The following is a 57,671-nucleotide window of genomic DNA, read 5'->3' as shown; positions in this document are numbered from 1 at the left end:
AGGAAGCGATCGTCAAAGCCTTCGTCGATAACCGGACTACAGCCCGCTTCGCACTCGACGAAACCCTCGGGCGCTTCCGCTTCGGCCAGACGCTCAACATCCGCTACGTGAAGGACAAGGGAGAAATCGCGAGCATCAACGATGCCGTGTATTATGCGCCGTACAAGCCGGTTTTTGATCCGACGATTCCCGGCGGGTATTCCAATACAACGAACATCGACGACTTCAGCAATGGAAATAACCCGCTGGCTGTCATTAACCTGAAAAAGCCGGTTACGACCAGCTTCGTCTTCTTCCCGCAGTTTTACGCAGAAGTAGACCTGTTTGCCGGGCTTCGCTTCCGGACTCAGCTGTCGGCGCAGATCGGCGGCGGGCGATCCGACAGCTATCAATATGCCTACAACGGTGGAAACAACCTCTCGAATCCACGGCAGGCGACACTTGGATACAACAACAGTTCCTTTTACACGATCGAAAACTACTTCTCGTACAACCGGCAATTCGGCAAACACAATGTATCCGGCACCATCGGGAATAGCTACCTGGATCCGGGGCGGTCGTCGAGCGTAACGGCCAACGGCACCAACATTCCCAATGATAACATCCAGAATATCAGCGTCGCACAAACCCAGACCGTCAGCGGAAGTGCATATGGCTATGCCCGTTCTTCGGTGATTTCGTACTTCGGACGGGTGGGATATACCTATGACGACCGCTACATTTTCTCAGCCAGCTACCGGCGGGACGGCGCGTCCAACTTCGGCGCCAACAATCGCTTCGGGAATTTCTACGGACTCGGTCTGGCCTGGCGCTTTACGGATGAAGCCGTCTTCAAAAGCGGACTGCCCTTCCTCAGCGACGGCAAGGTGCGCGTCGGCCTGGGCCGTACCGGAAACAACAGCATTCCGACAACGGGCGTAACGTCTGTGTTGACCTTCAGCGGCAATCCGAACGGTAACCTGGTGTATTCCCTCGGCACCAACGAAGGGTTCAACCCGGGCACCACCATCAACACCCTGGCCAACCCGAATATCAAGTGGGAAACGACGGATCAGACTGACATCGGATTGGACCTGGCCTTCCTCGACAACAAGCTGACCCTGGGTCTGGATTGGTACAACCGGAAGAGTACCGGGCTGCTCGTCAGCGTACCGGTGTCAGGCAGTACGGGCGCGTCGCTCTCCGGCGGACAGCCCAGCAAGTATGCCAACGCCGCCAGTGCGCAGAACAAGGGCATTGAAATTACGCTCGGGTACCGGAGTACGGCCGGAAAGGACTTCCACTACAATGTGAACGGGAATATCGGCATCAACGACAACAAGGTACTCTCTCTTGGCAGCGAGTTCGCCGCGCCCATTCAGGCAGGGTCGTTCAGTAACCTGCCGACGTTTACCTATACCGCCGCCGGATCGGCGATCGGCTCGTTCTACGGTTATTCGCTGGACCATGTCGCGAAGGATCAGTCGGAAATCGACGCACTCAACGCTCGTGCCCGGCAACAAAGCGGCGACGCCGCTGCGGTATATCAGGGAGGGTTATTACCGGGCGACTTCATTTTCAAGGATATTGACGGAGACGGGAAAGTCACGCCAACGGATATGAAAATCCTCGGCAACCCCATTCCCAAAGTCGTGTACGGAATCAACGCCGGTTTCAACTTCCGGAACTTCGATTTCAACCTGGTACTTTCCGGGGTCGGTGGACTAAAACTGGTGAATGCCTTCAAGTTCGTCACCCACAACGAATCAACCGGGCATAATGCGTCGACGGCTATCCTCGACCGCTGGCGTAAATCCGGAGATATCGCCTCCCTGCCGCGGGCGGGCCAGAGCGCGACGGGCGACGGCAACCTCCGTCCCTCCGACTGGTGGCTTGAAAACGGAGACTACCTCCGCGTCCGGAACGTTACGCTGGGCTATTCGCTGCCACAGGGACTTCTGGGGAAGATCGCCGGCGGAAAAGCAGTCCGGAGCGTACGCCTGTTTGTCGCCGGGCAAAACCTGCTGACGTTCACGAAGTACACCGGGTATGACCCCGAAGTCAGCACGCAGAACGGCGGCAGTTACATTTTCTCCCGCGGAATCGACGACCGTCTCCAGCTCCCCCAACCCCGGACGCTCCTCGGCGGTATTCAACTCGGTTTCTAGCGGTTTCACCTCTCTATCGACATGACGATGAAAAAGATATTTTTCCTTTTGTTCCTGCTCGCCGGCGGCTTCGGTATCGTGAGCTGCGATAAATCGAAGCTGGAGCTATCCAGCCTCAGCAACTACGACTACGCGACGTACTTCAACTCGGCCGACGGTCTTAACCAGGCCACTATCGCTACCTACGCCACGCTGCTGCACAACGGGCTGTGGTCCCGGGAGTATTACTTTATTTTTGATCTCCTCGGGTACGACGCCAAGAAATCCACGAACCTGCAGGGGGATATGGCGCAGCTCGCCGATTACTCCTTCGGTACCAGCCAGACGCAGATCGGCCAACTGTGGAATAGCCTCTACCGCCTGATTTTCCGGGCCAATGTGGTGATTGACCGGGCCAATGCCTGGAACCCGACCGTGCCCGCCGACCAGGCTAAGGCGAAGCAGTACGTAGCTGAAGCCCGTTTCCTGCGTTCCTATGCCTATTTCAACATCGTGAACCTGTGGGGCCGCGCGCCGCTCTATACTTCGTATGACAGTACGGTAGTCAACAACTACCCTTCCCGGGCATCCGTAGCTGCGATCTGGAGCTTCATTGAAAACGACCTGACGCAGGCTGCCGCCGATCTGCCCGTCACCTATGACGCTGCTACCGGCCTCGGCCGGGCTACCAAAGGCGCCGCGCTCGCGCTCCTCGGCAAGTCGTACCTCTACCAGAAAAAATGGGCACAGGCGCAGGCTACGTTGACCCAGCTCACAGCAGCGCCGTTTACGTATGCGCTGGCGCCTTCGTACGACGACCTCTTCAGCATGACCAACCAGAGTACTCCCGAGAATATCTTTCAGGTGATGAATGCCGCCTGGACCGACTGGGGTATCGGTAATCAGTACTATGTTTTCGGAGGACAGGAAACCTGGGGCGGCAAGGCCAGCCACTCTGACCGGGCGCAGGAATACGGTTTCAAGGATTGGTTCAACGTGTATGTGCCGACAACCGTCGTGAAAGCGTTTACCTATACCAATCCCGGTACCGGCGCGTCGTATACCGACCCGCGGGCGGCCTTCACCTTTTACGGCAGCAAAGCCAGCGGCGGCGATACCGTCTACTGCGAACGCTGCAAGGAAGGAAAGATATCCTTTCCCTTCAATGCCGCCGATCCGCAGGGCTATTACGTCTGGCGTAAATACGAATACTACGAGGACATAGCCTCCTATGGCGGTCCGCAAAGCCCGATCAACGGCCAGGTAATCCGCTATGCCGATGTCCTCCTGATGCTCGCCGAAGCATATATCCAGCAGGGAAATACCGGCGCCGAGCCGCTGAAGTACATCAACGCCGTGCGCGCACGGGCGGGCGCCTTTGCCTATACGACCCTTGGCGACCAGGCAAATGCCACGACCATCCTCCGCCGGGAGCGGCAGATTGAATTATGCGGCGAGCAGTCCCGGTACTTCGACCTTATCCGCTGGGGTATTGCCAAAGAAACGCTGAATGCCCAGCGGGCGGCTGAGCCGGGGGACGGCAAGCAGCCCTTCCAGGACAAGCACGTCCTCCTGCCGATTCCGGATGTCGAGAAAAACTATAACCCCAACGTCGCCCGCGACATTGCCAATACCTGGAATTAACGTTCCGTCTTTCCACCCACAGGCCCGGCAGCATGCTGCCGGGCTATTTTTGTTTGTCCGCAGGCGGACGGAGGCTGTTCGGTTTCGAACATATCTTTTTATATAATCTATTGGTTATCAGAAATATAAAAACAGCACCCGCCCTGAGGCACGGATTTGGTATCGCCATCGGTATCCTATCTCTTCTGCTATGACGGTCCTGAAAATGGCCTGGCGTAATCTCCTCAAGGAGCGCCGGTCTGCCTTCCTGAACCTCGCCGGTCTTGCGGCGGGGCTGACCTGTACCCTGTTGATCTACCTCTGGATACGGGACGAAATGAAGATGGGGCGCGTCCATCCCGAGGGCGTATACCAGCTCATGGCCAACTATCCGCAGGAAGACGGCATCCGGACGATCGCCAATACGCCCGGTCCGCTGGCGGACGCCATCTCCGCCGAACTACCTGAGGTACAAGCTACTGCAACTGTTCTCCAGGCTTCCTGGTTTCCGGGAAGGGGTGTTCTCTTTTCGAAAGACAGAGCGCTGAAAGTCCGCGGTCAGTTTGCCGGACCCGGCTATTTCTCGGTGTTTGATTGCCCGTTTGTGGCAGGAGACCGCCTGTCTTTTCTCCGGAACAAAGAAACGCTGGCCGTATCGGAAGACGTTGCCGTGCGGCTGTTCGGTTCCGCCGCCGCGGCAGTCGGGAAAACCGTACGCTGGGAGCTCGGAGAATTTTCCGGTCCGTATACCATCGGCGGCGTTTTCCGGACGCCCACCCGCTACGAAACGGAGCCGTTCGACGTCATGGCGTCTTTTGCCCTCTTTGTTGAGAAACGACCCGGAATGAAGGAATGGACGAACAGCGATCCGGGTACGTTTGTACGCCTGCGCCCGGGGGCCGACGAGGCCGCTTTCAACCGAAAAATAAAGTACTTCATTACCGCCCACGCTCCGAATGTCAAAACCGAACTGGTGCCGTTGCTCTACGCGGATAAATACCTGTTCGGCACGTTTGAAAACGGCGTTGTCACGGGCGGGCGCGTCGGGTATGTCCGGCTGTTTGCGCTGATCGGCGCGTTTATCCTGCTCATCGCCTGTGTCAACTTCACCAACCTGAGTACGGCGCGGTCGATGACCCGGGCCAAAGAAGTAGCCGTCAAAAAGACGCTCGGCGCCGCCAGGAGTACGTTGATTGCCCATTTTCTGGCAGAATCCATTCTTCTGGCGTTTCTGGCTTTGGGCATCGCGATTCTGACGGTGGAACTACTCCTGCCGGCTTTCAATACCTTTTCCGGCAAAACCCTCGCGCTGAATTTTGACATACCCCAGCTGGCTGTGATCATCGGAGTGACTTTACTGACCGGCCTCCTCGCCGGCAGCTATCCCGCCGTATACCTGTCCGGTTTTCAGCCCGTCGGCGCGCTGAAGGGCTCGCTGAAAGCCTCCTCCACCGAAGCCGGTGTCCGGAAAGGGCTGGTGGTAACGCAGGTGGCGCTGTCTGCTATGTTTATCGTTTCTTCCCTCGTCATCTACCGGCAATTAAGCCTGATCCGCCACCGGGATCTGGGCTATAACCGGGATCACCTCGTTCATTTTGAGATACCCATGGAGATGGATTCGGTCAGTCTTGGCCGCGCGGAGTCTTTTCTGGGGGAATTGCGGACCCTCCCCGGCATCGCCGATGTCTCGAGCTATTACCATACCCTGACCGGTCAGCACGGAAACATTTCCGACTTCACCTGGCCCGGAAAACCGGCCGGAAAAACCATCGATTTTGCCAATCTGGAAGTCGGGTACCGGTTTCTGGAAACCACCGGCATGAAGCTGAAAGAAGGCCGGTCGTTTTCCTATACGCCGAATTCGACCCGGGAAATTGTCTTCAACGAAACGGCGATCCGCCAGATGGGACTGAAAGATCCGGTCGGAAAAACAATACGCTTCTGGGGACAGGACCGGGTCATTGTCGGTGTCGTCCGGGATTTCCATTTCGAGTCCCTTTACCAGCCCGTCAAGCCCTGCTTCTTCCAGGTATACCCGGCGATGCCGAATGCCCTTGTGCGGCTCCGGGCTGGAGCTGAGCAGGAGACATTGGCGCAGATTCAGGCCCGGTACCAGCAGTTTTACCGTACGGCGCCGTTTGAAGCGACGTTTCTCGACGAAAACTATCAGGCCCAATATGCCGCCGAAATGCGCATAGGTACCCTCTCCTTCTGGTTTTCGGCGCTGGCGATCCTGATTACCTGTCTCGGGTTATTCGGGCTGGCTGCTTTTACGGCGCAGCGCCGCAAGAAAGAAATCGGTATCCGGAAAGTGATTGGCGCGTCCGTCATAAGCGTGACCCTGCTTCTCGCCGGCGATTTCCTGCGGCTCAGTCTGCTGGCGCTCGTGCTGGCGTTTCCGCTGACGGCCTGGGCGCTTCATCAATGGCTCAGTGATTTCGCCTACCGGGTCGACCTCGCGCCCGATCTCTTTGTGCTGGCGGGTGGTATTGTCGTCGTTCTGACGCTGCTCACTGTGGGTTACCAATCTGTCTCGGCGGCGCTCGCCAATCCCGTCAAAAGCCTCAAATCCGAATGACTATGTTTCGTAACTACCTCAAAATCGCATTTCGCCAGCTGCTGAGGCAGAAAATGTACTCGTTCATCAATATTGCCGGGCTGGCCTCCGGAATGGCGGTAGCACTGCTGATCGGCCTCTGGATCGTGGATGAGTTTACGTTTGATTCGGTCCACGCGCATCGGGATCGGCTGGGGCAGGTCTGGCAGTTTGTAAATTTTACGGGGGAAAAGGCCTCTTACGGTGTCACGCCTCAGCCGCTGGCGGAAGAATTACGCAGCAAATACCCTGAGTTTCAGTCTGTCAGTCTTTCGAAAGGATCGGAATTTATTCTGGCGGACGGCGACCGGAAGTTCCGCGAATCCGGGAATTTCGTTGAAGCTCCTTTTCCCGATATGGTATCGCTGCGGATGCTCTCCGGGACAAAAGATGCGTTGAAAGATCCCCGCTCTGTCCTGCTGTCAAAGTCCGTCGCAACGGAAATCTTCGGCGAAGCGAGCCCGCTCAATCAGGTACTGAAGCTGGATAATAAGGAAGCCGTCCGGGTCGCGGGCGTCTATGCGGATTTTCCACTCAGCAGTTCCTTTCACGACGTACGCGTGCTTGCGCCCTGGAACCTGCTGGTAGCGACCCAGCGCTGGGTCAGGGACTCGCAGCAGGAATGGGACAACAACTCCTTTCAGGTGTATGTCCAGCTTCGGGAAGGCGCTGATTTTGAATCAGTTTCTGCCAAAATCAGCGATACCCGGATGAAGAAGAAAGACCCGCCGGCGTACAAGCCGGAGTTTTTCGTCCATCCCATGCGTAAGTGGCATTTGTACAACGATTTTGAAAACGGCGTGAACGTCGGCGGTTTGATTGAATTTGTGCGCCTGTTTGGGCTGATCGGTCTGTTTATCCTGCTCCTGGCCTGTATCAACTTCATGAACCTGAGTACGGCACGGAGCGAGAAACGCGCCCGGGAAGTAGGCATCCGCAAGGCGATCGGCTCGGCGCGGTCGAAGCTCATTGCGCAGTTTTTCAGCGAATCGCTCGTAGTCGTCGTCCTTTCCTTCACGCTCTCGCTCATTGTTGCAGAATTACTGATGCCGTTTTTCAACAACGTCGCCGGTAAGCAACTCACCATGCCCTGGGGCGAGCCGCTGTTCTGGCTTTGCTCATTCGTGTTTTGCGGGTTGACGGGCTTCATCGCCGGTAGTTATCCGGCCTTCTACCTGTCGTCTTTCCAGCCGGTGAAAGTACTCAAGGGGACTTTCAGGGCCGGGCGGTTTGCCGCGGTACCCCGGCAGGCGCTGGTTGTGTTTCAGTTTGCGGTTTCGATTACGCTGCTCATCGGTACGCTGGTGGTTTTCAAGCAGATCCAGTATGCGAAAGACCGGCCGGTCGGGTACAGCAAGGAAGGGTTGCTCGAGATCAATGCGTTGCTTCCGGAGGTATTCTCTCATTACGACGCGCTTCGGGATGAATTGCTGCATACCGGCGCCATACGGGATGTCTCGGCGTCAAGGGGATCGCTTACGCTGCAGGACGGCGGGACTACTGATGTCTCCTGGAAAGGCAAAAGCGCCGACGGCAAACCCCTCCTGATGGGCAACTACATATCCCATGATTTCGGGCGGACAATCGGCTGGGAAGTACTCCGCGGCCGGGATTTCAGCCGCCGCATGGCAACTGATTCGGCGGGCCTGATCATCAACGAGGCAGCAGCGAAACTGATGGGTTTCCGGAATCCGGTCGGAGAAACGGTACGCTGGAACGGGCAGGTATTCCAGGTCATCGGCGTCGTCCGGAATATGGTGAAGGAAAACCCGTTTGCGCCGGTGAATCCCTCCGGGTTTATGCTCAATTACAAGGCGGTTACCGTCATGCACGTCCGCCTGGCGCCGGACAAAGCTGTCCGCGAGGCGCTGGCGAAAGTTGAACCGGTATTCCGGAAATACAATCCGGAAAGTCTGTTTTCCTACCGGTTCGTGGATGAGGAATATGGCCGGAAGTTTGCCGTTGAAGAGCGTGTCGGAAAACTGGCCGGTTTCTTTGCCATTCTGACGGTCATTATCTCTTCCCTCGGGCTGTTCGGACTGGCCTCGTTTGTCGCCGAGCAGCGGGTAAAGGAAATAGGCGTCCGGAAGGTACTCGGCGCTTCTGTCGCCCAGCTGTGGGGATTATTATCGAAGGATTTTGTCCGCCTGGTGCTGATTTCCTGCCTGATTTCCATTCCGGTTACGGCATACCTGATGAACGAATGGCTGACGCGCTATTCGTATCGCACGACGCTGTCCTGGTGGATGTTCGGAGCAGCCGGGCTATCGGCTATCGGTATCGCACTCGGAACCGTAAGCTATCAAACCATACGCGCCGCGCTGGTGAATCCGGTGAAGAGTTTAAAGAGCGAATAAGAAAAAAATCCCCGGCTGCAACCGGGGATTTTTTATTGCGATACCGTCACTTCTTCTTCTTTTTCAACGCCGCCTGTTCGGCGTCCTGCGCCATCCGGAAGCGGACAATGGTTCGGATTAACGCCTCCGGAAGGGGCTGATCAACCGGAAATTGAATCGCACCTTTGGACGTTTTGAAACCGGCCAGTTCTTCCCTGAATTTTTCGATCGGATACGGCGTAGGATAAAAGCCGATGTGGTTTTTATACCCGGCATACCAGACGAGTACCTTATGCTGGCGGAAGCCGGGCATGTTGTAGCTGATTACCTGGCTGGCGTCGGGGACAGTATCGGCAATAATCCGGCGTATTTCGTCGAGTTGTTTGCGGATATAGTCGGGAAAGGAAGCGTTGTATTCGTCGACCGACTCAAACTTATTCGAGGCATCCATGGGGTAAAGGTTTCGGGTAAGTTACGCGGTTTAACGCAACCAATGTACCAGCGCAGTTACAAATTCTGTTTGCTGATCGAGAAACGGCGCGTGCGCACACCGATCCAGGTACCGGATGTGCGCCGAGCCGGTGACGCGCCGCACCGCTTCTACCTGCGCGGGAGAATACAGACCATCGTCCTTGCCGTAAATCGCGTACAGACCTATTCCGCGGGCTTTCAATTTGGGCAGCAGGGGCAGGTTATCGATTGTGGAATAATGCTCGTGTTCGTGGAAAGCTTTACTGGCAACGCTATTCCGGCGGGATTGCAACCCCTGATAGGTAGTATCTCCCTGTAGTTGGGCATACAGGCGCTGCGCTTCTTCCGTGCGGTTCGGGACGTCGAAAAAACCGTTGCGGCTGGCGTGCTGGAAACAGGCAGAGCGGAAGTCATAGCTACTCCGGTCCGACGTTTCAAGGGCTTTCAGTTGTGCCAGTGAAGCCGTATCGTTCCGGGCTTCGTACTGCTTCCGCGAAGAAGAAATAATGGTGGAATACGTATCCTGCAACGTCACCAGTGCGCCGATCAGCACGATGTTCTGCACGCGTTGGGGGTAGTTCTCCGCATATCGGACGGCCAGTAACCCGCCGAAACTCGCGCCGAGTAATGTGACTTTCCCGATTCGGTTTGTTTTGAGTATCTGGTTGAGATCGTCAAAGGTTTGCTGGAAGGTATAGGCGGCGTCCGGATCAACGGAGCGCCCTTCACCGCGGCGGTCATATACGAGTACGTAAAACCCTTTGTCGGCCAGTCGTTGTGCCGTCGTTGCTTCGAACGAAAGCGCATTATTACCGGGCCCTCCGTGCAAGAAAATCAGGGGTTTATGATGCGGGGTGCCGTAAGTTTTGAGGTAGAGGGATTGGGCGTTTGATGCCGGGATAATAAAAAAAAGGAAGAGTAAACAGAAGGAAATACGCATGGTAGGAAGGATTCTTTTCCCGAAGATACGTACTGCCCAAACCGGTTAGTAAAAAGAATATAATTAATGAGCGAACGGCATTTTTCGTCTGGTATACTTTCCATTCCAATTCCGGCAGGCTTCCCGGCCGTTGCCTTCGACAACCATACTCACACAAAGGAAATCAATTGATTTCCAATAAAATACCATCTGTAAAACAAGAAAATACACCTTTATTAAAACCGAAAACTGAGCTTTTAAAACGAAAAATTAATTCGCCTATAGTGTTAAAAATAAGATTATACAAACCTGAAACAAATAATAATTTCGTCATTTAAATCCAGAACACAGACACTTATATTTGCCGGCTCAATCCCGAATCCACACATAGCTTGTCCGATGCGAAAAAATTTACTCTTCTGTTGCCTGATGGCAGCTACCCCTCTTTTTGCTCAACGTGTTGATCTGGACCGGTTCCGTGTAGATGTCACTTACCAGCAGCTTCCGCGTGAGCCGGTCTCTCCTGACAAACGAACGTATGAAACAGAAGTTAAAATCGGGAATCGTCTGACTCCGAGTATTACCGAAAGTACGGTTCGCGATGCTATTCACCTGGATGGATGGAAAAGAGTTTCCGATTCTCCTACCGTTCGCGCTTCTCTCAACCTGGAAGACGTCACCGAAAAAGAAGCGCGATTGGAATCAAGAACAGAAAGCAGCAAAGACAAAGACGGGCGGTCTGTCAGCACGACCTACTACACGATGGTCGTTACCTATCTTGTATCCGGCCAGTTGAGTATTTCTGGTCCCCGTTCGCCTGAACCCGTGTCTGCCCGCGACCAGGAAGAACAGCGCAAAAAAGAAGAGGCAGTCAGTACGAACCGTTTTTTGAAGAATGCAACAATCAGCAAACCGGCTGACGCTCCCTCCGGACCGGTCGTTCAGCGATTGTCCGAAACCTTAACGGTCCGTACAGAAGAAAGTACTGACTCCCGCCGTGTTTCCAAGTATTTCGAAGACAACCGGAAAGCGATGCTCCAAACACAAGTAAGGGAGTTTACAAACCGCTCGCTGACACGGATCAATGGTCTTCTCAACCGCACCTACGGATACGTACCTGTCAAAGAGTCTGAATCGCTTTGGATTCTCGATGCTAAAAACGACGAAGGCGCCGCACAAATTGAAGCTATTCAGGCTGTTAAGGCCATCTTTTCTGAGATGCGCGCCGATCAGTCAATCGAGAATATCAAAGCCAATCTTCAGCCGTTGATCGCCTATTTTGAATCGCTTAAGACGAAGTATACCGCGCCCGATAAAGCCGGTCGTAAAATGCGCTATTCGGCATTTTACAACCTGGCCAAGATCTACCTTCTGACCGATCAGCCGGAAAAAGCAATTCAGGAAGCCGAAGGATTAATTGCCAATGACTATGACACCGGAGACGGGAAAAGCCTGAAGCGCGCCGCTGAAGAATTACTCGCTGATTTCCAGCGTGCTCAAACCCGTTCCCGTCATCAGCCTACCCTTCTTTAATTCCCCTTTTATGAAAAAAATCCTGGCACTTGCGGGTGCACTTGTATTCTCATATCCTGTTTTTTCTCAGGACAATACGCAAAAACTGGACCTCCGTGGTCCGGTGACGCCTGCCAACCCGGAATATGCGGCGTACAAAAGCTATCATGTTACGATGGTATTACATCCCAACGTGGAAAGCAGTATAAAATCTCAGAAAGGCGTCTATTCGCCGACGGATATCGAAGGTCTTCTGAACATTCCCGGCTTGAAGAAAGCAGAGAAGGGAGATTTTGAAATCCGATATACAGTAACCCGGTTCGAATTATTGGAGGGAGATAACGTAGATAAGACCTTCGACCGGTCGCCGTGCTATTATGTTGGCATCGAATCGAACATGGAGGTACTCGACAAAGCCGGTAAGCCAATTTACAAACGCTATGCTACGCCGAAAGTTGTCAAGTATGTTGTGCCTGTCGGTTCCGGATTTCAGAAGCTGGCAGGATTTGTTCTCGAAACAAATTTTGATGCACTCAGCGCCGAGTTTAACGCTACCTATCTTTACGGGCCCACTTTTCCAAAACTGCAATTTGCCCGGGTTGAGAAGTCAAAATCATCCAAATCCGGCTTCAATGAAAAGGAATTTAATCAGTCTGTAGCGGTTTTCCCGGCAGTCGCGGATGTGGATCGAGCCAACTGGCCCGAATTGTTCGGAGAAGCTCAGAAGTATTGGAAAGGGCTGACAGAATTTACGGATGCCGGCGATGCGTATCTTCAAAAGCGGGTTCGGTTCGCTTCCCTGTATAACCTGGCTACCTCCTACCTGCTGACGGGTCAGGAAAAAGAAGCAGAGAAACTGCTGCCCGCTATTCGTGAAGCCGAACCCCGCTCTATTCTCGGCCGGTCCTATTCTCCGGAGCTGGAGAACATGCTTCGCGCTGTTACCGTTTACCGGAAGACATCTGAAAACCTTACGAAGGTAGATCCTATCGCCGCTGAACCGGTGCTGCCTTCCTATAAAAAGCTGGAGACGGCATTCCGTTTCGCAGAGTTCGACGGCGAAGTGACGGACGAAGACAACAAGACTTATTCCGGTAAAATCCGGGTTCTCAGTGATTCGCCCGAACTCCTTGATTTGCGCGGTCAATCGGCTGCCAATTCGGGTAACATTACACTGGGATCCCTATTTAACAACACGGATGTAGAAAATCCGACGGTATTCGTATACGTCGCTGACAAGAAGAAGCCCGTCCGTCTTTCCCTTAAAAATATCAAGTCTGTAAAAGAGTCCGATGGTCATGCATATCTCGTCGGAAAGATTGGCCGGGGCGGCGATTTATTTGATGCCTCCGGAGCTACGAACGCGAAACGGTATGCGTTGCTCGATCAATTGGAAACAACAGGCGGCCTGACACTCTTTCGGGAATTTTATCCCCAGGAAGATTTTGTTTTGAAACGGAACGGCCAGGATACCTTTTATACGCCTCCTGTTTTTACAGGACGACGTACATCGCTCACAACTTTTTTTAATACATGTCCGGCTATTCTGAAAAATGTCGGTTCAGGACAGTACGATTCTTCAGACTTGTCAACCTACCGGCAACTACTTGTCGACTATTCCAAATCCTGCAAATAGTTGGCCCAAAAAGACCCGCCCCGTATACGGAGCGGGTCTTTTTTTAAACTACTCTGAAGGTACTTTACTTAGAAGATCTCCACTCCTTCATACGACCGCCCCTTCGGATCAGGCCCATACCCGTTCTCTCCCGGCTCTCCGTCCTTGAAAATCAGGTAAAGAAAGTAAAGGGGAATGAGCTGATACCAACCGCTGCTTCCCACATCATGGCAACGCTTGCAGGATTGACTCCACAAAAAAGGAAAAACAGGCAGAAGAAATGTATAAATGACAATCGTTCCCTTCGAGCTTTCGACGGGTATGTCCATGAAATAGCAGGCTACGCCAGCCACAATACTGAGGGAGAAAACTGCGGTGTAAAAGAGGATCAGACTAATGGCGTACTCTTTCCGGTGAATACGTCCTTCAAAAGAATAAGGTCTTTTAAACATGGGGACAATGAATAGAGGTCAATTCATTAATTCAGGTTTATATTAAGGAACATACCAGAAATACAACCCGCATTCCGCGAAAGTTACTTATTTTTCCAGACTTGGTTTCTGTTTCGAAATAAGTACTAAAAAAAAGCCGGAACAGTACATATTCCGGCCTTTTCACTATTTACCTGTCTTTCAGAGATTATTGGTATTTATTCCGTTCACATTGGCGTTGATATTGTATTTAACTCCCGTCACTTTCCGCATGTTGTTTCCGAGAATCATCAGGTAGTCGGATATGCCCGTCAGGTTCTCAATTTTTATCCCGTTCGCGACGCCGCCTCCTGCAATGTTTTCGATTATCTGGTTGTCGAGATTCGACGTAGGAGATGAGATTGTAGTCTGCAAAATCGCCCAATTGCTGATACTTTCGAAATTATTACCGGAAATACGCATGTACTTCGTCGCCTGCGACAACTCAATCCCCGTTGGCATGTTTGAAAACCGGTTGCGAAGCAAATCAAATACCAGCGAATCACCCGCCATATTGGCATGACCGATACCTGCTGTGGTTAAGCCGGAGAAGACATTATCCGAAATTTTGGAATGGTATAATGACTCCCAAATGGCCAGTACGCCGTGCGTCATCTGGCCTGTGCCCAGAAACCGGCAATTCTGTATCACCAGGTTATCTGTCTTCTTATTGTAACCGGACCAGGAAACTCCGGCTCCCGGGAAATCGGTAAAGAGGCATCCATTCAATTCCATGTTCTTTATTCCGGTTGCCTGAAAAATAATGCCGGCCCCAAACCTGCAAAGGTCGAATCTTACATTTGCGGATGTGCTCATCCTCACGGGTGAGGCAAAGACAACATTAGAAAAAAGCTTGGGCGTCGTGGAGCCTGAGCCATCGTAATAAAAAACCTCCGTTTTTCCCGGAGTCAGAAAAGCGCTGTTCCGGATCGTAATCGTAGTCGGGTGATTGGCCAGCGTCAGCGCATAGTCCGCACGTGTGGAATTGGTAATCGTGACATGATCGAGCTCCACCGAAGTACTTCCTCCGGCCGTCCATCCGAGGTAACAGGAGTCTGCCGAAAAGCCGGATACTTCTACTTTTCCGCTTGCATTGCCGACGGCGATGGCTGCCAGCAAACCATAGTTGGCGCCATAGGCGGAAGCAGGATTAAAGTACGTCTGGTCGTTACCGCATCGCTTGGCGATACCGTTTACAACCCGGACGCTTTGCGCATCCTCGACGTCGAGCCAATCGAGCGCGGATTTTTCGCCGTAGCAGTTTTCAAAGAGAATGGCATAGGGTTTCTGGGGCATATTCCCGCCCGCTGTATAGCAATGCCTGCCGACTGTTGAAACACGGCAGTTTCGAACCACAACATCGTGAACAGTAGCAGAATCCGCATCATAATCCGCTACTTCTATACCGTCTCCTTTGTAGTTACCACCTGCTGCGATATGATCGACCCGGCAACGTTCGACGGTAATCCATGCACATTCGCCCCCGATACTGACGAGCAGAATCCCTACTCCACCGGTAGTATTGTCGTTCGTAGGACTTGATGGGTTAACCGTCCCCATATTGGTAATCCATACATCCGAAATGACCGAATAGCGGCAATTCGTCAACCGGATTCCTTCGGTCAACTTCTTCCCGTTCCCATCAATCTTCAGTTGGTGAATACCGATATTGGTCCTTCCGTCTGCCATAACCCCGGAAGAATCATCGTGCTGCAGAGAAAGAATACTGTTCCATCCTGCGCCCAGGAGTTTTTGATTGTCTTTCGGACGAAGCGGGCCACTGATGTTATACGTTCCCGGAGGGAAATACAAAGAGGCGCCGGTTGCGATAGCAACCCGAATCGCCTGGGTGTCATCCGTTGAGCCATCTCCTGTCGCTCCGTAATCTTTTACAGATCGGAATTCATCCAGTTTAAAAGCAACATTTCTCGCCTGCGCTCCTGAACCGCCGGCGGTGAAATTGAAAACGGAAGGGGTCGATTCAACAAAGCTCGGGTTTTGTGCCCGGAGATCGGAAACACTCAAACCCACGAGGATGTGCGCAATGACAGCAATGCGAAAGAATAAAGTAGAGGTAGACATGGGAGATATTTGGTTGGAGAAACAAAAAATAGCACTGCCAATTTGCGAAGAATGCAAACAATTCTATAAGCATATAGTATTATTTTTTAACAAAAAAAGGCCTGCTTCGGAACGATCCGAAGCAGGCCTTCCCTTGAATCTGTATTTATCAGCGCGTCACCAATACCCGCTCTGACAATACCCCCTTCTCTGTCTTCAGTGAAACGATCACCGTACCCGATACAGACGGAGCGAGTTTAACGTCAACCGTTTGTTCCCCCTCGCCCGTTACCGCGCGCTGGTAGACGACGCGGCCGGTCAGATCCGTGACGCCCAGGTCTCCCTTCCGTCCCGGTGCCAGGAAGAAGCGGACCCGGAATTCACCGGCATTCGGATTGGACGAAACAGCCAGTCGGGATTCGGGTTGGGTGATTTCTTCGGCTGAAACGCGGCCACCGCCCGGGCATGCCACCTGCGTACGGAACCACTTGAAGTTTCCGTAGATGTAAGCGTCGGATTTCGAAACCAGGCGGATGTCGTTGACAGAAGCCGATGCGTCGCCGTCGCCCCAGTTGCCCAGCGGACTGCCGAATGCCACGTTTCCATTCGCCTTGTGCTTGTAAATCACACATCCTGCGCAGTTGGTGGTTACGGATGACGATGCTTCCTCTTCCCACAACTGATAATCAGCGCCGGAATACGGCTGCAATACCACCTGATCGCCGATATTGCTCTGCCCGCCAGACACGCCTAAAACCGAGTTGGCATCCGATGCACGCGAAATCTTCTTGTATGCGCCAACCGATTCAACGCGCCATATCTGCGAAGAAGACGAGGTGTTGAAGTCCTGAATCTTGACCACTCCCTGCCCGTTGACCTCCATCGCTTGTTTCGTGACCCCGCTGGTATAGTGGTAGTTGGCGAGTTCGAAGTAGTAGCAGGTGCCGGATCCGGATGAAGCTGCCGCCTGGGAAACGGTGTAGGGCTGCGCCGCGACATTGTCGGCATTGATCATCATGGTTACCGACCGGCTGCTGGTCGTCGTATTCGGCTGTACGGTTACCGTGATGGTTCCGATACCGCTGCCGCTGGTATTTGAGAACGAAGACCAGGCTGCCGGAGTACCCGTCATCCACCAGTTGGTATTGCTGTTGACAGATATATAATACGTACCGCCCGACGCAGGTACGGAAAGCGGGTAAGGCGTTACGTTCACATACCAGCTTATAGTACCGGGCTTGGTATAAGAAAATGGCTTTTCATAGACACTGGAGCTGTTTCCGGTACAACTTACCGGAACGACGCGAAGCGTGTAATTGCCGGAGTTGACAGACGCAGGGATGGAAAATGTTTCGGTAGGCCCACCTGGTTCCAGTTCCGCCGAGGCCTTCTCCGTTGTCCCGTCCAGCAATGTCCATCTCACTTTGAAGGCATTACAGGAATGGAACGTAAACTGACCTGACATCTGTCCCGATACCTGACTGGCAGAAAGAAGTGAAAATCCGCAATTGCATTCGGAAAGACCGGTCGGTCCCTCTGTCACCTGGGTATTCAGGGCGGGAGCAGAATTACCGAAAAAGTTTCGGTTGTTATAGGAAGACAGTTGAGTCAGGGCCGTGAACCATTTGTCCGCCGCCTGACATTGACCACAATTTGTGCCGGAAAGTGCGCTGGTACTGAAGTGCGTAGGCTCACCGCCGCCACTTCTGCGAGCCGAACCAAGAATCTCGTCGGTATACGGACCCTTGAAGCGAGAGCTTACTGTATCCGCTCCATTTCGTGCTGATTTCCGGGGATCTCCGTAATCTTTGAGTACCGTCCCGCCCGCGTCGGTGTGGCCAATGACACGCTGCTGCGCTGCAACAATGCCTCCCGGATCTGAAATTCCCGAATTCATCGATGCCTGCGCAATGACCCACGCAAAACCAGTCCAACCCATATCCGAACGGCTCTTGACAATCAGATCTGCCAGATTCTGGTCATAACCTAAAATGCCTGTTTGCTGCATAACCCCCCCGGCATTTTGGGTGTTGTCTCTTTCACCCTGCTGCCACAATACTCCGCGAAGGCCCACTTTCCCCCGGACGTCAGTGATAACCGATTTGAAGTTCTTGTAAGGTTGTCCTGTTTGTGAAAACTGTACTGATTGGCCTTCATATGCACTTTTGCGCCAGTCGGCAACGCTCGAATTGCTCCACGCTGTCTGATAAAATGCTACCGGAACCTGAAGATTCTGAGCCAGTTTAGTACCCAATCGGCACCAGAACCATGGAAAATACTTATCGTTATTTTTCGGATCTCCGTCTTCGAAGTCAGTCTTTGTATTATTAAAATGTACAAACTTCACATTTCCGTAACCCAGGCTTTTGTCGAAGCCGTCATGTACATACCCGGCAGCATTTGACTGACCCGCAATGACCAGTACTTCTCCCACTCCGAAATCTACTTCTTTCTGTGTCCCGTTGATGATTGCCTCCATCCGGTACATACCGCCTTTAATATCCAGCTGATAGGTAACTACCGTATTTGAGCCCAGCCCCTGAAACGGGCTGGAGCCGAAGTTCAATGCACCGTCACCCGCCAATGAAGCCGAACCCGGTCTGGGATCTATATAGCTCCCTCCAAGAGAATACGTAGACCCATCGGAACCGGTTATTGCATACTGCTTAAAACGGACTTTCACGGTCGTGACAGCAGATCCGGCAGATACAACAAATTTCACCGTTGCTTTGCCGGAAGCATCTCGTTGAAACACCTTGTTAATAGGTTGTTGGGCGCCGCTACCTGTCGGAATGGTACTCGGCCAGTTTATTTCCTGACTTATACTGTCAAAAGACGTCAGCAAAAAAAAGACAAAAAATATACGATTAATCAGCAATGACATATGCTTAATACCAGACATACGCGAGTTATTTATAGTGAAAAGTTGTGTGCCGAAAGGTCTGACAAATAAAACCACCGGTACAGAAAAAAAAGGCCAATACACACCGGATTCAGACGAAAATTGTCCAAATCATCAGAGAAAGAAGACGAGCAGGTTGGGCGGATGCAGACTACGCTGCGAAAGAAGTAGTACTTGATTTCATTCAGGGTTGGTTACGGTCGTTCATAAATCAACATGATTCGGCCGAAGGCGGTTGGCTTGTCCGTTTAATTGAAGGCAGCAATATGCAGGTTAACTTCTAATAATAAAATAGAATTATTCAATTTATTTTCCCCTTTTCAGAGAAGAGTATTATGTTTGATTTTCCAGCTATTTCAACGCAATATACCCGGCAAACCGCAGTCTGCCGGGTATAACACGAAGTGAATATTTACCTGTTTCTATTTCGCCACTAAAACGCGATGGGAAAGCATTTTTCCATCCGATTTCAACGAAACCACAACGATACCGCTGACCGTTGGCGCCAGCTTTATATCGACGGTTTGTTCTCCTTCTCCTTTCACCGCACGACCGTATAGTTGCCGGCCGGAAAGATCCGTTACACCCAGGTCAGCGGTTTTGCCCGGCGCCAGGAAAAATCCCACCTTAAACTCCCCGGCATTTGGATTAGCGGAGATCCGGAGCCGCTGTTCCGGCCGTACCGCTTCTTCGGCCGCCATGCGGGCGCCGCTCGTAGGGCAAGTGACCGACGACAATACCCATTTGTTTCCGCCGTAGGTCGTTGCATCCGAATAAGAAACCAGGCGAATGTCCTGAATCGTGGTATCACTCCAACCCCGGCCCCAATCCTCCGGGCTGCCAAATGCTACCCCTCCTCCGCCTTTCCGTTTGAATATCACGCAACCCGTGCAACCGCTTACACTTTCCTGCTGCCAGAGCTGGTGGTCGCCGCCTGTGTAGCTTTGCAACACGACCTGGCTTCCGGTCGACGAGCCGCCGCCTGCAACACCGAGTACACTGTTCGAATTCGAAGCCCGGGCGATCTTTTTATAGCCGCCAATGTCTTCAACCTGCCAGATTTGCTTCGGCGCAGATACGTTCGCCGGGTTGACCTTTACGATTCCACTATTGGTCAGATCCAGCCGCTGAGGTTCTATTCCGACAAATCCGCCGACGTCGAACCGGTAGCAGTTGGTCCCGACCTGCGTGATCGGAATCGTAATAGAGGAAGCGCCTGAGGCGGTGAGTGTCAGTGTTCCGGACCGGGCTGCACCCCAGGTATTTGCCGTCACGGAAACGGTAAAAGAGCCATTTCCACTGCCGCTGCCCCCACTGACAGACGCCCAGGAAGGAATAGATCCGCTGGCTACCGCCCAGCTCGTTGTACTGGTGATGGCGAAATAGGCGCTTCCGCTCGACGCCGAAAACGTATACGCACCGGGGGATACGCTGATCGCTCCCGGCGGCACAGGCGGCGTATAGTTAAAGTAAATTTCATATACACTGGAGCTCGTACCCTCGCAGTTCAGCGGCGTCGCTTTTAGCTTATAAGTACCTGAGCCGGCGCCGGCTGGCATGTCGAAAATGATGGTCGCACTGGTGGGCTTTACGACTTTATTGATCTGCATCGTCGACCCCAGCCATAATTCCATCCGGAGCGAATCGACGCTGCAGGAATTAAAGACAAACTCGCCCCGTGTTTCGCCCGATCGCTGGTTAACAGATACAAGGGTATACCCGCAGGTGCACGTAACGAGCGGCTTGATCTGAACGGTTTTGGACGGGCGTTTAGCCGGAGATTCCCTGGCATACAAGGGCGTTGCAATCAATAATGCCATTGCTATCAAAGGCAGCAGCCTTCTGAGAAAGCAGGTAGAAACATCCATATTAAAATAAGGTTTAGCGTGAGGTATAAAGAAGGACACAGAACCGGTAAACAGGCCTGAAAACAGCGAGAATAATACGGGTAAATTCATATTATCTGTGCATCGAAATCAGGTTGTCAATCAAAATAGAATCCGGATTAACAGAAAATAGAAGAGGTAAGAGTCAACGTCATGCAGGGTTGGTTTGAGATGTTGATAATTCGGATATCGATTGAAGGAGACAATGAAAGACCATTCGGTACCGAAACAGGGAGGATCGTTTTCCGGAATAAAAGTACGAATCGGGTTATTTCAGAAAACGGATCTCCTCCTTTCCTGTCGGTATGTTCACGAAAGAATACCCGAAAAGCGCGTGCTTTTCGGGTATAGTCGGATTACTTACTCTGGTTAATATCAAACGGATACGGCGCTACACCATCTCCTGAAATCATCAACGTTGCCCACCGGTTTGCGCCAGTGCTGTTGGCAGCCACGGTTACGGTGATGGTGCCATTTCCACTGCCGCTGTCACCGGAGATCGACAGCCAGGCAGGCAATATGCCGCTTACTGACCAGGTTGTATTACTCTGAACCGGAATGAAATACATACCACCGGCAGCCGGCGCATTTACCGGAACATTATACAGGATCAGGTAATAGGAATCCGGAGTCGGATAAGAGAACGCCCACTTGTATACGCTACCTGTGGCAGCGCGTTCGCTTGATAAGGCTGTACGCGGTCCAAATGTATTTTCCGCGTGTACGGAAGCGCATACCGGCAGGAGAAACAAGGCAGAAAGCCAGCTCAGGGACAACAGGTTTAGTTTTTTCATTGTTCGGAACAACGATTCAGGGTTTAGAAGTAAAAGATTAGCCGGTGGCTCGCGCAACGCGAGCCAGAAAATGAAAGATAAGGCATGCAAAAACCGGACTGCCTGCGCAGTAATCTGTGCCTCATTGACACAACTCTTTCCGGAAAATCGGGGAAACGCAATCCGTTAACAAAGGATCACAAAAGAAGTAAGGCGTGTACGCATTCAGGGTTGGTTATGGTTGTCGATAATTCGGTTGGCGGTCGAAGGAAATCGACGTCAATACAGTTTGACTTGCGGAATATCAATCATATCCGTTAGAAAAAAAATAGTTTTTTACAATTTATTTTAGAACAATTCCAATTTGTTTGTTTAGCGGCTGCAGGCGCGGTTTTCTGTTTTTCAGAAAACAAAATAGTCCCCGAATAGCTGATGCCTTTCGGGGACTATGAACAATGAACAGGAGTGTCGCTATACACCAAACTGCGTCAAATGGTGATCGAGGTGTTTGTAAAACATCGTATTCCACTCATCGGTCGTTAATGGTCCGAACGAGTTGGATTCCCGCCCCTGAAAAGCCGCTGCTCCGAGCGACTGCGTCCGCCAGAGGTAGTCGATCAGCCGACGCTGTTCGGAGGCAAAATCGCGCTCGTTCATGATTTTAAACGCCGGCGCGGTCGGAGAGTTTCGTTTGTAGGGCTTTGCGCCGACAACGGTATCTTTCACAAAGGCTTTCAACAGCCAGCGCTTCACCGGTCCCGGCTTGGGATGTTTGTCAGTAAAAATCATCTCGTACGTCACCGAACAATGCGCCAGCATTTGTGCGACGGTCATTTTGCCCCATTGCGGCGCCGTATCAGGCCGGAGATTTTCAATGCGGGAGACGATTTGCCCAGTTACTTCTTTCGTAAAAATATCGGGGAATGACATAAGGAATAGACGAAGGTTAAGGGTAAAGATAACCGACTTCTTTTTCTTTTCTCAAACCGTCGGTACCGTTCCCCCGTCGATCACAAACTCGGCGCCGGTCAGATAAGCTGCCCGCGGAGAGACGAGAAAACCTACCAGTTCCGCCACTTCTTCCGGTCTGGCCGGTCGCCCCATCGGGATACCGCCCAGGGAGTGCATCAACTGTTGCTTCGCTTCGTTATAATTCGTCCCCGCTCCTTGTGCCAATTCTTCCACAAAACGGATTGCAGCTTCGGTTTCGATCCAGCCGGGTGAGACGGTCACCACGCGGATACCTTTCGGTGCAACTTCATTGGACAAACTCTTGCTGTAATTCAGCAATCCGGCCTTCGCGGCGGCGTAGGGCAAAGTCGACTCATACAACGGCAGCCGTGCCTGAATCGAGGCAATATGTATGATTACGCCGCTTTTCTGTTCGAGCATACCGGGGAGAAAGGCTCGGTCGAGCCGAACGGGTGCCAGCAAATTCGCCTGAAGGGTTTCAAGCCAGTCCGCATCCGTCAGCACGGCAAATCCGCCCGGCGGCGTGCCTGACTTTCCAAGGTTATTGACGAGGATATCCAGGCGGGGTACCATCTCCGCAACTTTCAGAACACCTTCCGGCGTACTCAGATCTGCCTGGATAAAACGCAAAGGTGATAGGTCTTCCTGGGGGTGGTTGCGCGCGACGACCGTAACGGTTGCGCCGGCATCTGCGAGTCGCTGTGCAATCGCTTTTCCGGCGCCTTTTGTGCCGCCTGTAACGAGAGCCGTTTTTCCGGCAAGTTCCTGATTCATGGTGTTTTCGATGACGTTCAACAGGTGCAAAATTCCTGCTTGCGCCCGGACCTCACAAGTACCGAAAACCGATTATCATAGTGACAATTTTTTCCCTGTACAACGTCCGGCAATAGCCTGTATATTTGACTTATGCGTGTCCGAAAAATACCCCTGAATCTGAACTGCGGTCTCGATCTGGTCGCGGAGGTCCTCTACGGTAAGTGGAAAATCCGGTTGCTCTGGTTTATCCGGGAAGGCTTTCAACGCCCGAGTGAGCTGCAACGGAAAATACCCGAAGCCTCACGCCGGGTACTTCACCTTCAGCTGAACGAATTGGAAGCTCATGGACTGGTTTCGAAAGTCATCTATCCCGAAGTACCGCCGCGGGTGGAGTACTCCCTGACCGAATTCGGCCAGACGCTCATACCTGTCATAACGCTGCTGGGGCAATGGGGAGATGAACATGAGGAGCGGTTGAGGGAGGTGATCGGGGAGTCGGAAAGTGAAAAGACCCATCTTCTGTGATTTCTGTGCATTCTGTGAGAAAAAACCTACTATTCCCATGCAAGACCCCTCCCCTGTCATCGCCGAGCCCGTCCTCGCCGTTCCCGATGTAGCCGATGCCATCCGGTACTGGCAGGACGTCATCGGCTTTACCGACAAATGGGTATGGGGCGAGCCTCCCACCCTCGGCGCGGTGTCGTGGCTGGGGGTAAATGTTCAGTTTTACCGCAGTGAAACGCTCGCCGAGCGCTCAAAGGGCAATTCAATCTGGATGCGTGTCCGGAATATTGACGAATTGTATGCCCGCCATCAACGAAACGGCGCGGAAATTGTCGCTCCCCTGGAGCTGCTGGAATACGGGATGGGCCAATACACCGTTCGGGACCTGAATGGGTACTACCTTCACTTCGCGTCCCCCTGGCAACCGGCTGAAACGCGTATTGCGCAGCCGACGGCTTCTTTTCGTGTCGTCCGCCGTTCGCTCACGCCTGAAGAATCTTTCCGCATCGGAAACGCTGTTGGTTGGACGAAAGAGCGCAACGACGCCTTCGCAGCAAAGAAACGGGAACACGAAGTCTTTTCCCTCGTCGCCGAAGCGGACGGTACTGCCATTGGTAGTCTGGCGATTATCGGCGATGGCCTTTCGTTCTACTATTTAAAAGACGTCATGGTTCATCCCGACTGGCAGCGCCGGGGCGTAGGATCAGCCCTGATGCAGGAGCTGACCCGCTGGCTGGACGGCGAAATTCCTCCTCAAATCATGGTGGGCCTGTACTGTGCCGACTACATGGCTCCCTTTTACCGGCGCTTCGGCTTTAGCTTTGCGCACGGCATGATCCGTCACGGAAATGCGTCTTCAACCGACTGATACTCTGTAAGGCAGGGTGCTGGTCTCTCCTGACTGAAAGCAGGAACTGGCCGCAGCAGGCCTCTCCTTCCGGGATTAAGCCTACTTTTGCCGTCATGTACACCCTTACGTCCGTCTCTGAGGCGGAATTCGATACCCTCGCCGACATCTGGGAAGCGTCTGTCCGCGCAACCCACGGCTTTCTCGCCGAAGAAGATTTTCAGTTTTTCCGGGAAATGGTACGGTCCGGCATTTTCCATGAAGTGACGGTTACCGGCCTCCGCGATGCCACCGGCCAGCTCCTGGGTTTTTCAGGGACGCACGGTACCAGCCTCGAAATGCTCTTCCTCCGTCCGGATATCCGCGGCAAAGGCGCCGGCAAGCTTCTTTTGCTTCACGCCATTGAAAACCAGGGCATTACCCACGTGGATGTCAACGAACAAAATCCGCTGGCACTCGGTTTTTACCGGCATTTCGGCTTCGAAGTGGTACGCCGTTCGGAAGTAGACGGTACCGGCAAGCCCTATCCTATTCTTCATTTGGCCCGATGAACCGTTTCCGGGAATACCTGTCGTCTCTGGCGCCGCTTTCAGACGCGGCGTGGCAGGCGCTTCAACCGGCGCTTTCCGAACGCATCGTGCCCAAAAGTGGCTTTTTGTGGTCAGAAGGTAGGGTTTGCCAGGCCTTGTATTTCCTGGAAGAAGGGTATGTCCGGGCCTTTACCGATCTCGACGGCGTCGACAAAAACCTTGATTTTCACTTCGAAGGGGAAGTAGTTACCCACCTGAGCAGTTTCGCCGCCGGTACGCCGGCAGACTACGGCGTGCAGGCCTGTGAAAAAGTACGGGTGACGGTTATCGACCGGTACGGACTCTTTGCCGCCGCGAAAGCCGAGCCTGAGCTGGAAACAGCCGGGAAGGCCTGCCTGCGGCTGACAGCCGCCCGGTCCGAAGAACATGCCCGTCTCTTCAAACTCTATACGCCGCTCCAGCGCTACGAATACCTCGAGCAGCAGCGGCCCGAATTGCTGCAGCGGGTTTCGCTGACGCAACTGTCCTCCTATCTCGGCGTCGCCCGCGAAACGCTGAGCCGCATCCGGAAACGACGTGCTTTGTGACGATCGTCACAAGCGGAAGCGGCGGATACCGGCCACTTTTGTCCTGTTCCAACGACAGACAATCATGCTCCGCAAAATCGATGCCGATACCAATATCCTCACCTGGTTTGAACTGCCGGTGCTGGATACCCAACGGGCCAAAACGTTCTACGAAACGATCCTTGACATTCAGATGTCGACCCGCTCCTTTCCCGAAACAGACGAAGAACTGACCTTTTTTCCGTCGCATCCCGGCGTGATCCAGGCTACGTCCGGCCGTGTAACGGGTGCGCTTGTACGTTCGCCGGCCGCGAAGCCCTCGCTGACAGGCACATTGGTCTACCTCAACGCCAGCCCGGTGCTGCAAACCGTGCTCGACCGCGTGGAAGCAGCCGGAGGCTCCATTCTCAACGGTATCTCCCCGATTCCGGCTGGTTTGATCGCCATCATCCGGGATACAGAAGGAAACCGCGTAGCCCTGCACGCGGAGGCTTGATTCCTGGCCCGCTTTTTTCGGAGAAGACGTATTTTCGACACATGAAAGGCTTCTTCTCCGGAACCAGCGGGCTGGTTCTTCCGCAACCCAATAAACAGGCCTATCCGCCTGAATTTCAGTCATCCAGCCGACTGACCTACTACGCGCATCTTTTCTCCAGTATCGAGATAAACAGCACGTTTTACAAGCTTCCGCGACCCGTTACCGTCGGCAAATGGGCCGAAAGCACGCCCGTTACCTTTCGGTTTACGTTCAAACTCTGGCGGGAAATTACCCATACCCGGCAACTCGCCTTCCGGAGAGAAGACGTGAAGGCTTTCTTCGACGCCATTGCGCCGGCTGAGATACGCCGGGGTACCATGCTCGTTCAGTTTCCGCCGAGCCTGCGGTATTCCCAATTGCTTCAGGTTCAGCACCTGCTTGAAGCATTGGAGGAATTGAATACCGGATGGCCGGTGGCGGTCGAGTTTCGCCACGACTCCTGGTACCGGGAAGAATCCTACCAGCTGCTGGAAGATTTCGGGGCGACTCCCGTTCTGCACGACAAATCCGGCGTTTCCGCCCCCTTCGAAACGCCAGCGGCGCCGGTGGTATACCAGCGTTTTCATGGTCCGGACGGTAATTACAAAGGTAGCTACGACGACGGTTTTCTGTATGAATTCGCCGGCTATATCCGTGAATGGATCAGCGAAGACCGAGACGTCTATGTCTATTTCAACAATACGGCCGGCAATGCCATCGGCAATCTTCAGACACTCAACCGGTACGTTCAGGAAGGGTAATCTGTATTTTTGGGAATGTCCGAACTACGCGCCTTCTTCGATACCCTCTGTCCGCTTCCTCCTGATACCTGGGAGCGTTTGGAACCTTTGTTTTCTCCTCTCACGCTTCGCAAAGGGGAATACTTCCTGACAGCCGGAGCGCTGGCGAGGCAAATCGGTTTTCTGTCTGAAGGCGTGATGCGCGCGTTCTACCGGAACGACGAAGGGGAAGAGTACAACAAGCATTTCTTCGTACCCTACTGTCTGATAGGCGGTTACGCTTCGCTTATTACCGGACAACCCAACCAGATTGTGCAGCAGGCGCTAACCGATTGCCGGATTCTCGTGGCCGACTACGGCCAACTGACAGCACTATACGATACCTCGCCGGAGTTGGAGCGGGCGGCGCGCCGACTGGCCGAGCAGTTTTTCGTCAATAAGGAAGAGCGGGAAATAGAGCTGGTTTTGTGCAACGCCACCGAGCGGTATGCACGGTTTCAGCAGCAGTTCCCCGGCCTGGAGCAGGTGATTCCGCAATACCACATCGCGTCATACCTCGGCATTACGCCTACACAGCTGAGCCGTATCCGCCGGCGGTGATTTCTTTACATAGGTTGATGCGTCGGAATTTCAGGGTACCGTGTTTTGTGAAAACAAAAAGCGCGGCCATGGAAACCAAACCCCTTACCATATTGATGCTGCTCAACGCCACACCGGCATGGCTATCCCTTTCCCGGGAGCAGCGCGACGAGTACTTCAGCCACCACGTACTCCCGCTGTTCAACGATCCGGACCTGAACGTCCGGCTTTTTGACAGCGAGTACTTTCACGGAAAAGTATCTGATTTTCTGATTATTACCGTTCACAGGCTCGAAGCCTACCAACTCTTCATCGAGCGCCTCCGGGATACGGAGGTCTATGGGAAGCCTTATTTCGACGTTGTCGATATCATCCCCGGCCAGGAAAATGCCTTCCGGGAATTCAACAAAATCCTCCTCTCCCAATGAAGACGGTTTTAGTGACCGGAGGAACGTCCGGTATCGGGCGGGCCATTGCGCAGCGCCTGCATGCGTGCGGCGACCGGGTGCTGGTCGTTTCGTCGCGAAAGAACGCAGATAATCTCCCGTCCGGAGTAGCACTGCTCACGGCGGATTTATCAGACCCAGCCGCCGTTCGTAGTCTGGCGATTGAATGCCGGGAGCGGTTTCCGGACCTCTCAGTAGTAATTCACAGCGCCGGCGTACAGTATGAAGATGAATGGCTCACCACGCCCGACGGACCGGCACGGATTGCTCAGGAAATCGCCGTCAACCTGACCAGTCCGCTCCAGTTAACGCAGGAACTGCTCCCGGTTCTTTGCCAACAACCCGATGCGGCGGTCGTTTTCGTCACGTCGGCGCTGATTTATGCCGCCAAGCGATCGGCGCCGGTGTATTGCGGCACCAAAGCGGCGTTGCACCAAACGGCTATGGCGCTTCGCTATCAGCTGGCAGGTACGTCGGTTCGGATGGTTGAACTTATTCCTCCGCTCGTCGACACACCCATGACCGCCGGCCGTGGTCATGGAAAAATAACGCCGGAAACGCTGGCAGACCGGTTTCTCAAGGATTTTGACCGGGGAAAAACAACCATCCGCGTCGGAAAAGCCCGGTTGTTGTATGCGCTATACCGGCTTGCGCCCTCGCTGGCCGCGCGGGTGATGAGGTAGCAGGGGGCAAAGGGCATGGGGCAGAGGGTGACTCGCATTAGGCCCTCTGCCCCATGCTTTAAAAAACGACAAAAGGCATGGAGCATGGGTGATTCACCCTGAGCCCCATGCCCCCTGCCCTCTGCTATTTCTAATTCACCGATACCGTTCTCGCCGGCGCTTCGCGACGGATTTCGACGGATTTCTTCGTGGTTGTTTCGCCATCGGTTACTTCCAGGATGTAAGTACCTGTTTCGAGCGTACTGACGTCGAAACGGCGGGCGTATCCTTCCGCATTTTTCGCTACGTCTTCTACAAATAACGCCTGGCCTTTGGCGTCGCGGAGGCGAACGGTCAATCGCTTGCCTTTTACTTTTTCGATGAGGAAGTTGATTTTACCTTCCTTGCCGTTGAATACATTCACGGCATAATTACTGTTCAGAACGCGGTTCGGATCTTCAGGAACGGCGGCGAAAGAAGTGGCAGCAGCAAAAGCAATAAGAGCGGTGGCGAACAGGGTTTTCATGGCTGTGTATTTTTTCAGGTTTGACAGATACTGTTTCATGGCTTGTTACTTTTTCCCCTTGAGGAACGATTCAAAATTGGCCTTCTTTTTGCTACTGTGCAATACATAGTAGTATGTATGGCTATTGCTTTGGATAAGCGGCAGGAAGAAAGGATGCCTGAGTAAACGGTCAGGGCTTTTTGTATTTTGCGGGACAATTATCCCGTCATGCGATCGCTCTGCCTGCTTTTTTTACTATCCCTTCCGGCTTTTTCCCAGTCGCCCGCGCAGCGCGCTCCGTTCCGCAACATGGTACTCCGTCTGACGCCCGGGCATACCTGGAAACAAGTCGCTTCCATTCCCCTGAAATTCAACGCGTTTCATACACAGGGCATGGTGAAGGTGGGCGCCACGTTTTTTATGACTTCGGTGGAAGTGACGCGCTGGCCTGAGAAGTATACAGAACCGCGCGGTCGGTACGACCGGGATACCGGTGCCGGCAAAGGGCACGTCTTTCAGTTCGATTCCCTGGGTAACCTTCTCAGGGACCTGCCCATCGGCGAGGGCGACGCCTACCACCCCGGCGGGATGGACTTTGATGGTACCTGGCTCTGGATTCCCGTCACCGAATACCGCCCGAACAGTTTTTCGATTCTGTACCGCCTTCAGGTATCAACCGGGAAAGTGGAGGAGGTCGGCAGGTACCCGGAATCCATCGGCGCTGTGGTCTATGACGCCGACGCCCGTACCCTCACCGGAGCCAACTGGGGCGCGCGGCAGTTTTATACCTGGCCCGTTCGAAAAGACGGAAAGCTCCGGAAAACCGAGGTCTCTCCCACCCTCCTCGGCCGTGAAAATCCTTCCTTTTATATTGATTATCAGGATGCCAAATACCTCGGCAATCACCTGATGCTGGGTTCGGGCCTGGCCGGATATACGGCGCCCAATGGTACTTTCCGGCTCGGCGGCTGGGAAATTGTCGACCTGCGGGACGGTCGGCCCGTACGGCAGATTCCGCTCCGGATATGGTCTCCCTCCGGACGCCCGATGACCAATAACCCTGCTACGTTCGAAGCAACCGCTGATGGCTTCCGGGCCTTTTTTGTGCCGGACGACGACGAAGCCGCCCGGCTGTTTATCTACGAAGTGCGGGTACCCTGATAGTCACGGGTTTGGTCGAGTAGCTCCAGGGATTTCAGCAGCGGGTCCCACTCCCGGCCGCTGAACAGTACCCGGAACCAGCGTGCGTCCTTGTTCTTCTCCCGGATATGAATAAAGAGCCAGCCTGCGGCAACGACTGCACTTGCTGTAACGAGAAACTGTATCATCAGACCAAGCAGCGGGCTGTCGCGCAGCATAGCCGGAGTAAGATAGAACGTCGTCCAGGCCGGTAACTGCAGAAACAGGATTCGGGTTACCGAGAGCGTTGTGGCTTTGAGCCGGGCCAGGCGCGCCTGCGTTTCAAGGACGGGTTCGGCGATGTCTGTCCCGGCCAGCAGGAGGAGCTGGTAGAGGTAAATTCCCACAGCCATTTTGCAGAGAACGACCTGAAACAACGCGGACCACCAGAAGAACGGGCTCGCATTGCCGAAAGTGACAACCAGTAGTCCGTCGACCCACACAATCCATACCACGCCCACCGCCAGCGCGAATACCTTAATTGGGCGCATACTACTCAATAATGACTTGATTTTGAGGCGGGTAATCTCCTCCGCCTGGATGCGGTTGAGGTGAAGGTTTTCGGTAATGCGCTCGTCGAGCGACTTCCACAGATTCAAAAATTCAGTTTCCTGCATGGCTTTTACGGGTTAAATTTTTGTCGGAGTTGCTGACGCACACGGGAAAGCCGGGTCGATACATTCGTCGGTGTAATACCCAGAATATCAGCGATTTCGGTATAAGAATTTCCGTCGAGTGACAGAATCAGCAGCGCACGGTCCAGTTCCCGCAGCTCCTGAATATATGCCTTGAGCCGGTCCAGCAGCTCATCCGTTTCCGGGTCCGCACCGATCGTGGTTTCGGGCACGGGTTCGCGTACTTCCCGCCGGCGGGCCTGCTTCCGGTAAGCCGAGATCGCGACGTTCAGGGCAATGCGGTAGATCCACGTCGAAAGCCGGGTGCTTCCATCGTACTTGTCAAAAGAAAGCCATAATTGAAGCAGCATTTCCTGAAGGAGGTCTTTCCGATCGTCCTCGTCTTTCTCGTAAAGCCGGGCGATTTTGTAGAGAATCCCCTTGTGGGTATCGGCCATTTCAAGAAAGGCATCCCGCCTTGCGGTGTCCATGTGTCGTGGTGTTTTGGCCAATTATTCGCAGGAAACGGAAGAATGTCACACCGGACGGCGTTTTTTTCTGTTGTAAACCAAAAGACCAATCGTAACTAGCTGTAAATAAATTGATTATAAACAAAAAGAAGAGACTGTCATGGTCTCTTCTTTTTGTTTATCCCCTGAAATCACGGCCAAAATTACTTTCCTTCCAGCGCCTTTTTTACCGCCTCCCCTACGCCATGCGCCGACGCGGGATTCTGGCCGGTAATCAGGTGGCCGTCTACCGTCACGTGAGATTGCCACAGGCCGGTTTTCTCAAACCGGACACCCCGTTCCTTCAGTTTGTCTTCGAGCAGGAACGGGACAACTTTCGTCAGCCCGACCGCTTCTTCTTCCTCGTTGGTGAAGGCGTTCACTTTTTTCCCTGTAACGAGGTAGGAACCGTCGCTCAGGCGAACGTTTACCAGGCCGGCGGGGCCGTGGCATACCGCGCTTACAATACCCTGATTTTCATAGATTTTTGCTGCAATAGCAGCGATTTCCCTGTTGTCGGCGAGGTCCCACATGGCGCCATGACCGCCGGCAAAAAAGATAGCGGCATAGTCTTCCGGATGAACCTGGTCCGGCCGCTTCGTCGCTTCGACTTTGGCATGGTACTCCTTGTTTTCCCAGAATTTACGGTTGATGGGATCTTTCAGGTCAAAACCGTCTACCGGCGCTTTTCCACCCTGAGGACTAACAAAATCGATTTCATAACCGGCCTCGTGAAGAACGTCCCACGGGTGTGATACTTCGCCGAGGTAATAACCCGTAGGTTCACCGGTACTTCCTTTCTGATTGTGGCTCGTGACCACGAATAGAATCTTCTTTGCCATTTTTTTTCGGGATTGAGCAGTTGCCTGTCCGCCTAACAATAAGGTTCCGGCCAGGACTATTGAAACAATTGCGTTCATTAACCTTGTGTTTTCTGACCGCAAAGTTGCCCGGTCTTTTCCCCCCGGCACAGGACGTACGTCACAGATTTGGTGTGACGCAGATCACGCCGAAAAGCGGCTCAGCGTTTCCCGGGACACACCCAGGTACGACGCCAGCAGGGTTTTGGGTACCCGCTGAAACAGGGCCGGATTCTGCCGGAGCAGTTCCTCGTAGCGCTGTCGGGCATTATTGGTCAGCAGCGACAGTATTCTCCGCTGCAGCGCCATGTATCCGGCATTTGATTTCTTCCGGAAAAAATGCTCCATTTTGTGCAGGTCCGCGCAGATTTTCTCTCTGTTTTCAAGGGAAAGACAGAGTACCTCGACGGGCTCCAGGCAATCGATGGACAACGTCGCCGGAGCCTGGCCGAAGTACGCCTGGTAATCAGAAATCCACCAGTCTTCCATCGCAAACTGAAGGATATGATCCTTTCCTTCGTCGTTCGTGAAGTAGGAACGGAGCAGCCCGCTGACGACAAAAAAATCGGCTGAAACCGCCTCCCCTGCCTGCACCAGAAACTGGTGTTTCCGGAATTTACGCGGCGTAAAATGCGCCAGAACGTAGGCAAATTCTTCGTCCGACAACGGGACCAATTGCTGAATATGTTCGCGAAGTACCTGACTCATAGACCAATAGCATGTAAGGGGTGCCTGCCGCGCCCCTTACAAAAGTAGCCGCTTTCCGTCAATCAGGAAGCCGGCCGCAGCCGGAAGGTCTGCAGGGCAACGGAGAGAAGGATGAGGACCAGGCCGGCGTAAAAAGTACCCCCCAGTTCCTTCCCTTCTCCCATCAGCCAGATGGCGAGGATGACGGAATACACCGGTTCCAGATTGAGGCTGAGATTGACGGTGAAGGCCGACAACCGCTCAAGGGCCTGTAACTGAAGGCGGTACAACAAAATCGTACAGAAAAAACACAGTACCAGCAACCAGGCGGCGTCTGTGAACGTTGGCAGGTAATACGCCGCTGGATAGAAGCGGGTATATAACGGAACAAGCGTCGTCAACAGCAGTCCGCCCGCAGGCAGGGCATACACCAAAATGGTCTCGGCCGGCCATTCTTTTGTCAGCCGCTCGTTATAAACCATGTAAAGCGATCCGAAAAGAGACGAAATCGTCCCGAAAGTAATACCGAGGCGGTAACGACTGTCAAAGCTGAATATCAAGGCAATACCGATCAGCGTCAGCAAACTCAGCAGAATTTCCGAAGGCCGTACCCGGGTCCGGTTGAGAAGCGGCGCCAGCAGCGCTGTGAAAAAACCCGTCAGCGAAAAACAGACCACACCCACCGAAACATTGGAGTACTTGATGCTTCCGTAAAAAAACACCCAGTGAAGCCCGAGGAGCATACCTGTCACGCCCATGCGCGCCGCGTTCCGCGGGGCTACGCGGCGGAGCTTTCCCTGCAACGCCAGCAACAGGGCCAGGAGCGCTCCGGCAATCCAGAGCCGGTAACACGCCAGGAGTATTTCGTTGAGGGAAATCAGTTTGCCAAAGAGGCCGGTAAAGCCGGCGAGCAGAATAGAAATATGAAGCTGAAAAAGTGCCTTTTTCATGAGAATTTGTCAGGAATAGAAAACCATTGCTCCGGCAGCGAAACGACCGGAACGCCAAAGCAACCTGCCGGGGGCAGGCAACCGGACAACCTGACAAATGGAAAAACCTCCTCCCGGAATGGGGAAGACATCAGTACAACACCGCAGTTGTCCGGATCAGGACAGTACTGGAGGTGGTAATACGACAGAGAAGGAGGAAAATGGATGCATATCTTTGTACGAAAAATCGGACAAGGCAAAAATAGCCTCCCGGTCCCGGATTCCATCAGTCAACTAACTATTCTTTTTTAAGTAATGCCCGTGAATACCCTCCACAACAAGCTGATTGGACTCATTCAAACGAAGGCGGCCTTCCCACCGGAAGACCGCCTTCGGTGCGAAAAGTACTTTGAGCCTGTATCGGTCGGTCGAAATACCGTTCTCGAAGCAGCCGGCAAGGTTCCGAAGCACCTGTACTTCATTGGCTCCGGGTACCTGCGGCTCTGGCATGTGGACGAGCGGGGTGAGGAAATCACGACGCATCTCAATTGCCCTCCGGGCTTTTTTACTTCCTATTCAGCGTTTATGGACGGCGCTCCGGCGCCGGATACGGTCACTTCCGTTACACCCTGCGAGCTGCTGTGCATTACCCGCGCGAACCTGCAGCGTTTCTTTGACGAAAGCGCAGCCATGAAAGCCTTTGGATTTCACGTCTTTCAGGAAGCAATCCGGTACAACGAAAACCGCTCCCGCGAGCTGGCAACACTCACCGCCGAACAGCGCTACCGGCGACTGATGGACGACTACCCCGGTATTCTGCAGAATGTGCCGGTACAGTACATTGCTTCTTTTCTCGGCATCAAACCGGAAAGTCTGAGCCGGATCCGCCGGTCGTTCATTCCCTAACAATTGTTAGGTGTCGGGAGATACCGGCGAAGGAATTTTGCAGCGTATCAATTGCACTGACTATGTCTGCTATTTCCCTGGTTTCCGGCGCCAATGGCCATCTTGGCAATAATCTCGTCCGTTTACTACTTCAAAAAGGCCTTTCCGTCCGCGCTTCCGTCCGGAATACGGCCCATACCGCTCCCTTTGCCGGTCTGGATTGTGAACTTGTGAAAGCCGATATCACCGACAAAGCCTCGCTGATCCGCGCGATGGAAGGGATCGATACCTTTTATGCCGTCGGCGCGGCCTTCAAACTATGGGCGAAAGATCCTGTCCGGGAGATTTACAACGTCAATCTCGACGGTACCCGCAACATGGTGGAAGCTGCCGCGGCAGCGGGCGTCCGCCGGATTGTGTATGTGAGTTCGGTCGCTGCGCTTAATTATGCCCAAACGCCTGTTTCAGAGGCTTCCGGCTACAATACCGAACGTCGCGATATGTACTACAATTCCAAAAACGACGGCGAAAAACTGGCGTTCGAGCTCGCGGCAAAATCGGGTATTGAGTTAGTCGCTGTCCTGCCCGCTGCCATGATCGGCGGCGAAGCGTTTGCGCCGCTGAATGTTTCCTATGGCGTACTGAGGCTGATTCTGAAGAAGGAAATTCCGGTAGATACCGGCATTACGCTCAATTGGGTGGACGTCCGAGATGTTGCTGAAGGGTGCTATCAGGCAGCAGTACACGGCCGAAACGGTACCCGCTACATACTTTCCAACGAAAACTGCCTCACCATTACCGAAACCACCCGGCTTGCTCAGGAATACTACCCTGACCTTGGCATCCGTATCCCCCGGCCGGTACCTAAGCCGCTGTTGTACGGCATTGCCGCGCTGATGGAAGGGACCGCCCGGCTCCGCGGACGGGCCCCGCTGCTGACGCGAAAGGATATAGCCCTGTTTTCCGGTCTGCGCCAGGATTTCGACATCAGCCGGGCACGCGCCGAACTGGGTTTCAACCCGAGGCCGGCGCAGGAAGCGGTGCGGGACGCGTTCGACTACCTGCTGGCGCACCCTGAATTACTGGCCTGATTCGGGCGACAGGGTTACCTCCGGCCGGAGAACCCGCATCCGTTCAAACCAGACCGCTACTTCGAACCGACCGCTTTCCGCATATCCGAGCAGGTCGGTTCGCTGTACGATGCGGTAGTCGTCCAGCTCCTCGTTGAGGCGGATGGCGCCGGAAGCAAAGACGTGGTACACCAATACCAGCTGGTTCATCCGCCGAAAGGGAAACGCGCCGACAAATTCGGTCCGGTCCGCTTCGAGAGACAGTTCCTCCCTCGTCTCCCGGACGGCAGCCTCTTCCGGCGCTTCGCCGGCTTCCAGAAAGCCGGTAATAAACGAGAACATGCCGGGCGGAAAGGCCTTGTTGTGTGCGAGGACAATGCCTTCTTCTGTCTCGACGAGCATCGCGACGACGGGCGTCGGATTATTCCAGAAAACATACCCGCAGGCTTCGTCCGGGCAGCGCAGCCGCCGGCGTTCGTCGATCACGGCCGGAATCAGTTCCCGGCCGCATTTTCCGCAGTATTTCATAAACTTTTTTCAGAGGAAAAAGCAGGTTGAGCGTATGCCTTACCGCCTGCTTTTCTTCCCTTTTCCGAAACAATAGTAAGAAGAAGATGGAAAGAAGCCGCCGTTCGGAACGACGTGTTGCAATGGCCCACCTTTTTTGACGCATCCGGCACCTCCCGCGTTCAGCTGAACTGCCTATGTTTGTCGGGCTTACTCTCGCACTCCATGACGACAATCTCTTCCGGCCGCTATGCTTCGGTCAACGGCCTCCAACTCTACTACGAAGACCACGGCGAAGGCTTTCCGCTGGTGCTGATTCATGGCGGCGGTTCGACGATCGACTCTACCTTTGGCCGCATCCTTCCGACCCTCGCCCGTACACACCGCGTGATCGCCGTTGAAATGCAGGCGCACGGTCGTACTGCCGACATCAACCGTCCGCTGAGCTTTGAGCAGGATGCCGACGACATCGCTGCCCTCCTCTCCCTCCTCGAAATCCCGAAAGCTGACGTTTTCGGTTTCAGTAACGGCGGAACGACTACCCTCCAGCTGGCCATCCGGCATCCGGAGAAAGTACACAAGCTGATCATCGGCTCTGCCCTGACACGGCGGGACGGCATGTTTCCCGGTTTTTTCGACGGATTTGATAATGCAAACCTCGGCATGCTTCCCCATGGATTGCGGGAGGCATTCCTGTCCGTCAATTCCGACGAAAAAGCACTTGAAGCCATGTTTTACCGGGATGTCGCCCGGATGAAAGCCTTTGCAGATATTCCGGATGAACAGGTGGCGGGTATTCAGGCTCCGGTGTTGATTATCAACGGAGACAACGACGTCGTCACCCGCGAACACGCCGTCTTTCTCTCCCGCCTCATGCCAAAAGCGCAGCTGGCCATTCTCCCCGGAGGTCACGGCGATTACATCGGAGAAATTGAAGCTGTAAACCCCGGTAGCCGCCTGCCTGTACTGGTCCTCGACCTCATCGAAACGTTTCTGAATCAGGTATAAAAAAACGCTACCGGAATGCCCTCCGGTAGCGTTTAAGGTATTCACAAGTAGCCTGGTTTATTTTTCCAGCCAGGTTTTCGTTCCGACGACGTCCGTTCCGCCTGTCGCCGCGCGCCAGTTGGCGTTGTTGTAGTCAGGTTCCGAGCTGGGGAACGTAAAGCGGTGATAGACAGCAAAGTTCGCGTCATAGTAAGCCGTATTCGTCTCCGACATCGGCGTCATGTTGCCGGTCCGGCGTTTGAGCGTCCAGACATCCCAGGGCTGGCGGAATCCGTCGATCCACAGCTGGGCATAAATCTGACGCAGCGCTTTCTCGTCGGTCGATGCGTCAAAAGCCACTTTCGGCGCCTTCAGCAATGCGGCGATTACCGCAGGAGCAGGCAGGGCGGCAGGTTTGGCAACCACCCATTCCGGTGAATCCATGGCTACTTTGGTCCAGAAATTCACGGAAGCCGTTACCCCTTTTTCATACTCATCCTTCGCCGTCGTGGTGTTTTTGGTAACCCCGATGCCGGATACATACGCTTCCGCCTTCAGCAGGTGCACTTCGGCGGCCGTTATCATCAACTCAGGGATAGTTGTCTGATCCTGAGCGAAATAGTAGTTGATCGGCGAGTAGATATTGGTAGCGCCCTTGGTGGCCCAGCTCGTAAGCCGGACGTCGTTGTATGGCTGTCCTCCTTCTACCGGCGTTGTATTCGTCGGGTTTTGCGGATAGGGCGCCCATTCTCCGGCATTGTTCGGCTCAAAGAAAATGCGGCAGCGCGGATCGATGATTCCGCTGCCGTCTTTGGCGTCCGTTGTCGTCATCCAGCTCCACATCGTGGTACCCATGCGGTGGAAGAACCCCGCGTTGAACGACCAGCGCCGGCCTCCCAGGGTCAGCCCGAGCGATTTCGGCCAGATACCGATGTTCTCGCCGTCTGCCAGCAGCGGCTTCGCGAGGCATTCGGTCACGACTGCCGCCGCAGTCGTTTTGTCCTTACCCGAGATGTTCAGCGCGCAGCGGAGGCGCAGGGAGTTGGCAAAACGCGTCCACTGGTCGATGTCGCCCTTCAGGAAGGTCTCGGCGGCTCCGACGGAAATCTGGTCGGCGCCGGTGCTGAAGTTGTCGACGGCCCATTTCAGTTCAGTCATCGCCGTTTTCATGATATCCGCCTGGGTATCGTACTTGGCGCGGTACTTCGTGTATCCTTCGGTCGCGGCGCGGCCTGCTTCCGAATACGGCATATCTCCGAAAAAGCCGGTCATCTTCAGGGTTTTATAGGCCATCAGGGTTTTGGCCATCGCCTGCAGGTTGCGGTATTTGTCCTTGTCGGGGCTTTCCTCAATCTTCTTTTCCAGCAAACGGAAGTTCCCCAGACACAGGTAGTAATTGCTCCACAGTTCAGACGCCGCATTATTCATGACATAGCCGGAAGCCGACGTCACAATTGCCTGTTGGGTGACAGGATAAATCCAGGAATGGTAGGTCGCCTGCTCCTGCCAGCCGAGGACAAACGTCGACACAATACCGTTGTACAACTGATCCACGGGAGCGGTGACTGCCTTGTCCCACGGTTTGTTGAGTTCTTCGAATCCGTCTTTGCAGCCCGCGGTCATCAGCGTCAGGACCAGGGCCAGTTTTATCGGTAGTTTTTTCATGTTTCGTACGAAGTAAGGGGCCGGTTAGAATTGAGCTTTCACTGAAAAACCATAGGTCCGCGTGCCCGGGAACGCCGCCCATTGCAGGCCCTGCGTATTCCCGACGCCGTTGATACCTTCGGGATTCAACCGGTCCGGCAAGGTGGTAAAGAGGTAAAAGAGGTCGCGCCCGATCACCGAAAGCGACAATCCCTGTACAATTTTTGACTTCACGGCCACATTCTTCGGCACGGTATAGGTCAGGGATACTTCCCGGAGCTTCGCCCAGGAATTTTCGAAAACAGCGGCGCTGCGCGGCAGGCGGATGTCCGACCAGCCGGAATATACCCCGGCATACTTGAACATGTAGTTGACGACGTCCGTATTGCGGGTTCCGTCAGCAAAAACACCGTCGAGGATAACGCCGTGATTGGCCTGACTACCGTCGACATAGGTATACGGAAGTCCGCCGCCGTTCCGCTCTTTCAGGGTTTCCGGCGCAAGACCGTTGCCCATCGCCGTCGCATAATCAGACGAGTAGAGATCGCCGCCCAGCTTGTAGTCGATCAGGGCATAGAGGCTGAAGTCCTTGTAGCGCAGGTTATTACCCAGACCGCCGGTCAGTTTCGGAGTGGAGTTGCCGATGGCTACGGGTTGATCCGTCGTGACGTAACGGGTACCGATTACTTTGTCTCCGTTGCTGTCCATAATACGGGCGACGATCCGGTTACCGTTGGCGTCCTTCTTGTAATCATACCCGTAGATCGTTCCGTAGTTCTGACCGACACGAACCTGCTGCGCCACGCCGTAGGTCACGCCGAATACTTCTCCCAGCGGATAGGTATCGACGCCCTGGTCGAGGCTGACGACCTTGTTCTGGTTGTGCGCGCCGTTGAGCGTCACATCCCAGCTGAAGTTCTGCTGCCGTACGATATTTCCGCGGACGATGAACTCGATACCCTTGTTTTGCAGCTCGCCCGTATTGAACGTCACACTCGATACCCCGGAAGATACCGGCAGCGGCGCGCTGAGAATCTGGCTGGTAGACCGGATGTGGTAGTAAGACACATCGAGACTGAGGCGGTTGCCGAAGAAGTTGAGCTGGGTACCCACTTCAAACGATTTGGACCGCTGCGGCTGCAAGGCCAGCGGAGGCAGGCTGGTCTGAAGGCTGCGCGTCTGATACCCGCCGAACGAACCGGCATTGTACACGTAGCTGGTCCGGTACGGATCGGTACCGTTGGCACTGGCGGCGTAGGCAACGCGGAGTTTTCCGAAATCCAGCCAGGATTGCTTGTCTTTCAGCCCCAGCGCCTCACTGAATACGAAACTAAGGCTGGCAGACGGGTAGAAGAAGGAGTTGGAGGCGGCGGGCAGTGTCGACGACCAGTCATTGCGGCCCGTCATTTGCAGGAACAGCATGTTTTTGTACCCCAGATCGAGGATGCCGTATACCGAATTGATTTTGCTTTGGAGACGGTATTCGTCCGGCAGCCAGGTGCTGTAGTCGGTGCCGAGAGAGGCGGTCGTGTTCCGGAGGAAATACTGGAACGGCACGCCGAACGGTCCCGGATTCCATTGCTTCGATCCGTGGTAGCGGTTGTACCAGGAACTCGCGCCGGCGCTGAGGCTGGCGGTCAGGTCCTTCGTCAGGAAATGATCCGTATGGAGGGTCCCGAGTACTTCCGAGGTAATGGTGTAGTTCTTGTTCAGTTCGAAACCATACTGCCCTTTCAGCCCTTCTTTGTCGATCGGAGTATTCTTGGTTTCAAATTCGTTTGTATTGTAGTCGATCCCGGTACGCGCCATGAGGTTGAACCAGGGCGTTACCTCTGCCGAAAGCTTGAGGGAGCCGAGCAGCTGATCGCGCTGCAGGTTCACGTTGTTCTCGTAGGCATTCCAATAGATATCCTTGCCATAGCCGCCGTAGGGGTAGGACGACGGGTACATGTCGTTTCCGAAGAGGTTCTTTGAGCCATCGGGGTTGCGGAAGATATCTTTCTCGATGTTTTTGTAGTCCCGGCTCATGCCGTAGGTCATGAACTTTGTCCAGGAGTTACCGCCGATATCGGGCGTATTGAGGCGGTTGAACCGGGTATAGCTCGTCGTCGCTTCGGCGCGGAGTTTCTTCGAGATATCGATGTTTGACCCTACGCTGACGGTTGTCTGGTTGAAATGGCTATTCGGAATGATCGCCTTGTTGTCGGTCCGGCTGATAGACGCCCGCACGGTTCCAAACTCGCCGCCTCCGGAAAAGGACAGGTTGTGCGTCGTGGTATTCCCGGTGTTGAAGAAGGAGCGGACGTTATCCGGGTTGGCTTCCCACTTCCGCTTCTGGCCGTCCCACCAGGTAATCTCGGTGCCGTCGAGTCGGTGGCCCCAGGACGCGGCCGTGCCGTACCAGCTGAACAAATCCCAGGAATTTTTACCGCCGGGAACGGGGCCGTGGCTGCCGAATTTGTCGGGGATATTCGCGCCTGACCACGGAGCTTCTGCCGGGTAGCGGGGGTTTCCGTTGGCATCGGTGGGGAAGGGTTTTTCGGCCGACCACAGCCCGATTGCGCCTCCATAACCGTACTCATTCTGCAATTCCTGAAAACGGTAAGCGTGTGTCCAGCGGGTCGAGAAGTTGTAATCGATGCCGAGACCGGGTTTCCGGGAGCCTTTTTTCGTCGTAATCAGGATAACCCCGTTAGCGCCGCGGGCGCCGTAGAGAGCCGCCGCCGTAGGACCTTTTAGCACGTTCACTTCCTGGACATCATCGCTGTTGATGAAGTTGAGGTAGCTGCCCCAGTCGCGCAGTGTCGAAACGTCGTTGGAGGTAGTTCCATTTTTGTTGTCGACGCCAAGTGCGTTTTCCTGCACCTGAATCCCGTCGATGACCAGCAGCGGCTGGTTATTGCCCAGCAGGCTGTTATTGCCCCGGATGACAATCCGCTGGGAGCTGCCTTCAATGCCGTTCGGCACGGAGATATTCAGACCGGCAACTTTTCCCATGAGGCCTTGTGCCATGTTGGGCGGCGCTACTTTGGTGATGTCGCCGGCGTCGACTTTCTGAACCGAAAAGCCGATCTGGCGGGCTTCTTTCTGGATACCGAGGGCGGTTACGACGACTTCGTCGAGCTGTCGGTCAGATTCTGTCAGTGTAACATCGAGTACGGTTGCCTTTCCGACCGGAACTTCCTTCGTCTGAAATCCGACAAAGGAAAAGACGAGCGTGTTTCCTTCTGACGCCTGAATGACGTATTGTCCGGCCGCGTCTGCGACCGTTCCGCGGGTGGTTCCTTTCACCAGAACCGACGTTCCGGCGATGGGTATCCCGCTGGCATTGGTGATTTTCCCCGAGATCCGCTGAGCCAGCACCGGCCCCGCCACCAGGAGAAAAAAGGCAAGTAAAATAGTCTTCATGCTAGATAGATGGTGTTAAAGTGGATAATTCATTGACGGTTAAGGGATCGCGGGCCGACTGCTCCGAACGGGCATGGAAGTTCCCGGCCGGGCTCGGTGAGCAGGCAGTCAAACAGATTTTCAGATGGCGATGGTGGTCAGCCGAGGGAGTTACTTTTCTCCCGTCGCGCCGGTATTGTCGGGCGGCCGAGCAAGTGGAGGTCCTCCTCCGCATACTGCTCGCCGATTTTCAGGTAACGGTAATAGGTTGCCCGGCTCAGTCCGAGCATCCGGATAATCTCTTCCGGGCGGTGTAATCGGTTCAGCAGCTGAATCTTGCGGATTTTATCGATGACTTCTTTGGGAAATCCCTTCGGCCGGCCGCCGCCGGTGCGGCCTGCGGGCGGTTCAGATAAGGTAGACCGCAGCCGGTCCGTCCGGTCAAAATCAAGCAGGGAACGTACAAAACGGAACAGCACCGGACTTTCGGGGCAGGCGCTGTCGAACTCATCCGCGATACCGGAAACAGCGATTTCCCGGCTCCTCAACCCCGAAAGCAGGCGAACAAGCTGGGCGCAGGAATCTCCGAGGCAACCCAGGTGCCACACCACGATCCGGTCGCCGCGACGAAGCCGGACCAATACCCGGGCCAGCTCGATCCGGCCCTCTTCCGGCTGGTTTTCGCGGATAATTTCGTCGCAGCCGTACTCCATCAGCGCGCCTAGCTGCAGGGATAAGTCCCGCGCCGAAGGGCCTTCACAAGCATAACCGATCGTCATAACCAGGTAGTTAGTGGGCGTCTTTCCGCAAAAGCCGCCAGCCCGGCCGCCCTGCAGGATTGATGTGAGAAAATGGTACCGTTGTATTCCTGCTCTTTGCGATGAAAAAGCTACTGAAACGGGTCACGAAAGACGGGGTACTGTATCTGTTTGAGCGCTATTCCTATTCCCGGTCCCTCTGTATTTGTCTCGCTGTCTCAGAATTATCACAATAAACATTCGTGAAATCCTACACAAGAATAAGGGACTTTCCGATAATTCATACCCTGCCGTTCGGAAATATTTGTAATTTATTTTAAAAATCCCTTCAAACACAAAATTTTCAAGTGTCTTTGCTACTATTCAGCAGCATATTGAGTCATATTTTTGTATATTCTTAGAGATATTGATCAAATAATAGAATTTTATTTATTGATATAATCTTAATTAATAAATTTTTTAAATAAATACCGGTCTTTCTATAGCTGTCTCAAAAACGATTATCCGTGTTTCGTCTCCGGAAAAGCTATTCCGGACTGGTTCGGGCGGCAGCTAACCTGCGTGTATTTTTTACGTTAATGCGCTAACTCTCCGGCACATACGTAACATTCCGGCCAATGACAAAGTCGGATCAACCGTATCACTACCCACTCCGGAACTCCCGGATTGTCTCAAAAAGTATCAGAAATAAACACCCGGCCGTATCCGGCCGGGACAGTGCAGGACGCTGTAGGGGTACTTTTACAGAATCATCGGAAGTATGCCGCCGTCTGCCTGTGCTGCAACGCCCTGGGTCGCGGCGCCCCCGACCCTGCTGCCGAAAGGTCCTTACAACTCCACGACCTTAAACACGATCTGCCTGTAGTTTTCCCTTTCGTAAAGTACACCTATCCGCCTGCGGTCGAGTTCTGTCAGGTCGGAATAAGCCGTAAAATCACGCGGCCCGCTGTCCACAACGATTCCGGTCGTCCAACTGATACCGCCATCCTTGCTGAGCCGAAGCGTCAGCCGGTCACGGCGCGCGGTATCCGCCGCATTGCAGAACGCAAGTATGTGGCCTCTTCGACGGCGGAGATTCAGCAGACTGCCCTCGCAAACGGGATCAGGAAGGGAGGGATCGATTTGCACGGACGACCACGAAGCACCACCATCCCTGCTCCTGGCCACGATACGCGCTTTCGGGGTACCGCTCTGGTTACGGGCGTTGAAAAGCAGGCCGCCATCGGGAAGCCAGGCCGCCGTCGCTTCGTTTGAACCGTCAAAGGCAACGGTTTCTGCCAGGTGGTAGGTTTTGCCGTGATCGTCGGAATAGTAACCATGTGCCCGGTAGTCGGTGAAATGCGGCCTGGGATCTCCGGCAGAATGGTTCGCGGCGACGAAAATCCGCCCCCGGTATTTCCCGGCCGGTACCTGAACGGCATGGCCGGGCGTATTGGCATAGCTCCGCCAGTCGTCCGGGAATGAATACGGCTCCTGTTTGGGCCGGTGCACCTGAGCGGTGATGTTTTCGGGAACAGACCAGGTCCGGCCGCCATCCGCCGAGGTTACTACCCATACCTCCCGGAGGCCTTTGCCTTTACGTACTTCGCCTTCGTGGTTGTTTCCGGTATTGTAAAAGAGGAATAGCCGCCCTCCGGGAAAGGCCGGATCGGTTTCGTCGATTACCGGTGCGGGGTTCCCGGCCTGGAGTGTGCCGTTGTCGACGATCTTTTCCAGGGAAGACCAGGTCTTTCCGTCATCTGAACTGCGCTTCAGAACGAGATCGATGTCTCCGAAATCGCCGGCTCCGCCTACCCGTCCTTCGGCAAAGGCGAGCAACTCTCCTTTCGGCGTCCGGACGATCGCGGGGATGCGGAACGACTTATAACCATCTGAACCCGAAGTAAACACGGGTGTTTGCGCGTGGAGTATACCGGCGGATAGCAGCAGCGAGAGAAGGAGGCGGGTTTTCATGGGGGCAAGTTAGTTTAGAGTTTAGAGTTTAGAGTTTAGAGTTTAGAGTTTAGAGTTTAGAGTTTAGAGTTTAGAGTTTAGAGTTTAGAGTTTAGAGTGGAGTTGGATCGGGGGGGAAAGGTTCCGGAAAGGGGGCTTTTTTGAAGGGGAGTCCGGGATTATCTGCGTCCTGCGTTGTCCGGCTTTTGTCCGGGTGGATTTTCGGGATGGGCCGGCGCTTCGGTGAATATTCGGCTATGCAAAATCCCCTGCGAAAACCCGCCCTGGTCTATGCCATTATTGTCCTGATTGCCGCTGTGGCCATGCTGCTCGTTTGGTTGTATTATTGATTTTGTTTGGTATCGGTTTTTCGGGAGAAGACGCCGGTCTTTCCCCGCGCTGTTTTTCTGCGGTGTTTGGTACATTTACCGCAGGCGTATCTCGGAATATGAATAGGTTTTTGTTGTTGTTCCTTCTTTTTGCCTCCGCTCGGGCGGCCGGACAGGCCCCGGATGCAGACGCGATTCTGCGTGCGTTTACCTCGCGCGAAGCCTCTCATACCCGACAGGAAGATGATGCACTGCATGCCCATTTACCTCTCAGCGCTTCCTTTCTTTTTGATACGCTCCTGCCACGCCTTACAGATATTCATGCCCGAAACCCGGACCGCATGCTCTACATCCACATTCTCCGGATGCAGGCCAATGCGGCCTCCGGGTACAGGAATTACGATGCCTCGCGGGGAATACGACCGGAATCTCTTTCCCTGATGAAGGAGGCTATCCGTCTCTGCTACCTCGAAGGAAATGACTATGTCCTGGCCGAAACGTATTTTGACCTTGCTGAACTCTATAACGCATTCTGGCGCTACGAAGAGTACCTGCTGATGCTGACGAAGGCTTTTGAACTGGCCGACCGCCTCGGGCCGGAGTCTTTTCCGGCGCGGCTTCGCTACTCGAAATACGGCGGGATGGCCAAGGCCGCCTACCGGGTCTATAGTTTCCGGGATTGCATCCGCTATGGGCAACAGGCGCTGCGCCTGCGCAATAAACTGCCGGCGGGCAGTGATCTCATGCCGGATGTTTACCTCCTCGACCTGATAGGCGCTTCTTACAAACAACTCAAACAACCGGACAGCTCTTCCTACTACTACCACCAACTGGCTATTCTGCTGGAGAAAGCAGATGGGCGAAAGCAGGGTATTTCTTTCTGGAAAGCCATTGCAGAAGGAAATATCGGCGAAAACTACTTGATAAAGGGGGACTTCCGTGCCGCCCTCCCCCTTTTGAAGAAATGGTCCGACGCCGCCCATTCCGTACATGACAACCTGAATATCTGCCTTGCCGGAAACGCGCTCGCTCATTGGTACGACAAACAGGGCAACTATTCCATGGCCGGCAAGCACTGGCAGGAGGTGTATACCACCAGTTTTGCCCTGGGCAGTTACGAATATGCGGGAAAAGCGGCGGAAGGCCTCGCTGTCCTGTACCGGTTGCAGCATCAGCCCGACAGCGCCTTCTTCTACTACAGCCGCGCTCATCAGTATCAGGACAGTGTTATGACGTTCATTAACCGGTCAGGCATACAGGCAGTCAAAGCGCGAGTGGAGCTGGACAACCTGCAGCATTCCCTCGAAAACGCCGGGACGCTGCTCCGGAAAGAACGCCAGAACAAGTGGTTACTGTTGGCCGGCATTTTTCTCCTGGCGGTGATCGCCGCCCTCGCCTATAGCCGTCAGCGGCTGAAGGAAAAAGCGCGGATGCAGGAAACCGCCCGCCTGCAACACCAAGCGGAAACCGACGCCCGCAACGCCCGGCATCAGGTGAAGCTTTTCGCCCACCATCTTCGGGAGAAAAATACGCTTCTCGAATCGTTGAAAGACAAAATGGAGGCAGCGCATTCGCAGCATTCCCGGCAGGAAGTGCTCGATAACCTGCGGTCTTATACCCTTGTCAGCGACGAAGAGTGGGAAAAATTCCGTGCCGATTTTACCCGGGCCTACCCGGACTTTCTGCCCCGGCTCTCCAGCCGCCTTCCCCAGATCACACCGGCTGAAGAACGGCTGTCTGCGCTGCTGGCGCTCGGCTTCACGCACCCGCAGGTAGCAGGCACCCTTGGCATCGGAAAAGACAGCGTCACCCGGGCGAAACACCGCCTGCGATTGAGGCTGTACCTGGACAAATCAGAAAGCCTGGAAGACTACCTCTGCAACCTACTGAAAGCCGATACGTCCTCGAAAGGGGCAATCACCTCCACATAACTTGCTGATTTTAAGCGATCAACTTTCTTTGTCCGGTATTTGTCCGGGTACCTTTTTTCCTTTCTTCCTTTCGGGATCCGAAACTTGGCCTGTCCGCTGAGCAGCGGCGCGGCAACCCGCGTTTACCCGATCGTCTTATGAAGAAACTCTACCCGCTTGTCCTCCTGATCTGTCTATCCATCTCCGCCTCCGCCCAGACCACCCGGTATGTCCGGACCGATGGCGCTCCCGGCGCAGGTGGTAATTCCTGGGCCGCCGCCGGCAACAATCTCCAGGCGACTATTACCGCGTCCGCGGCGGGCGATTCCATCTGTGTCGCTGCCGGGACCTATCAGCCCGCCGCCGGTAGCTCTTTCGTGATGAAAAACGGGGTAAAACTCCTGGGTGGATTCCCGGCGTCAGGGAATCCGGCGCTGACCGACCGAAACTGGGACAATTATCCCTCTGTGCTTCAGGGCAACGGAGAACGTGTTCTGTTCAATAACTTCAACATCGGAAATACGACAGTCATCGACGGATTTACCATCCGGGGCGGGGCGACGGCCTCCACCGGGGGTGGTATTTACAATGTCGGCGGCGCCCTTCCGCAGATCCGGAACTGTCTTTTTGAGCAAAACCAGGCAGGTCAGGCCGGAGGTGCGTTTTACCATTCCGGAGGATCCTTCACACTCAGTAACTGCACCTTCCGCAACAACGCAGCGCCGGGAAGCTCCGGACAGGGAGGCGCGGTCTACGTCACAGCTGCTTCCGCTGTCCGGTTTGATCACTGCTGGTTTACCGGCAATTCCGCTACCAAAACCGGGGGAGCGATTTCCGTCGCGACGCTCTCCTCCCTGATCCTCGAAAACTGTCGGTTTACCGCTAACCAAACCACCGCCACGAGCAACGACGCGGCGGGCGGAGCCATTTTCCTCCTCGGTGTTGTTTCGTCCAACTCCCGGTTCACCAACTGCCTTTTCACTGGCAATGTCAGCCGGCTCGGGCCTGCCCTGCGTTCGTACAGCCTGCCCGCTCTTGCTATCGGTAACTGTACTTTTTCCGGAAATACGGCAAACGGCGGCACATACGTACCGAAAGGCGCGATTGTACCGGATGGTTTTTCGGTGATGACCATCACCAATTCCATCGTTTACGGCAATACGGCAGGCGTCACAGCATCCGGTTCGGGCAACGCTGTTACCTATCAATACTCGCTGATCCAGGGCGGAGCTTCGGGCACGGGCAATCTGGCGGGAAGCCCCGATCCGCTCTTCGTCAACCCAGTTCCCGACCACGAAAACGGCGACTACAGCCTGCGCCCCTGTAGCCCCGCTATCGACAAAGGCAACAATACGGGTGTGCCCGCCGGCGTTACAACGGACCTCGAAGGCAATGTCCGCATTCAGTACGGCACGGTCGATCTCGGCGCTTATGAAACGGAATCCGCCGCCGTTCCTCCTGCCGACCCGGCTACAGCGGGATTACCCGGCTGGCTCGGGCAATCCATTCAGTTTCAGGCTGCTAATACGACAACCCACTACCTCGGCGATGATTGTTCGTCGCTCATTGCTTCGGTGACGTCGACCGGCTTTTCCGGACTGACCGGTGCGCGGGTTTGGGTAGAAACAGAACAGCCCGCCGGATTCGTCGCCCGCCACTATGAAATCACCCCGCGCGAAAATGCCGGTAGTGCCACCGGAACCGTAACGCTGTACTTTACCCAGGAGGAATTCACGGCCTTCAATGCCGTGAGCGCGCAGAAACTTCCAACCGGGCCAGCCGACGTATCCGGCATCGCAAACCTCCGGATCGAAAAGCGGAGCGGAGAAAGCAGCGATTTTTCCGGCAGCCCGTCGAGCTATCCCGGCGCACCCGTCACAATCGATCCGGCCGATGCGGATATCCAATGGAATGCAATCGCCAACCGTTGGGAGATTACCTTTTCGGTGACCGGTTTCAGCGGGTTTTTCGTCAAGGCTACCGATTCTCCCCTGCCGCTTCGGTTGCTGCGGTTTACGGCCGTACGGGAAAACGGCGTATCCCGCCTGAATTGGGAAACGGCCGACGAAGAGCGCGTCAGTCATTTCGCCGTTGAACGCAGCAGCAACGGCACCGAGTTTTCAACGCTGGCAACGGTTCCCGCCCGTAATTCCGCGCTTCAGTCCTATGTGTTCCGGGATACCTCGCCTTTTCTGGGCACCCGCTACTACCGCCTCCGGATGGTCGACGAAGACGGCAGCTTTGTCCGCAGCCGGACCCTGTCTCTCGTAGAAGAAGGTACACTGGTCATAGGTCCAAATCCAGCAACGGGTACGATTCGTGTGTTGACCGAAGATCCGGCTCTGACGGGTACCGAAATTCAGGTTCTCGATATGACCGGCAGCGTCCGGCAACGGGTAGTACTTCTTCAGCAAACCCAGGAAATAGCCATCCACCCACTCCCGGCCGGCGCCTATTTGCTCCGGTTCGGGAACGGCCGGACCGTCCGGTTCGTGAAACAATAGACACGTCGCTACCCCTGTCCGGAAAAAACCCACCTGAAAACGAAAAAAGCAGGAGCCCGCTGGACTCCTGCTTTTTTCCACCTATCACTTATTGAAACAACACATGATGCAGTACCACTGCCGCCTGGCGGATGGCTGTCTGCACCGCCGGGACGTGCGCCAGGGGGTTGAGCAGACCGTAGTCGTGGATCATACCCTGGTAGCGGGTCAGCGTAGTAGGTACGCCGGCTTCGTCGAGCTTGCGGGCGTAGGCTTCGCCTTCGTCGCGGAGAACATCATTCTCTGCCGTTTGTACGAGCGCCGGAGGAAGGTTCTTCAATTGCTCAAGGGTAGCGTTGAGCGGAGAGGCATATATTTCGGCGCGCTTCCCGGCGTCTTTTGTGTAATTATCCCAGAACCAGATCATCATGTTCCGCGTCAGGAAGCGGCCTTCGGCATAGGCATGGTATGATTCGGTTTCAAAAGACGCGTGGGTAACCGGCCAGAGCAATACCTGCTGTCTGAGTTTCGGGCCGTTTTTGTCTTTCGCGAGAAGGGCGACGACAGCCGCCATGTTTCCGCCGACGCTGTTTCCGGCAACGGCCAGTTTCGAACCATCCACGCCGATTTCAGCGCCGTGCGCGGCCACCCATTGCGTAGCAGCATATGCCTGGTTGACGGCTACGGGATACTGCGCTTCGGGAGAGGGCGTATAGTCCGGAAAGACAGCGGCGGCTCCGCTTTCTACAACCAGGTCCCGGACAAGCCGGCGGTGTGTCGGGTAATCCCCTAGCACCCAGCCTCCTCCGTGAAAGAACATAAATACAGGCAGGTTTGGGAAGGCCCCCTTCGGCTTCACGACGTGAATCGTGACGCTGACACCATCCTGGGTAATGGTTCGCTCACTTTCCTCGATTCCGGAGTAATCTACTTCAACGGATTTCTGTGCGCCAACCAATACCTGGCGGGCGTCTTCCGGGGAAAGCTGCTCCAGCGGCTTGCCGCCTCCGGAATTGAGCGCCTTCAGGAAGGCGCGGGTTTGTGACTGGATAGCGGGATCGGTTTCGGCGGGTTTTTGTGCCATGACGGTGGTTGTTTGAAAATGAAAGAAAAGAAGAACGGCGATAGAGAAAGATACGGTTTTCATGGGGGGAAGTGTTTTTCAGGGAATCAAGACAATCAGGCGAGAAGCTCTGCCTGAAGGGTGATTTCAAAGCTGAATGCCTGCGAAACGGGGCAGGTTTGCTCGGCGCCGCGGGCAATGGCCTGGAAGTCTTCGTCGGAGATACCGGGTACCCGGGCTTTCAGTACGAGATCCGACCGGGTAATCTTCGCATTTTCAAGCGTGATAACCGATTCCGTTTCGAGGGATTCGACGGTATACCCGGCAGTCGTGAGGTCCAGCGATAGCTTCATAGTAAAGCAGCCCGCGTGAGCAGCGGCGAGAAGTTCTTCCGGATTTGTGCCAACACCGTCGGCAAAACGGCTGTTGAACGAATACTGCGTCCGGTTCAGAACGGTGCTGCCGGTAGTCAGATGGCCTTTTCCTGCTTTGATGTCGCCTTCCCAGACGGCGGTCGCTTTGCGTTTCATTGTCGTGTTTGTTAAGAGTGATTCGATTCACTTGACATGACAAAGGTACCGGATCCGACAGGTCCGGTTCAACGCAAAAAAGCGGACATGAATTGTACATTTTTCCCTTAAAGGGAGTTTTGTACCTTTTTTATGCCTCTGCTTCCTGTTCCTCCGCCCGGTAGCGGCGACGGAATGCCGCAGGCGTAGCGCCGATCTTCTGGCTGAAGAGGCGGTTGAAATAGGCCGGGTCTTCATACCCCAGGTCATATCCTATTTCTTTGATACTCAAGGAAGAATGAGCCAGCAGGCGCTTGGCTTCGAGGAGAATCCGGTCTTTGATGATGTCGTTCGGCTGACCGAGCTGGAGCCGGTTGAACTTTTTGGAAAGGGTTTTCGGGGCGACGGCCAGCAGATCGGCATAGTCCATCACGCTGTGTTTTTCGCGGAAGTGTATTTCGACAAGCCGGCTGAAATCCCGCAAAAAGGCTACATCGGCGGGCGTATCGTTCATCCCGCCGAGCTGCTGGCGCTTCCAGAGGCGCGTTGCCCGGATAATAACCTGCTTGAGGTAGGTCCGGATCATTTCCTCGCGGGAGGATTCACTGGCTTCGAGTTCGTCGACCATATTCCGGAATGCTTCCAGTACCCGGGCCGCTTCGGCTTCGGGCAGCAGGGTCATCGGCATGGTGTAGATATTATTAAAGAGAAACCCGTCACACGATACCTCTTCGTCGTGAATCTGGATGCAGTAGAAATCGCGGTTGTAATAGAGAAAGAAACCCTCCTCCTCTCCTGCCGAGTCGATCTGCAGAAACTGGTTGACGTTGAGGAAAAACAGCGTCGGGCCCGTGGTCGTAAACTGCCGGAAATCGACTGTCAGCGAGTACCCCGCCGGCAGCAGCATGGCTTTGATATACGGGCGGTAGCGGTCGGCGTTGATCTCTGCCAGCGTCTGCGCCGAGGCTGGAAGCACGCCCAGCTTCTTGTAATTCGATTCGAAGAAATGCTCCATGACAGTTGCAATGATAACCGATCCGGGCGTGTTTTCCGAAGTACGGCGGGACTGTTTGCCCGTCGGGGCGGATTTGCCTATTTTCGGCTGCCTATCCCCTGCCCCGATGAACCTCTCCCAGCAAATTGCCAAACACGTCCGCGATACCTATACCGGTGGAAACTGGACGTCTTCCAGCTACCGACAGCACCTTGCCGACGTTACCTGGCAGGAAGCCGTTACCAAAATCGGTTCATTCAATACCCTTCTGACCCTGGTCTGGCATACGACCTACTACCTGACCGCTGTCCGGAAAGTACTGGAAGGCGAGCCGCTCCACGCAAAAGATGCCTGGAGCTTCGATCATCCGCCGGTAGGTTCCGCAGAAGAATGGGATGCTATCCTGCAAAAAACCTGGCAGGAAGCGGAGGCGTTTGCGGCGCTGGTGGAACAACTGCCTGAATCCCGTCTCAACGAAGCCTTCATCGACGGGCAGTATGGTACCTGGTTCCGCAACCTCGAAGGCATTGTGGAGCATTCCCACTATCACCTCGGGCAGATCGTGCTGTTGAAAAAGATGCTGAGACAGTGGCCGCTTCCCGAGCCCTTGCTTCCCGACGCGTAAAACGCTGCCGCACCGGCCCTGCGCAGCGGGTATCTGCTCCCTCCGTCTATCTTTGTAACGGGGAAGTTCTCTTCGCTTCCCGGAGACGAATGGTGCGAACGCTGGTTGTCCTTTTTTGTATCTGGCTGACGGGATTTTCCGCGGTCTATGGCGGCGAGCCCGGACGGGTGCTTCGGTACTCGGTGCGCGAGGGGCTTTCGGCCGGAATCGTCAATAGCATCGTCCAGGACAGGGACGGGTATATATGGATAGCGACGGGCGACGGACTCAACCGGTTCGACGGCAACCGCTTCACCGTTTTCCGGAATGATCCGGGCAATCCGCATAGCCTGGCCGGTAATTATGTGCGGGCACTTCACCGTGACAAAAACGGTACGCTCTGGGCTTCTACCCGGGCCGGAATCTGCGAATTTATTCCCGGCACCGGGCAATTTAACCGGTATCAGCCCTTTCCCGGAAAGGACGACAGCAGCAACGATATCAGTGATATCGTTTCGGGACGAAACGGCAACCTCTGGGTATCCCTCAATAGCTCCGGTTTTGCCAGCTTCGACCTTGCCTCTCACCGCTTTACCTGCTACCAGAAACCACAAATACCTGATCTTCATACCAATTCCCTGCTTACCCTGCTCGAGGACTCACAGGGTCTGCTCTGGCTGGGTTCCCGCGATTCGGGTATTCAGGTACTGAAAAGAGGTCCTGACGGAAAACTGAAAGATGCCGGTATCTCCGTCTCCGGCGTTCCGGCTGCGCGTGTGAATGCCTTTTGTGAAGACCGGCGTCATAATGTCTGGATCGCGACATCGAAGGGTTTGTATCTTTTCGACAGGAAGAAAGGTACTTTCCAGGACGTCCCCCTTCGTACCTTCTGGAATTCAGGAATTTATCTATCGGTATTGGAAGACCGCGATGGGCAGATTTTCGTTGGCGTACAAGATGGCGGCGTCTACCGCCTCCGTGAGGTGCCGGCCAGCGGAACGCCTGTTTTTGAGCGGGTCGAGAACCGGGACAACCAGGGCATTACCCAGCGCTCGGTGCAAGCCCTTTTTCAGGACAAAGACAAAAACCTCTGGTTTGGCACCTACGGCGAGGGGGCATACCTCGTCAGCAGCATTCCCGAAAAATTCCGGAAGTTCGAAAAGAAGGTAACCGACGCCCGGGGCGAGAGTTTTCTGCGCTTCTATGGCCTCGTTGCCGACCGGGAGGGCAATCTATGGGTGGGCTCTGACGGCGACGGCATTTACAAAACCGCGCCTTCCGGCGAGCTGCTCCGTCATTACCGGCCGGCCGCCGGGCCGGGAAACCTCACCGACGGCGCGGTGATCACCGCCTACCGGGACCGGGAAGACCGGCTTTGGTTTGGTACCTATTCGGGCGGTCTTTTTCGGTACGAGGCGGCAACCGACCGGTTTCGCCGCTATACCCATGATCCCGCAAACCCACGCAGCCTGGGCAGGAATGACATCCGCGCCGTTTACCAGGATACCCAAAAGCGTCTGTGGGTGGGTACCAATGGCGGCGGACTGAGCCTGCTGGACCCTGCTACCGGGCAGTCGCGCAACTTTATCCCCTCCAACAGCAGCCTGAATTCCAACGATGTACGCTGTTTTGCCGAGGACGCCCGGGGCAATCTCTGGATCGGCACCTATGGCGGAGGCCTGAATTACCTGGATACCCGGACGATGCAGTTTACCTCTTTCTTTAATATACCGGGGAAGTCGCCCTTTTTGTCCAACCGCATTGTTTTTTCCCTGTATCTCGATGAAAAGCAGCGTCTCTGGATCGGCACGGAAGGCAACGGACTACTGGTTTACGACACCCATAGGCAAACTACCCGCCTGTTTGACGAGCGGAGCGGACTTGCCAATAATGTCATCAATGCGATCCGTCCGGAGCGGGACGGCGTTGCCTGGATCAGCACCAACAAAGGCCTTTCACGGGTAGATCTCAATCGCGGGTCGGTCGAGAATTACGACGCCAGCCACGGTCTTCAGGCGGGAGCTTTCAATCCCGGGTCGGCATTGGTACATCCTTCCGGGTTTCTGGTTTTCGGGGGAACAGAGGGTTGGAATCTCTTCTACCCGGCGCAGGTACGGGCGTCCGCCTTCGAGCCGGACGTCCGGATTACGGGTGTCCGCGTGTTCGGGCGCAGGGCCGACGGCGACAGCCTCACCGAAGAACTTTCTCCCGGCGTACTCGCCACCGGCGAGCTGACGCTGGCTCCCGATCAGCCCGTCTTTTCCATCGGCTTTACGGCGCTGAACTACGCCTATCCGGAACGGGCGCGGTTTGCCTACCGGCTGGACGGTCTTGACAAAGAATGGAACTATGTGCAGGATGAACACGCGGTTACCTACCGCTACCTGCCGCCGGGCACCTATACCTTTCAGGTCCGTGCTGCCAATCAGGACGGGATCTGGTTTGACCGCTACGCGTCGCTGACTATCCATGTCACGCCACCCTGGTACCGGACTGCCTGGGCCTATTTTCTCTACGCCGCGACTCTCGCACTCGGCGTGTACTTCTGGCAGCGGTACCGGCTCGGGCAGCAGCAAATGAAGTTTGAGGTACAACTGGCCCACCTCGAAAAACGCCGGCAGATGGAGGCGAACGAACGGAAGATTTCGTTTTTTACGAACGTTTCCCACGAATTCCGGACGCCGCTTACGCTTATCATCAACCCGGCCCGGGAGCTGCTCCGGACGCTTCCGCCCGACGCACCGGGTGCACCGGGTGCGCAAATCATCTACCGGAATGCCAAACGGCTGCTGAGCCTGGTAGATCAGCTGTTACTTTTCAGGAAAGCTGAGCAGCAAACCTTTCCCCTTCACCTGAGCGTGCACCCGTTGCCAAAACTGGCGGAAGAAGTTTTTCAGTACTTCCTCCATCAGGCGGAAAGCAGGCATATCCGCTACGAGTTTGTATGTGAGGCCGAAGAACTGCCCGTGACGTGCGATTGGGAGAAAATGGAAATAGCCCTTTTCAACCTACTCTCCAATGCATTGAAATTCACGCCTGACGGAGGTTTTGTGCGCCTCGAAGTCCGGGATCAGGGCGACCAGGTGTGTATTACTGTATCCGACTCCGGTCCGGGTATTCCGCCGAAAGCGGGCGATTCCGTTTTCAAGGTCTTTCAGCAACACGCCGGCACCCGTACCGCGGGCAAGGGCGGCTTCGGCATCGGGTTGTTTCTGGCGAAAACCTTTGTGGAACAGCATTTTGGCCGTATCTGGTACGAATCGGTACCGGATGCGGGGACTACGTTTCATGTTCTGCTCTGGAAAGAACATGCGCAGCTGCTTCCGGAAACCGGTCCGGGAGAGGTGCGCAGCTCCGTATTGCTGGATGAACTATCCGAAGGCGTACTGGAAGGGCCTGCCGTTCCCGTCGCCGCGACGACAGTAGCCTGGCCCCTCCCCGACGAAGCCGAGATTCCCACTTTGCTCATCATCGATGACGACGAGGAAATCCGGGGATATCTCCGGGGAATCTTCACCGGCACCTATAAACTGCTGGAAGCAGCCAGCGGAGAAACCGGACTGGACCTTGTCCGCCAGCACCAACCCGACGTCGTTGTCAGTGACGTCCGGATGTCCGGGCTGTCGGGTATCGAGCTTTGCCGGGCAATCAAGCTCGACATGGCGCTGAGTCATATTCCCGTGATTCTGCTGACGGCCAGTACCTCCCACGATACCCGCCTCGAAGGGATTGAAGGCGGCGCCGACGACTTTATCATGAAGCCTTTCGACCGGGATATCCTCGTAGCCCGTGTCGCGGCGGTATTGCGCAAGCGAAACGACCTCCAGCGGTATTTTTATCATGCGATTACCCTACAGGCCGGAGACTTTCGGGTTTCCCAGGAATACAAGGAATTTCTGGACCAATGTATCCGGATTGTCGAGTCACACCTGACCGATCCGGAGTTCGGCGTGAAAGTACTCGCCACCGAAATCGGCATGAGCCAGTCCACCCTTCATAACCGGATCAAATCGGTATCCGGACAATCCGCGAATCGCTTCATCCGATTCATCCGGCTGCGCAAAGCTGCGCAGCTGCTCATCACAACCGACCTCACTATTGCTGAAGCTGCTTACCGGGTCGGGATGAATGACATCAAGCATTTCCGGGAGCATTTCTCCAAGCTTTTCGGGCAGAAACCTTCGGAGTATATCCGGCAGTACCGGAAGCCTTTTCATGAGAACCTGACGATTGATCGGGAGGTTTTCAGGGGGAAGTAGGTGCGGATTTCTGTGCTATTAACCTCGGGGATCTCGCTGCTGCTAGCCCGGAATCTCTCTGCTGCTAGTCCGGGCCTCTCTGCCATTAGCCCCGGGCTGCGCCCGGGGTTAATGGGGTTTGACCCCTTCGGGGTCGGTGGTGCCGACATCCTCCAATTATCCTATTTCTTCTTGAGTGAATTCCGGGTTTGAAGGGGTGATTAACCGGTTTACCCCCTGTCTTCTCCTCTCTTCTGGTCTTCAAGTCGCATTTTTTGCAGAAATGCCCCCTATCTATTGCGAAAATACCCCTCTCTTCTGCCATTAAAATAATCCTACTTTTGCTTGGCTGATTCCTAAAAAATCAGCCCGTTTTTCTTCTACTCACCGCGTCGGGAGGGAACCCGGCGCACCATCTTTCACTATTTCCCTGTTCTATGAAAAAAACGATCTACCCAGGTCCTGTCTGTTCGCTGCCTCCCGGACGCGGACAGATTTTCGGAAAGCTGACCGCCTGGCTAATGCTGCTCTGTCTGTCTTTCTCCTCGATTGCCCAGAACCCCTTTCGGGTGAAGGGGACCGTCACTGCCGAAAACGGCAAGGGCCTTCCCGGCGCCAGCGTCGTGCTGAAAGGAACTACCACCGGCGCCACGACCGACGCCGACGGCAAGTATACTCT

Annotated in this window: 47 protein-coding genes (2 of these 47 cut by a window edge); 24 read left to right on the top strand and 23 right to left on the bottom strand. The window is 54.6% G+C overall.

Annotation, left to right across the window (positions count from 1 at the left end; translation table 11 throughout):
* The 4 genes from BLR09_RS24310 to BLR09_RS24295 form a co-directional block, all read left to right on the top strand.
* On the top strand, positions 1-2,147 hold the 3' portion of the coding sequence (locus BLR09_RS24310; RefSeq protein WP_093208894.1) for a TonB-dependent receptor. It extends 1,318 nt beyond the left edge of the window; 2,147 of the gene's 3,465 nt are visible here — the last part of the coding sequence; its start codon lies off the left edge, out of view; the stop codon is at positions 2,145-2,147.
* Positions 2,148-2,174: 27 nt separating this feature from the next.
* On the top strand, positions 2,175-3,770 hold the full coding sequence (locus tag BLR09_RS24305) for a RagB/SusD family nutrient uptake outer membrane protein (protein ID WP_093209053.1): 1,596 nt from the start codon (positions 2,175-2,177) through the stop codon (positions 3,768-3,770).
* A 190-nt stretch (positions 3,771-3,960) separates the two neighbouring features.
* A complete protein-coding gene (locus BLR09_RS24300; protein ID WP_093208892.1) occupies positions 3,961-6,327 on the top strand; it encodes an ABC transporter permease in 2,367 nt (788 codons plus the stop codon).
* Positions 6,324-8,702 carry an ABC transporter permease gene (locus tag BLR09_RS24295; RefSeq protein WP_245690011.1) on the top strand — a complete coding sequence of 793 codons (2,379 nt, stop codon included), beginning with the start codon at positions 6,324-6,326 and terminating at the stop codon, positions 8,700-8,702. The genes BLR09_RS24300 and BLR09_RS24295 overlap by 4 nt, the downstream gene beginning before the upstream one ends.
* A 46-nt stretch (positions 8,703-8,748) precedes the next feature.
* Here BLR09_RS24295 and BLR09_RS24290 read toward each other — a convergent pair whose 3' ends face one another.
* Together BLR09_RS24290 and BLR09_RS24285 are read right to left on the bottom strand one after the other, a co-directional pair.
* Positions 8,749-9,132 (bottom strand): iron chaperone, encoded by a 384-nt coding sequence (locus BLR09_RS24290; RefSeq protein WP_093208887.1) that lies wholly within the window; start codon positions 9,130-9,132, stop codon positions 8,749-8,751.
* A gap of 30 nt (positions 9,133-9,162) precedes the next feature.
* Positions 9,163-10,092, bottom strand: coding sequence for an alpha/beta fold hydrolase (locus BLR09_RS24285; protein ID WP_093208884.1), 930 nt, complete (start codon positions 10,090-10,092; stop codon positions 9,163-9,165).
* A gap of 408 nt (positions 10,093-10,500) precedes the next feature.
* On the opposite strand from BLR09_RS24285, the gene BLR09_RS24280 reads away from it, so the two are divergent.
* The gene (locus tag BLR09_RS24280) at positions 10,501-11,604 is read left to right on the top strand and encodes a hypothetical protein (protein ID WP_093208882.1); all 1,104 of its coding nucleotides are present in this window, start codon (positions 10,501-10,503) and stop codon (positions 11,602-11,604) included.
* Positions 11,605-11,614: 10 nt separating this feature from the next.
* Complete coding sequence (locus BLR09_RS24275) at positions 11,615-13,219, top strand: hypothetical protein (protein WP_093208879.1); 1,605 nt, start codon at positions 11,615-11,617, stop codon at positions 13,217-13,219.
* A 68-nt stretch (positions 13,220-13,287) separates the two neighbouring features.
* Here the strand turns inward: BLR09_RS24275 and BLR09_RS24270 are convergent, their stop codons facing one another.
* From BLR09_RS24270 to BLR09_RS24240, 7 genes are all read right to left on the bottom strand, one after another.
* Positions 13,288-13,650 (bottom strand): DUF805 domain-containing protein, encoded by a 363-nt coding sequence (locus tag BLR09_RS24270; protein WP_093208877.1) that lies wholly within the window; start codon positions 13,648-13,650, stop codon positions 13,288-13,290.
* A 180-nt stretch (positions 13,651-13,830) separates the two neighbouring features.
* Positions 13,831-15,750: a glycosyl hydrolase family 28-related protein gene (locus tag BLR09_RS24265; protein ID WP_093208874.1), complete on the bottom strand. Its 1,920-nt coding sequence runs from the start codon at positions 15,748-15,750 to the stop codon at positions 13,831-13,833.
* Positions 15,751-15,898: 148 nt separating this feature from the next.
* Positions 15,899-18,412, bottom strand: coding sequence for a sialate O-acetylesterase (locus BLR09_RS24260; RefSeq protein WP_218126712.1), 2,514 nt, complete (start codon positions 18,410-18,412; stop codon positions 15,899-15,901).
* A 641-nt stretch (positions 18,413-19,053) separates the two neighbouring features.
* Positions 19,054-20,451, bottom strand: a complete 1,398-nt coding sequence (locus BLR09_RS24255) for a BACON domain-containing protein (RefSeq protein ID WP_176785660.1) — start codon at positions 20,449-20,451, stop codon at positions 19,054-19,056.
* Between the two features lie 422 nt (positions 20,452-20,873).
* The gene (locus BLR09_RS24250; RefSeq protein ID WP_093208867.1) at positions 20,874-21,311 is read right to left on the bottom strand and encodes a BACON domain-containing protein; all 438 of its coding nucleotides are present in this window, start codon (positions 21,309-21,311) and stop codon (positions 20,874-20,876) included.
* Between the two features lie 450 nt (positions 21,312-21,761).
* Positions 21,762-22,220 carry a DUF1569 domain-containing protein gene (locus BLR09_RS24245; RefSeq protein ID WP_093208865.1) on the bottom strand — a complete coding sequence of 153 codons (459 nt, stop codon included), beginning with the start codon at positions 22,218-22,220 and terminating at the stop codon, positions 21,762-21,764.
* 51 nt (positions 22,221-22,271) lie between these two features.
* Positions 22,272-23,036 (bottom strand): SDR family oxidoreductase, encoded by a 765-nt coding sequence (locus BLR09_RS24240; RefSeq protein WP_093209050.1) that lies wholly within the window; start codon positions 23,034-23,036, stop codon positions 22,272-22,274.
* Positions 23,037-23,168: 132 nt separating this feature from the next.
* Here BLR09_RS24240 and BLR09_RS24235 point away from each other — a divergent pair, with 132 nt between their 5' ends.
* The 9 genes from BLR09_RS24235 (at position 23,169) to BLR09_RS24195 (ending at position 28,430) form a co-directional block, all read left to right on the top strand.
* Complete coding sequence (locus BLR09_RS24235; protein WP_093208862.1) at positions 23,169-23,543, top strand: winged helix-turn-helix transcriptional regulator; 375 nt, start codon at positions 23,169-23,171, stop codon at positions 23,541-23,543.
* Between the two features lie 37 nt (positions 23,544-23,580).
* Positions 23,581-24,390 (top strand): GNAT family N-acetyltransferase, encoded by an 810-nt coding sequence (locus BLR09_RS24230; protein ID WP_093208860.1) that lies wholly within the window; start codon positions 23,581-23,583, stop codon positions 24,388-24,390.
* A gap of 95 nt (positions 24,391-24,485) precedes the next feature.
* Entirely contained in the window at positions 24,486-24,920 is a 435-nt protein-coding gene (locus BLR09_RS24225) for a GNAT family N-acetyltransferase (RefSeq protein ID WP_093208857.1), read from the top strand.
* Positions 24,917-25,486, top strand: coding sequence for a Crp/Fnr family transcriptional regulator (locus BLR09_RS24220; protein WP_093208855.1), 570 nt, complete (start codon positions 24,917-24,919; stop codon positions 25,484-25,486). The genes BLR09_RS24225 and BLR09_RS24220 overlap by 4 nt, the downstream gene beginning before the upstream one ends.
* 64 nt (positions 25,487-25,550) lie before the next feature.
* A complete protein-coding gene (locus tag BLR09_RS24215; RefSeq protein WP_093208852.1) occupies positions 25,551-25,961 on the top strand; it encodes a VOC family protein in 411 nt (136 codons plus the stop codon).
* 41 nt (positions 25,962-26,002) lie between these two features.
* The gene (locus BLR09_RS24210) at positions 26,003-26,743 is read left to right on the top strand and encodes a DUF72 domain-containing protein (protein WP_093208850.1); all 741 of its coding nucleotides are present in this window, start codon (positions 26,003-26,005) and stop codon (positions 26,741-26,743) included.
* Between the two features lie 15 nt (positions 26,744-26,758).
* Entirely contained in the window at positions 26,759-27,322 is a 564-nt protein-coding gene (locus BLR09_RS24205) for a Crp/Fnr family transcriptional regulator (RefSeq protein WP_093208847.1), read from the top strand.
* A gap of 68 nt (positions 27,323-27,390) precedes the next feature.
* Positions 27,391-27,729, top strand: coding sequence for a darcynin family protein (locus BLR09_RS24200; RefSeq protein ID WP_176785659.1), 339 nt, complete (start codon positions 27,391-27,393; stop codon positions 27,727-27,729).
* Entirely contained in the window at positions 27,726-28,430 is a 705-nt protein-coding gene (locus BLR09_RS24195; RefSeq protein ID WP_093208842.1) for an SDR family oxidoreductase, read from the top strand. The genes BLR09_RS24200 and BLR09_RS24195 overlap by 4 nt, the downstream gene beginning before the upstream one ends.
* 130 nt (positions 28,431-28,560) lie before the next feature.
* On the opposite strand, the gene BLR09_RS24190 is transcribed toward BLR09_RS24195, so the two are convergent.
* Positions 28,561-28,935 (bottom strand): T9SS type A sorting domain-containing protein, encoded by a 375-nt coding sequence (locus tag BLR09_RS24190; protein WP_218126711.1) that lies wholly within the window; start codon positions 28,933-28,935, stop codon positions 28,561-28,563.
* Between the two features lie 207 nt (positions 28,936-29,142).
* On the opposite strand from BLR09_RS24190, the gene BLR09_RS24185 reads away from it, so the two are divergent.
* Positions 29,143-30,075, top strand: coding sequence for a DUF6454 family protein (locus BLR09_RS24185; RefSeq protein ID WP_093208837.1), 933 nt, complete (start codon positions 29,143-29,145; stop codon positions 30,073-30,075).
* Here BLR09_RS24185 and BLR09_RS24180 read toward each other — a convergent pair.
* From BLR09_RS24180 to BLR09_RS24160, 5 genes are all read right to left on the bottom strand, one after another.
* On the bottom strand, positions 30,054-30,710 hold the full coding sequence (locus BLR09_RS24180) for a hypothetical protein (RefSeq protein WP_093208835.1): 657 nt from the start codon (positions 30,708-30,710) through the stop codon (positions 30,054-30,056). The genes BLR09_RS24185 and BLR09_RS24180 overlap by 22 nt on opposite strands.
* A gap of 5 nt (positions 30,711-30,715) precedes the next feature.
* Positions 30,716-31,198 (bottom strand): RNA polymerase sigma factor, encoded by a 483-nt coding sequence (locus BLR09_RS24175; protein WP_093208832.1) that lies wholly within the window; start codon positions 31,196-31,198, stop codon positions 30,716-30,718.
* Positions 31,199-31,380: 182 nt separating this feature from the next.
* Complete coding sequence (locus tag BLR09_RS24170; protein ID WP_093209046.1) at positions 31,381-32,058, bottom strand: type 1 glutamine amidotransferase domain-containing protein; 678 nt, start codon at positions 32,056-32,058, stop codon at positions 31,381-31,383.
* 162 nt (positions 32,059-32,220) lie between these two features.
* The gene (locus tag BLR09_RS24165) at positions 32,221-32,784 is read right to left on the bottom strand and encodes a Crp/Fnr family transcriptional regulator (RefSeq protein ID WP_093208830.1); all 564 of its coding nucleotides are present in this window, start codon (positions 32,782-32,784) and stop codon (positions 32,221-32,223) included.
* A 62-nt stretch (positions 32,785-32,846) separates the two neighbouring features.
* Positions 32,847-33,713: a DMT family transporter gene (locus tag BLR09_RS24160; RefSeq protein ID WP_093208827.1), complete on the bottom strand. Its 867-nt coding sequence runs from the start codon at positions 33,711-33,713 to the stop codon at positions 32,847-32,849.
* Between the two features lie 294 nt (positions 33,714-34,007).
* On the opposite strand from BLR09_RS24160, the gene BLR09_RS24155 reads away from it, so the two are divergent.
* Together BLR09_RS24155 and BLR09_RS24150 are read left to right on the top strand one after the other, a co-directional pair.
* Entirely contained in the window at positions 34,008-34,598 is a 591-nt protein-coding gene (locus BLR09_RS24155; RefSeq protein ID WP_093208825.1) for a Crp/Fnr family transcriptional regulator, read from the top strand.
* Between the two features lie 62 nt (positions 34,599-34,660).
* Positions 34,661-35,668, top strand: a complete 1,008-nt coding sequence (locus BLR09_RS24150; protein ID WP_093208822.1) for an NAD-dependent epimerase/dehydratase family protein — start codon at positions 34,661-34,663, stop codon at positions 35,666-35,668.
* On the opposite strand, the gene BLR09_RS24145 is transcribed toward BLR09_RS24150, so the two are convergent.
* Entirely contained in the window at positions 35,657-36,175 is a 519-nt protein-coding gene (locus BLR09_RS24145) for an NUDIX domain-containing protein (RefSeq protein WP_093208820.1), read from the bottom strand. The two genes, BLR09_RS24150 and BLR09_RS24145, sit on opposite strands and share 12 nt — an antisense overlap.
* A gap of 204 nt (positions 36,176-36,379) precedes the next feature.
* On the opposite strand from BLR09_RS24145, the gene BLR09_RS24140 reads away from it, so the two are divergent.
* On the top strand, positions 36,380-37,162 hold the full coding sequence (locus BLR09_RS24140) for an alpha/beta fold hydrolase (RefSeq protein ID WP_093208817.1): 783 nt from the start codon (positions 36,380-36,382) through the stop codon (positions 37,160-37,162).
* A 57-nt stretch (positions 37,163-37,219) separates the two neighbouring features.
* Here BLR09_RS24140 and BLR09_RS24135 read toward each other — a convergent pair whose 3' ends face one another.
* From BLR09_RS24135 to BLR09_RS24120, 4 genes are all read right to left on the bottom strand, one after another.
* On the bottom strand, positions 37,220-38,806 hold the full coding sequence (locus BLR09_RS24135) for a SusD/RagB family nutrient-binding outer membrane lipoprotein (RefSeq protein WP_093208816.1): 1,587 nt from the start codon (positions 38,804-38,806) through the stop codon (positions 37,220-37,222).
* 24 nt (positions 38,807-38,830) lie between these two features.
* A complete protein-coding gene (locus tag BLR09_RS24130; protein WP_218126710.1) occupies positions 38,831-42,193 on the bottom strand; it encodes a SusC/RagA family TonB-linked outer membrane protein in 3,363 nt (1,120 codons plus the stop codon).
* A gap of 137 nt (positions 42,194-42,330) precedes the next feature.
* A complete protein-coding gene (locus BLR09_RS24125) occupies positions 42,331-42,951 on the bottom strand; it encodes a recombinase family protein (protein WP_093208813.1) in 621 nt (206 codons plus the stop codon).
* Between the two features lie 807 nt (positions 42,952-43,758).
* Positions 43,759-44,883 (bottom strand): sialidase family protein, encoded by a 1,125-nt coding sequence (locus BLR09_RS24120; protein WP_093208811.1) that lies wholly within the window; start codon positions 44,881-44,883, stop codon positions 43,759-43,761.
* 427 nt (positions 44,884-45,310) lie between these two features.
* On the opposite strand from BLR09_RS24120, the gene BLR09_RS24115 reads away from it, so the two are divergent.
* Positions 45,311-47,122, top strand: a complete 1,812-nt coding sequence (locus BLR09_RS24115; RefSeq protein ID WP_143011210.1) for an ATP-binding protein — start codon at positions 45,311-45,313, stop codon at positions 47,120-47,122.
* 137 nt (positions 47,123-47,259) lie between these two features.
* Positions 47,260-49,605, top strand: a complete 2,346-nt coding sequence (locus tag BLR09_RS24110) for a right-handed parallel beta-helix repeat-containing protein (protein WP_093208806.1) — start codon at positions 47,260-47,262, stop codon at positions 49,603-49,605.
* A gap of 88 nt (positions 49,606-49,693) precedes the next feature.
* Here the strand turns inward: BLR09_RS24110 and BLR09_RS24105 are convergent, their stop codons facing one another.
* The 3 genes from BLR09_RS24105 to BLR09_RS24095 form a co-directional block, all read right to left on the bottom strand.
* Complete coding sequence (locus tag BLR09_RS24105) at positions 49,694-50,668, bottom strand: alpha/beta hydrolase (RefSeq protein ID WP_093209041.1); 975 nt, start codon at positions 50,666-50,668, stop codon at positions 49,694-49,696.
* A gap of 95 nt (positions 50,669-50,763) precedes the next feature.
* Entirely contained in the window at positions 50,764-51,177 is a 414-nt protein-coding gene (locus tag BLR09_RS24100) for an OsmC family protein (RefSeq protein ID WP_093208803.1), read from the bottom strand.
* Positions 51,178-51,307: 130 nt separating this feature from the next.
* On the bottom strand, positions 51,308-52,171 hold the full coding sequence (locus BLR09_RS24095) for a helix-turn-helix domain-containing protein (RefSeq protein WP_093208801.1): 864 nt from the start codon (positions 52,169-52,171) through the stop codon (positions 51,308-51,310).
* A 106-nt stretch (positions 52,172-52,277) separates the two neighbouring features.
* Between BLR09_RS24095 and BLR09_RS24090 the strand changes: the two genes are divergently transcribed.
* From BLR09_RS24090 to BLR09_RS24080, 3 genes are all read left to right on the top strand, one after another.
* Positions 52,278-52,775 (top strand): DinB family protein, encoded by a 498-nt coding sequence (locus BLR09_RS24090; protein ID WP_093208798.1) that lies wholly within the window; start codon positions 52,278-52,280, stop codon positions 52,773-52,775.
* Between the two features lie 89 nt (positions 52,776-52,864).
* Positions 52,865-57,013, top strand: a complete 4,149-nt coding sequence (locus BLR09_RS24085) for a hybrid sensor histidine kinase/response regulator transcription factor (protein ID WP_093208796.1) — start codon at positions 52,865-52,867, stop codon at positions 57,011-57,013.
* Positions 57,014-57,429: 416 nt separating this feature from the next.
* A protein-coding gene (locus tag BLR09_RS24080) for a SusC/RagA family TonB-linked outer membrane protein (RefSeq protein ID WP_093208793.1) crosses the window boundary here: on the top strand, positions 57,430-57,671 show its beginning. It continues 2,887 nt past the right edge of the window; 242 of the gene's 3,129 nt are visible here — the first part of the coding sequence; the start codon lies at positions 57,430-57,432; its stop codon lies beyond the right edge, outside the window.

The organism is Siphonobacter aquaeclarae (assembly GCF_900103285.1).
Taxonomy (GTDB): domain Bacteria; phylum Bacteroidota; class Bacteroidia; order Cytophagales; family Spirosomataceae; genus Siphonobacter; species Siphonobacter aquaeclarae.
This window is presented reverse-complemented; position numbering and strand designations above follow the sequence as displayed.

Bases quoted from the DNA above. Each gene is read 5' to 3' on its own strand.
- BLR09_RS24240 (WP_093209050.1), bottom strand. From the start codon at position 23,036: ATGAATCAGGAACTTGCCGGAAAAACGGCTCTCGTTACAGGCGGCACA.
- BLR09_RS24170 (WP_093209046.1), bottom strand. From the start codon at position 32,058: ATGGCAAAGAAGATTCTATTCGTGGTCACGAGCCACAATCAGAAAGGA.
- BLR09_RS24185 (WP_093208837.1), top strand. From the start codon at position 29,143: ATGCGATCGCTCTGCCTGCTTTTTTTACTATCCCTTCCGGCTTTTTCC.
- BLR09_RS24135 (WP_093208816.1), bottom strand. From the start codon at position 38,806: ATGAAAAAACTACCGATAAAACTGGCCCTGGTCCTGACGCTGATGACC.
- BLR09_RS24300 (WP_093208892.1), top strand. From the start codon at position 3,961: ATGACGGTCCTGAAAATGGCCTGGCGTAATCTCCTCAAGGAGCGCCGG.
- BLR09_RS24275 (WP_093208879.1), top strand. From the start codon at position 11,615: ATGAAAAAAATCCTGGCACTTGCGGGTGCACTTGTATTCTCATATCCT.
- BLR09_RS24210 (WP_093208850.1), top strand. From the start codon at position 26,003: ATGAAAGGCTTCTTCTCCGGAACCAGCGGGCTGGTTCTTCCGCAACCC.
- BLR09_RS24155 (WP_093208825.1), top strand. From the start codon at position 34,008: ATGCCCGTGAATACCCTCCACAACAAGCTGATTGGACTCATTCAAACG.
- BLR09_RS24160 (WP_093208827.1), bottom strand. From the start codon at position 33,713: ATGAAAAAGGCACTTTTTCAGCTTCATATTTCTATTCTGCTCGCCGGC.
- BLR09_RS24090 (WP_093208798.1), top strand. From the start codon at position 52,278: ATGAACCTCTCCCAGCAAATTGCCAAACACGTCCGCGATACCTATACC.
- BLR09_RS24280 (WP_093208882.1), top strand. From the start codon at position 10,501: ATGGCAGCTACCCCTCTTTTTGCTCAACGTGTTGATCTGGACCGGTTC.
- BLR09_RS24285 (WP_093208884.1), bottom strand. From the start codon at position 10,092: ATGCGTATTTCCTTCTGTTTACTCTTCCTTTTTTTTATTATCCCGGCA.
- BLR09_RS24095 (WP_093208801.1), bottom strand. From the start codon at position 52,171: ATGGAGCATTTCTTCGAATCGAATTACAAGAAGCTGGGCGTGCTTCCA.
- BLR09_RS24205 (WP_093208847.1), top strand. From the start codon at position 26,759: ATGTCCGAACTACGCGCCTTCTTCGATACCCTCTGTCCGCTTCCTCCT.
- BLR09_RS24245 (WP_093208865.1), bottom strand. From the start codon at position 22,220: ATGTCATTCCCCGATATTTTTACGAAAGAAGTAACTGGGCAAATCGTC.
- BLR09_RS24235 (WP_093208862.1), top strand. From the start codon at position 23,169: ATGCGTGTCCGAAAAATACCCCTGAATCTGAACTGCGGTCTCGATCTG.
- BLR09_RS24255 (WP_176785660.1), bottom strand. From the start codon at position 20,451: ATGGCATTATTGATTGCAACGCCCTTGTATGCCAGGGAATCTCCGGCT.
- BLR09_RS24130 (WP_218126710.1), bottom strand. From the start codon at position 42,193: ATGAAGACTATTTTACTTGCCTTTTTTCTCCTGGTGGCGGGGCCGGTG.
- BLR09_RS24180 (WP_093208835.1), bottom strand. From the start codon at position 30,710: ATGCAGGAAACTGAATTTTTGAATCTGTGGAAGTCGCTCGACGAGCGC.
- BLR09_RS24145 (WP_093208820.1), bottom strand. From the start codon at position 36,175: ATGAAATACTGCGGAAAATGCGGCCGGGAACTGATTCCGGCCGTGATC.
- BLR09_RS24085 (WP_093208796.1), top strand. From the start codon at position 52,865: ATGGTGCGAACGCTGGTTGTCCTTTTTTGTATCTGGCTGACGGGATTT.
- BLR09_RS24250 (WP_093208867.1), bottom strand. From the start codon at position 21,311: ATGAAAAAACTAAACCTGTTGTCCCTGAGCTGGCTTTCTGCCTTGTTT.
- BLR09_RS24290 (WP_093208887.1), bottom strand. From the start codon at position 9,132: ATGGATGCCTCGAATAAGTTTGAGTCGGTCGACGAATACAACGCTTCC.
- BLR09_RS24125 (WP_093208813.1), bottom strand. From the start codon at position 42,951: ATGACGATCGGTTATGCTTGTGAAGGCCCTTCGGCGCGGGACTTATCC.
- BLR09_RS24295 (WP_245690011.1), top strand. From the start codon at position 6,324: ATGACTATGTTTCGTAACTACCTCAAAATCGCATTTCGCCAGCTGCTG.
- BLR09_RS24265 (WP_093208874.1), bottom strand. From the start codon at position 15,750: ATGTCTACCTCTACTTTATTCTTTCGCATTGCTGTCATTGCGCACATC.
- BLR09_RS24165 (WP_093208830.1), bottom strand. From the start codon at position 32,784: ATGAGTCAGGTACTTCGCGAACATATTCAGCAATTGGTCCCGTTGTCG.
- BLR09_RS24175 (WP_093208832.1), bottom strand. From the start codon at position 31,198: ATGGACACCGCAAGGCGGGATGCCTTTCTTGAAATGGCCGATACCCAC.
- BLR09_RS24105 (WP_093209041.1), bottom strand. From the start codon at position 50,668: ATGGCACAAAAACCCGCCGAAACCGATCCCGCTATCCAGTCACAAACC.
- BLR09_RS24120 (WP_093208811.1), bottom strand. From the start codon at position 44,883: ATGAAAACCCGCCTCCTTCTCTCGCTGCTGCTATCCGCCGGTATACTC.
- BLR09_RS24190 (WP_218126711.1), bottom strand. From the start codon at position 28,935: ATGAAAACCCTGTTCGCCACCGCTCTTATTGCTTTTGCTGCTGCCACT.
- BLR09_RS24200 (WP_176785659.1), top strand. From the start codon at position 27,391: ATGGAAACCAAACCCCTTACCATATTGATGCTGCTCAACGCCACACCG.
- BLR09_RS24220 (WP_093208855.1), top strand. From the start codon at position 24,917: ATGAACCGTTTCCGGGAATACCTGTCGTCTCTGGCGCCGCTTTCAGAC.
- BLR09_RS24230 (WP_093208860.1), top strand. From the start codon at position 23,581: ATGCAAGACCCCTCCCCTGTCATCGCCGAGCCCGTCCTCGCCGTTCCC.
- BLR09_RS24140 (WP_093208817.1), top strand. From the start codon at position 36,380: ATGACGACAATCTCTTCCGGCCGCTATGCTTCGGTCAACGGCCTCCAA.
- BLR09_RS24305 (WP_093209053.1), top strand. From the start codon at position 2,175: ATGAAAAAGATATTTTTCCTTTTGTTCCTGCTCGCCGGCGGCTTCGGT.
- BLR09_RS24215 (WP_093208852.1), top strand. From the start codon at position 25,551: ATGCTCCGCAAAATCGATGCCGATACCAATATCCTCACCTGGTTTGAA.
- BLR09_RS24270 (WP_093208877.1), bottom strand. From the start codon at position 13,650: ATGTTTAAAAGACCTTATTCTTTTGAAGGACGTATTCACCGGAAAGAG.
- BLR09_RS24195 (WP_093208842.1), top strand. From the start codon at position 27,726: ATGAAGACGGTTTTAGTGACCGGAGGAACGTCCGGTATCGGGCGGGCC.
- BLR09_RS24225 (WP_093208857.1), top strand. From the start codon at position 24,486: ATGTACACCCTTACGTCCGTCTCTGAGGCGGAATTCGATACCCTCGCC.
- BLR09_RS24110 (WP_093208806.1), top strand. From the start codon at position 47,260: ATGAAGAAACTCTACCCGCTTGTCCTCCTGATCTGTCTATCCATCTCC.
- BLR09_RS24150 (WP_093208822.1), top strand. From the start codon at position 34,661: ATGTCTGCTATTTCCCTGGTTTCCGGCGCCAATGGCCATCTTGGCAAT.
- BLR09_RS24100 (WP_093208803.1), bottom strand. From the start codon at position 51,177: ATGAAACGCAAAGCGACCGCCGTCTGGGAAGGCGACATCAAAGCAGGA.
- BLR09_RS24115 (WP_143011210.1), top strand. From the start codon at position 45,311: ATGAATAGGTTTTTGTTGTTGTTCCTTCTTTTTGCCTCCGCTCGGGCG.